We start from the raw sequence: 55,619 nt of genomic DNA, 5'->3' as shown, positions 1-55,619 counted from the left end.
GATCCGGTAGCGCTCGCGCGCGAACAGCGGCGCGAGCAGGCCGTCCAGCTCGGACAGCAGGCGGCTGTCCTCGCCGTACGCGGGCAGGCCGGCGAATGCGTACGCGACGTCGTCGCGTGCGACGTTCGCCGCGGCCAGCACCGCATGCACGCCGTCGGCGAGCAGCGTGCGCAGCGCGTCCACGCCGATCTCGAGGTAGTAGCTGGTGGTCGTTTCGTGACGCGCCCGCACGCGGCCTTGACGGTCGATCACCATGAACGCGGTTTTCGTGCCGCCGCCGTCGATGCCGAGAAAGAGTGGAGTCATGTGGGCTGCCCCGCGTACGGATGAATGGTGACGCCGGCCACGACGCGGTTGACGGTGCCGGACGCGCTCGGGTTGTCGGGCGTGAGCCCGAGGCGCAGCGACGCGAGCAGCGCGAAACACTGCGCGAGCACCAGCGCGACGGGCGCGAGCGCGAGATCGGGCAGGCCGGGCGGCAGCGGCACCGTCAGGTCGTCGCCGGACGGTGACGGCGTGCTGGTGTCGCCCGCGTCGTCGCCCGCGTCGTCGGCCGGCGCGACGCCGACCGACAGTATGCCGGCCGCGCGGTTTTCGCGCCGCAGTTCGCGCAGCAGGTCGAGGTCGTAGCGGCGCGTATGCGGATCGCCGGACAGCAGCACGACGACGAGCGTGCGTTCGTCGAGGAACGTTTTCGGGCCGTGCCGGAAGCCGAGCGGCGATTCGGCCATCGCGACGATCAGCCCGTCGGTCAGTTCCAGCAGTTTCAGCGCGGCTTCGCGCGCGAGCCCGAGCAGCGTGCCGCTGCCCAGATACACGACGCGCTCGGGCAACTGCCGCACGTGCGCGGCGAGCCGCGACGCGTGGTCGCGCAGCAGCGTGCGCGCGGCGTCGGCCAGCGGCCCGACCGGCATGCCGGCCACGCCGAACGCCCAGGCCGCGCCGAGCAGCATGCCGCTGAAACTGGACGTCATCGCGAACGCCTGGTCGTGCGTGGCCTCGGGCAACAGCACGACGTGCGCGCGCGGATGCGTGCCGAGGCGGCGGTTCAGCATGCCGTCGGCCGCGCATGTGAACGCGAGGTGGCGGCAGCCGTCGACGAGGCGATCCGCCAGCTCGACGGCCGCGACGCTTTCGGGGCTGTTGCCGGAGCGCGCGAACGACACCAGCAGCGTCGGCACGCCCGGCTGCAGCGTGTCGCCGGGGTTCGCGACGATGTCGGTGGTGGCCACCGCTTCGACGCGGCCGCCGAAGCGGTGCCGCAGCGCGGGCGCGAGGCACTGGCCGATGAAGGCCGAGCTGCCCGCGCCGGTCAGGACGATGCGCAGGCGAGGATCGGCGAGCAGCGGCGCGAGAAACGCGTCGAGCGCCGCGCGCTGCGCGTCGACGACGGCATGCACGTCGGGCCAGACGTCGGGTTGCTGGGCGATTTCGCGTGCCGTGTGGGCGGCGTGGCGGCGGTTGAGGTCGGCGGGATCGAGGTCGAAAAATTCCATGAGCAGATCTGAGGAGAGTCGGTCACGCGGCACACGCGTGGAGATACGGACGGACGGCCGCGGCCGTGCCGTCTTGCAACAGGGCGCCGGCGCGCAACGCGAGCCGTCCTTCGCGGACGGCCTCGTACTGGCGCGGCAGATGCTGGCTGACGAGCGTGAGCGGCGGCGGCGACGCATCGAGGCGCGCGAGCAGGTCGGCGCACGCGCGTTGCACGACGGGATGGGCCCAGTAGTAGCGGATGCGGTCGCTCAGGCTGTACGCGAGATCGAGTTGGAGTTGCGCGCCGGCCGGGTAGTAATCGCGCCAGTGCGCCGGTTCGTTGCGCATCACGCCGAGCACGGTCGCGATGAACCCGTCGTCGCCGCCGAGCCATTCGCGCTCGATCGCGGCGAGCGACCACAGCGTCTCGCGCATCGCGAAGGTCACGCCGGGGCCGACCTTCAGGATCGCGAAGTGGTCGCGCACGAGTTGCGCGAGGTTGTCGGGCGTCTGGTAATCGGTCGAATGCGCTTCGAACACGAGCGCGGGTTCCGTTTCGATGAATGCGCTCAGTTCACGCGCGTTGCCGGCGTCGTAGTCGATCACCTTGTGATGATCGAACTCGACGCCCGGCTGCACGACCATCGCGATCACGCGCGACCACGCATCGTCGAGGCCGGCGCGCGCGAACGCGTCGCGGTGCAGCGCGAGCGTCGAGCCGGCCGCTTCGGGCGTGGTGACCGCGACCGCGTCGAGCGTCTCGTGCGCACCGCCGGGCACCGGCACCTCGGTGCCGATCACATAGACGGGCGCGTCGCCGCGCGGCGCACCGGCCGCCCACGCGGCCTCGGCGGCGCGGCACAGGCGCACCGCCCGCGCGGCGATCTCGGCTTCGGGCAACGGCTGCGGATCGTCCGCGCACGACATCGAGCAGTCGAGATGCAGCTTGCGGAAGCCGGCCGCCACGTACTGCGCGACCATCGTCTCGGCCTTGTCCATCGCGTGCGCGGCCGGCAGCCGGCGCCATGCGTTCGGGCCGAGATGGTCGCCGCCGAGCAGGATCGCATCGGGGCTCACGCGTTCGCGCGCGGCGATGTCGAATACGTGGCGACGGAAGTCGTGCGGCGTCATGCCCGTATAGCCGCCGTCCTGGTTGACCTGGTTGCAGGTCGCCTCGATCAGCGCGGGGCGTTCGCGCGCCGCGCATTCGCGCAGCGCGGCGGCGATCGCGACCGGATGCGCGGAGCACACGGACGGGATGCCGATCGCAGGTGTGCCGGGCGGCGCGTGACGCGACGATTGCTTGTGACGGCGGACGAGATCGAGCAGCGGGTTCATGCCGATTCCCCCGCCGTGTGGGTTGCCGCGGCGCCTTCCGGCTGCAGCGCGAGCAGCAGCGCGGCCAGCAGCGCCAGCGCGATGCCCGTGAGCTTGCTGCCGGTCGGCGTCGCACCGGTGACGATCATCGAGATCACCGACGTCAGCAGCGGCGCGCCTGCGTTGACGAGCGGCGACACGACGATCGCCTTGCCGAAGCGGAACGCATAGACGAGCGTCAGCGCGCCGATCGCATTCAGCACCTGGATCACGGCGGCGAGGCCCGGGCCGCCGATCCCGTAGTTGATCGTGCGGCCGAAGTCGGTCATCCACAACGCGAACGGCACGCACAGCAGGCCCGTCAGCGCCATGTAGAAGAAGATCGATTCCGCGTCCATCGTCGCGTTCGCGATCTTGATGAAATACGCCTGCAGCCCCCATGCGACGAGCACCAGCAGCGCGAGCGCGAACCACAGCCCGAACCGCGCGGGGCCCTGGCCCGACTGGAAGTCGAACAGCGGCAGCGAGCACAGCGCGAGCACGATGCCGGCCACGCCGAGCTTGCCGGTGCGTTCGCGCAGCAGCAGGAACGACAGCGCGATCGTCAGCGCCGGCGACAGCGACACGATCGGGAACACGAGATACGGCGGCCCCGATTCGACCGCGCGGAACAGCAGCATCTGCCCGCCCGCGCCGAGCAGCCCGATTGCGAGCCCGAGCGCCAGCGAACGGCCATCGCGCCGCACACGCCAGCCGGCGCGGCCGAGCGCGACCAGCGCCGGCGGAATCATCGTGAACGCCCAGATCACGTAGATCAGCGTGTCGGGGAAGCCGTGTTCGGCGGGCAAGCCGGTGAATGCGCCCCACACGCCCCAGAGCAGGGTCGTGACGAGCGCGTGAACGAGCCAGTTGTTTTGCATCGGTCGCGTCTTTCGAAGTGGGTTCTGATTCGTCGAACGCTTTCGTTTGATGCCGTGCAAGGCGAAATCGGAGGCGTTCGGCGGGCGAGCCCGACGACGTTCCAGCAGGGATCGGCAGAAACGTCCGTCGGGAGCGGCCAATCTATGTGCTTTCGATTTCTTTCGTTATTAGTGTAAACCACAAACGAAAGAAATCGAAAGATCGACTAGATTGCCGATCTGCGCGAGACGGATGCGTCGGCGCACGGCCCTTCTTCACGAGGAATTCCGTATGAACGCTTGCTTTTCCTTTCGATTTCCACTGCCTGCCCGGCGTGCCGGCAGCGCGGCGCGCTGCGTGCCGTTGCGTCGCGAGGTGCGTCCATGACCACCCGGCGCGCGTTCGTGCAGTGGCTGGCCGCCGGCGCGGCGAGCCCGATTCTGGTCGGCGTCGGCGTGCGCGATGCCCGCGGCGGCGAGCCGTCGCGCGTCGCGCTGCGTGACGACCGGCTCGTGATCGAGTTCGATCCGGCGATGCGCAGCCGGCTGGCCGTGCGTCGCGGCGGCGGCACGCGTGCGCTGACCCGCTTCGATGCGAGCGAGACGCTCGAGCAACTGATCGGCCCCGCGCCGGTGCCGACCTCGGACGGCCCCGCGCCCGACACGCGGCCGGTGCGCACGATCGATCGCTTCGCGCTCGTCGACGCCGCGCATGCGGACGTCTCCACCGCCTTCGGCGCGGGGCGGCAACTGCGGCTGGTGGGCCGGTCGGCGCACGGCTTCGAGAAGACGGTGCGCATCACGTTGCTCGACGCGCGGCCGGGCGTCGCGCTGATCGACACGCAGTTCCGCAACGTCGGCATGCAGCCGACCGACGTCCGCGCATGGAACGTCGCCGCGCACCGGCTGCTGCCGGCCGCGGCCGGCGCGGGCGGCTACTGGACCTATTCGGGCGCGAGCCACGCGGACCGGCGCGACTGGGTGCAGCCGGTGAAGGCCGGCTTCGATCAGCGCAATTTCATGGGCATGAACGCATCGGACTATGGCGGCGGTACGCCAGTCGTCGACGTGTGGCGGCGCGACCAGGGCATCGCGCTCGGTCACCTCGACATCGTGCCGCGCCTCGTATCGCTGCCGGTGAAGGCGGTGCGCGACGAAGTCTCGCTCGGCCTGCGCGGCGAGCAGACGGTCACGCTCGCGCCGGGCGCGACGCTCGATACGCCGACCGCCTTCGTGATGCTGCACGACGGCGACTATTTCGTCGCGCTCGATACGTACCGGCAGATGATGGGCGCGCAGGGTTTCCATGCGCCGCGGCCGCCGGCGAGCGCGTACGAGCCGATCTGGTGCGCGTGGGGCTACGAGCGTCAGTTCAGCCTCGACTACGTGCGCGCGACGCTGCCGAAGGTGCAGGAACTCGGCTTCAAGTGGGCGGTGCTCGACGACGGCTGGCAGCGGCGCACCGGCGACTGGGTGCCCGACCGCGCGAAATTCCCGGCCGGCGACGCCGACATGAAGGCGCTCGTCGACGATATCCATGCACGCGGCCAGAAGGCGCGGCTGTGGATCGCGCCGCTCGCGGTCGCGCCGGGCAGCGACGAACTGCACGACCACACCGACATGCTGCTGCTCGACGCGGACGGCGCACCGCAGGCGATCACCTGGTGGAACAGCTTCTATCTGTGTCCGGCCTACGAGAAGACGCAGGCGCACATCGCCGCACTGATGCAGAAGGTGATCGGCGAGTGGGGCTTCGACGGCGTGAAGGTCGACGGCCAGCACCTGAACGGCGTCGCGCCGTGCTACAACCCCGCGCACCGGCATGCGCGGCCGGAGGATTCGGTCGAGCACCTCGCCGATTTCTACCGCGTGTTCCATGACGCCGCGCATGCGATCAAGCCGGATGCGGTCGTCGAAGTGTGCCCGTGCGGCACCGCGTACGCGTTCCACAACATGCGCTACATCGACCAGGCGCCGGCGTCCGATCCGCTGTCGAGCTGGCAGGTGCGCCACAAGGGCAAGACGCTGAAGGCGCTGATGGGCGCATCGTCCGCGTACGCGGGCGATCACGTCGAACTGAGCGACGGCGGCGGCGATTTCGCGTCGGCGGTGGGCGTCGGCGCGGTGATCTCGACGAAGTTCACGTGGCCCGTCGATCCGAAACCGAAGGACTCGTTCCTGCTGACGCCCGAGCACGAGCAGGCATGGCGGCACTGGGTCGAGGTCTACAACGCGCACCGGCTCGCCGAGGGCCGCTATCGCGGCGAGCTGTACGACATCGCGTTCGACAAGCCCGAGGCTCACGTCGTGGAAAAGGACGGCGTGCTGCATTACGCGTTCTACGCCGAGCGCTGGAGCGGCCCGGTCGCGCTGCGCGGCCTGCAGCCCGGCCGGTCGTACCGGATCGTCGATTACGCGAACGGCAATCGCGAGGTCGGCCGCATCGCGCCGGGGCACGACGCGATCGCATTGCGCTTCGAGCATGCGGCGCTGCTGCGCGCCGAGCCGCTCGACGCGTGAGCGTCACCCCGCAACACCGCGTACCACCGCCCGGGCCACGTGTCGTCGCGCATCACCGGGCAACCGGCAGTTCCGCAACGCGCAGTTCCATTCGTCATTCCGATCCCTCCACTGGAGATGCTTCGATGAAAAAAATTGCACGCAACCTTTCCGGTGTCGCGGCGCTCGCGCTGTGCGCCTCGATCCTGCAGGCCTGCGGCGACGGGTCGTCCGATCCGTTGTCGGCCAAGGCCTTTGCCGCGTCGCCGCCGGCCGGGGCGGCGCCCGCGCGCGCCGCGTCGCACTGGACGCCGGCGGTGGGCGATACGTGGCAATGGCAGCTCAAGGGCAAGCTCAATACGTCGTACAACGTGGCCATCTACGACATCGACCTGTTCGATACCGACGCGGCGACGATCGCGGCGCTCAAGCAGGCCGGGCGCAAGGTCGTCTGTTATTTCTCCGCGGGCAGTTCGGAGAACTGGCGGCCCGATTTCTCGAAGTTCAAGGCGTCCGACCAGGGCAACAAGCTCGACGACTGGGAAGGCGAGCGCTGGCTCGACATCCGTTCGAGCAACGTGCGCGAGATCATGACGGCCCGCCTCGACCGCGCGGTGGCGAAGGGATGCGACGGCGTCGAGCCGGACAACGTCGACGGCTATGCGAACGACACCGGTTTCCCGTTGCAGGACACCGATCAGTACGCGTTCAACGTGTTCATCGCGAACGAGGCGCACAAGCGCAATCTGGCGGTCGGGCTGAAGAACGACGTCGATCAGCTCGTGGCGCTCGAACCGTCGTTCGACTTCGCGGTGAACGAGGAATGCAACGAGCAGAAGGAGTGCGACGGCTACACGGTGTTCACGTCGAAGAACAAGCCGGTGCTGAACGCCGAGTATGCGGGCAAATACCGGACGCCGAGCGGGCAACGCACGCTGTGCAATGCGGCGCGCGCGCTCAACATGCGCACGCTCGTGCTGGCGAAAAAGCTCGACGACAGCTACCGGTTCAGCTGCGACGGCGCCTGATCGAACCGCGCCCGTCGTGACGGGCGAACCTGTGTGACCGGTGTCCGCGCGCGCACGCTCCGTGCCCAGGCGTGCGCGTCGCGCGCATCGGATGCCGCGATCCGGCGCGCGATGCATGGCCGATGCCGCATCGACGTCCGTTCAAATCGATTCGCACTACTTATTCAACCATACGATGAAAAATTGCATGCTGATTGCAGGCGCTGCCGTGGCGGCCGCGCTTTCCGTCGCCGCGCACGCGGAGGGTTCGGTCACGCTGTACGGCACGATCGATACGGGTGTCGCGTATCTGAACCACGCGGAAGCCGGGAAGTCGCGCGTATCGATGTCGTCGGGCGCGTTGTCGGCGAACGAATGGGGATTGACCGGCAGCGAGGCGCTCGGCGGCGACATGAACGCGATCTTCACGCTCGAGAACAATTTCGACGTCGGGACCGGCCAGCTCGACGGCGGCCGGCTGTTCGGCTCGAAAGCGTTCGTCGGCGTCGCGTCCGCGACGTGGGGCACGCTGACGCTCGGCCGGCAGAACGATCCGGTGACGGATCTCGTGCAGCCGATCACGGCCGACGCGTTCAGCGGGCTCTTCGCGCCGCCCGGCGACGTCGACAACTACGACAGCAGCGTGACGTTCAGCAACGCGGTCAAATGGACGAGCGCGGCGTGGCACGGCGTGACGGTTGCGGCGATGGTGTCGCCCGGCGGCGTGGCCGGCGCATCGGGGTCGGGGCTCGCGTATGCCGGCGCATTCGGCTATGCGGACGGTCCGCTGAGCGCGGCGGCCGGCTACCTGCACGTCGACAACGGCAACGCGCTCCGTTCGACGCGCGGCGCATCGTCGGCCGATTCGTTCTTCAACAGCGCGGTGAACCGCGCGTATGCGTCGGCGCGGTCGATCGAAGTCGCGCGCGCCGGGGTGCAGTATGCGATCGGCAACGTGACCGTCGGCGCGGCGTTCAGCTTCAGCGAATACCGGCCCGACGCGTCGTCGACGTTCGTGCACGCGCAGCGCTACCGGAACGGTTCGGCGTTCGCGCAATGGCAGGCGCTGCCGTCGCTGCTGACGATCGTCGGCTACAACTTCACGTGGTCGGGCGGCGATTCGTCCGCGCGCTATCACCAGGTCAATGCCGGCGTCGACTATCTGCTGAGCAAGCGCACCGATCTCTATACGACGGTCGGCTACCAGCACGCGAACGGCTTCAACGGAACCGGGCCGGCCCAGGCCGTGATCGGGTCGTACAACGTCGATGCCGGCACGAATTCGCAGTTGCTCGCGATCGTCGGCATCCGGCACCGGTTCTGAGCCCGGTTGCCGGCGCGCGTTATTTGCGGCTTTTCAGGAAGGAGCGTCCTTCGGCCGTGATCGATGCGCCGGAGCGGCCGTGCGCGGGATGGCTGACGAACCCGGCGCTGACGAGTTCCCGCGCGATCGACCAGCCGAGCGCCGGCGCGTCGCGGCCGTAGCGAACATCGGCGAGCCGTTCGAGCGCCCAGATCGCGGAGGCCGACAGGTTGGGGGTGTTGGACGTGAGATTGTCGTTCATCGCTTCCTCGGGAAATGGGGTGTCGGGGTGGACGGCGCATGGCCGCGGGATCGGCGGCGCAGGCGTCAGCTTGCCTGCAGCAACGGCAGCAGCGCCTGCAGCGCGGCCTCCTCGTCGGGGCCGGTGGCGAGCACCTGGGCCGACGTGCCGCCGTGAACCTGCAGCGACGCGATCGCGCCGCCGTCTTTTGCGTTGCTGCTGTGCCCGTTCGCGATCAGCTGGATGTCGCTGTCGAAACGGCGTGCCGCGGCGACGGTCGCGTCGCGCGCGGCGCGGCCGCGATTGCGGTTCCATGCGGGGCCGATTTGAACGTACACAACGATTGCCACGATGCTGGAAAGCCTCCGGACAGGTGGGCGGGGCGGTGCGCGACATGCACGGTTGCGCACGTGTTGCGGACATCGGGCGGCCGGTATTCACGATTTCTCCCGCAGGGTCGCGGGTGCCGGCCGGGCGGAGTGCGCGCGCCATCCGGCGCGAACATGCCGACATCCGCTGCGAAGGCGCATTCAAGTGCGCGGATTGTCGGGAAGTGCGTGATTATAATGCATCGGCCAGATCATGTGAATTGCATTATAATGCGGTGTGCGCCGATGCCGGCCCGCGGCGTTGCCGGCGGGCGTGTCGCCCGCATCCGGGCGCGCAACCTGCTCGCCCGGCATCATCGAACTCCTCCCCGAATGGAAGCCGCAATGAATGCCCCCGCCTGCCCGCAATGTGCAATGGAAAACACTTACCCGGACGGTGCGCTGACCGTCTGCGCGGACTGCGGCCACGAATGGTCGGCCGACGCCGGCGCCGAGGCCGGTGACGAACCGGCGGGCGACGTCGTCAAGGACGCGAACGGCAACGTGCTGTCGGACGGCGATTCGGTCGTGCTGATCAAGGATCTGCGTGTGAAGGGCTCGTCGATCACGCTGAAGATGGGCACCAAGGTCAAGAGCATCCGGCTCGTCGGCGGCGATCACGAAGTCGACTGCAAGACCGACATGGGCGGCTTCATGCTGAAGGCGTGCTACCTGAAGAAGGTCTGAGCACGCGGTTCAGGCGACCGTTGCCTTCGCGTTTTCATCCGCCGCGTTTTCATCCGACTACCCGCACATGGCCGAGGATCGAACTTCCTATGACGCGTTCGTCAGGTTCCTGGCGACGCCGCTGAACGACGGCCGGCCGTTCGTGCTGCGGACGCAGCATGCGGTGTCGCTGCACTTCGATCATTTCGGCACGCAGAGCTTCATGTCGCTGCGCGATCCGATGCGGCTGGAGCTGGGTTATACGCGCGTGATGATGGGTTTCCTGCTGCTGCAGCCCGAGCCTGCACACATCTGCATGCTCGGGCTCGGCGGCGGTTCGCTCGCGAAGTACTGCTACCGTCACCTGCCCGGCACGACGATCGATGCGGTCGAGCTCAATCCGGACGTGATCGCGCTGCGCGACGTGTTCAGGATTCCTGCCGATGATGCGCGGTTCAGCGTGGTATGCGCGGACGGCGCGGATCATCTGGAGCGGGCGGACGTCCGGACCGACGTGATCCTGCACGATGCGTTCGTCGCCGACGGTATGCGCGGCCGCTGTGCCGGCCGCACGTTCCTCGACGCGTGCCGCGCGCGCCTGAGCGCATCCGGCGTGCTCGCGATCAACTTCATGGACGACGATCCGGCGTTGCCGCAGCACCTCGAGCAACTGCGGTCGGTATTCGGTTCGTCGTATGCGCTGCTGCCGTGCGGCGACGACAACAACTTCGTCGCATTCGCATGGAAGGACGGCAGCCGGCTGCCGTCGTTGCGTATCCTGCTGGAGCGGGCGCTCGCGTGCCCGCAGGCCGGCGAACTGAAGCTGGCTGCCACCGCGAGGCGCATGAAGCACGGCGAGGGCATTGATCCGGGGCGGCTGGTCTGGCGCGCGCAGTCGCACGAACGTTGGGAGATCGGCGCGTAACAGTACCGGGCGGTACCGGGCCGGCGGGGCCGGTGCCGCGCGCGGCCGGTGCGGCCGCGCTTACTTCACGCGCTTGCCGATCGCGCTCCGGGTCTTGTACGTGACGCCGTGCCGGTCCAGATATTCGCGGATCAACTGCCGTACGACTTGCGACGGCGTAAGATCCTGCTCCGCGCAGAGCATCTCGAAGGCTTCCTTCTTCGCGGGATCGATCAGGACGGTCAGGCGGGCGGTTTTCGTTTCCATGACGGGGCGAGGGTGGTCGATATGTTAATCAAATTATAATCGATCCGCTTTCGGCGTTACCGCGCGCGAGCGCTGCCTGTCGCGCACGATCAGCGTTTGCTGCGCAGCAGCGCGAGCAGGTCGTCGATCACCGGCACGATGGCGAGCGTGACGAGCACCGCGGCGAGCGGCACGGTCGACACGTAGCCCACGCGCTTGAAGCCGATCGCGCCGGCCAGGCCGCCGACGAAGAACGACGAGAGCATCGTCGCGTGAATCCGCAGTTTCGAACGGTTGGCGATCACCGCGTGCGCGTCGACGTCGATGGCCGACCGGTTCCAGTAGAACAGCTTGCCGAGCTCGATGCCGAGGTCGGTCACGATGCCCGTCATGTGCGTCGTGCGGATCTCCGCGCCCGACAGTTTCGTGATCGTCGCGTTCTGCAGCCCCATGATGAAGCACAGCAGCGTCACGGTCACCGGCACGAAGAAGGTTTCCCACAGGGCCAGATGGCTGCCGAGCAGCCCGAACAGCAACAGCAGCGCGGCTTCGACCAGCAGCGGCAGCATGAACTGGCTGTGCAGCCCGCGGCGGCGCCCCCAGTTGACGAGGACCGCCGAGCACGCGGCGCCGATCAGGAACGACCCCAGCGAGCTGATGCCGGCGAGCGCGAGCCGCACGTCGCCGAGCGCCGTCTGGTCGGCGATCGCCGACACGATGCCGCTCATGTGCGACGTGTACTGCTTGACCGCGAGAAAGCCGCCGGCATTGGCCGCGCCGGCGACGAACGCGAGCGAAAACCCGAGCTGGCGGTTCGCGGTCGCGCTGCGGTGTTTTCCCGTCAGGTTTCGAAAGTACTGCGCTGGCATAAGGGTGTCGCTCGATCGTCGCGGATTCGCGGTCACAGGCCGAAACCGGTGCCGGACGCCGTGACGGGCACGCCGCTTGCACCGGATACCGGGGCTGTCGAATCATGTGATGAACATGATAATGTCATTATCATACTCTGTTGGCCGGATGGTGCTTTCAGTACAATGATGGAAGGCGCCGCCGGCTGGCTGTTTCGCCGCTGCGCGGCGCGCGCTTGCGATTCCCTTCTGCCCACCGCTTCATGACCCCGATCAAGTTCATCCTGCGCTACACGGCGATCCCGTTCACGGCCATCGTCGCCGTGGTGATCTGGACTGTCATACCATCGTCGAAAGAGATCGATGCGAGACAATATGCGGCGCTGTCGCGCGCGTACGCGAGTTTCCCGCTGCCGTTCCGGCGCGAGATCTCGGACACGATGGAGCACGGCACGATCAACGACCGGCGCTATCAGGCGCTCGTGCGCGATTCGCTGGGCAACGGCGTCGCGCTGGACTGGCCGGCGTCGGGCGTCGGCGGCGTCGCCGACGAGCGGCAAAAACTGGCCGAACTGATTCAGGCCGATTCGGATCTTCAAAGGCAACGGCAATGAAAACCCTGCTGGTTTCTGTGGCATTCGCGATGATCATCGCGAGTTTGATCTTCGCGCTGTACTTCATGAATCACGATCGCGGCAAGTCCAAGCGGATGGCGTGGTCGCTCGCCGCGCGCGTCGGGTTGTCGGTCACGCTGTTCCTGTCGCTGCTGATCGCGTACAAGCTCGGCTGGATCGAACCGACCGGGTTGCCGATCGGGCGCTGACGCGCGATTGCCGCGCGGTTCGATCCCGCGTGATCGCACCGAAGTGGACTTGACGGCGAGAACCGGTGGTCGATCAGCCCGTGACGGCGGTTGGACCGGGGCAGGCAGCCGTCATGCGAGCGCGGAGAGCGTTGGGGCGGTGACCGCGCTGCCGGGCAGCGTGGGCAGTGCGTCGAGAAGCGATGCGGTGTACGGGTGCGACGGCGCGTCGAATACCTGCGTAACCGGCCCGCTTTCGACCACGCGGCCCCGCCGCATCACGAGAATCCGGTCGGCCACGTGATGCACGACGCCCAGGTCGTGCGAGATGAACAGCATCGCGGTGCCGTGTTCGGCCTGCAGATCGGCGAGCAGGTCGAGCACCTGAGCCTGGATCGACACGTCGAGCGCGCTGACCGGTTCGTCCGCGACGAGCAGCGCCGGGTTGGACGCGAACGCGCGCGCGATCGCGACGCGCTGGCGCTGGCCGCCGGACAATTCGCGCGGGTAACGGTCGAAGCACGCCGCGCCGAGCTGCACTTCGTCGAGCAGTTGCAGTACGCGGCGGCGGCGCGCGTCGCCGTGGAGTCCGGCCACCTCGAGCCCTTCGCCGATGATCCGGCCGACCGAATAGCGCGGATCGAACGAACTGTACGGGTCCTGGGCGATCAGTTGCAGCCGCGCCCGGCGGGTGCGCCGCGCGGCTTCGGGGATGCCGTTCCATGGCTGGCCGTCGAGCGTGACGGTGCCGGCGTCGGGTTCGACGAGCCCGAGCACGATGCGCGCGACCGTCGATTTGCCGGAACCGGATTCACCGACGATGCCGAGCGTCTCGCCGCGCGCGAGGGAGAACGACACGCCGTCGACGGCGGCAGGCGCATCGCGCTCGCCGTAGCGTTTCGTCAGCGCGTCGACGGCCAGCACCGGTGCCTGCGTGTCGATGCGCTTCGGCGGCAGGGGGACGCGCTCGGCGCTCGCCAGCCGGAATCCGCGCGACGCGGCGGTGGGAATTGCCGCGAGCAACGCACGCGTGTACGGATGCGCCGGTGAGCTCAGCACGTCGCGTGCCGGCCCCTGTTCGACGACCTGTCCCGCGCGCATCACGAGCACGCGGTCGGCCAGATCGGCCACGACCGCGAGGTCGTGGCTGATCAGCAGGATCGCGTCGCCGGCGTCCCGGCGCGCACGCAGCAGCGACAGGATCTGGCGTTGCACGGTCATGTCCAGCGCCGTGGTCGGCTCGTCGGCAATCAGCAGCGACGCACCGCCCGCGATCGCGGTGCCGATCAGCACGCGCTGCCGCAAGCCGCCCGACAACTGATGCGGATACTGCGGCAGCCGCCGCTCGGGATCATCGATGCCGACCGCGCGCAGCAGGTCGGCGCTACGCGCGGCGACATCGTGCCGGCGCGTATCGTGCAACGCCTCCGCGACGAGGTCGCGTACGCGCCACAGCGGGTCGAGCGACACCAGCGCGTCCTGCAGCACGTAGCCGATCCGGCGGCCGCGTATCGTGCGCCAGTCGCGCTCGCGATGGCCGCGCGCGTCGGTGCCGGCGATCTCGAATCGGGCCGCGTCGATCACGGCGCGCGGGCCGTTCAGCCCGACCAGACTGCGCGCGGTGACCGACTTGCCGGAGCCCGACTCGCCGACGAGCGCGACGCATTCGCCGGCATGCACGGCCAGGTCGAGCGGGCCGACGACGGGCTGGGTGCCTCGCGGGCCGCGAAACCCGATCGTCAGACGCTCGATGCGAACCAGCGGCACGGCGGCGTCGGTCGTTGCGCTCGCAACGGTATCGCGCGTGCTCATGCTGTCTCCCGGTGCTCGAAGCGCGCCTGCCAGTAGCCGCCGAGCGCATTCACGGCGATCACGGCCGCGGTGATCGCGAGGCCGGGCCACACCGCGATCCACCACGCGTTGTACAGATAGTTGCGGCCCTCGGCGAGCATCAATCCCCATTCCGCCGCGGGCGGCTGCGGCCCCATTCCGAGAAAGCTCAACCCCGACGTGCCGATGATCGCGGTGCCCAGCCCGATCGTCGCGAGGACCGGCACCTGCGCGATCGCATGCGGCAACACGTGCCGCCACACCAGTACCGCCGGCGCGAGGCCGAGGGTGCGCGCGTGCTCGACATAGCCGGACGCCGCGACGACGAAGGTTTGCGCCCGCACCACGCGTGCGAAGCGCGGTACCGACGCGACGCCGAGCGCGAACACGAGGTTGACCGCGCCGGGGCCGGTGAACGAGATCAGCATCAGCGCGAGCAGCAGGTCGGGAAACGCGGACACGACGTCGAGCACGCGCGTGATCAGCTCATCGAGCCAGCCGCGCGCGAGGCCGGCGCACAGCCCGAGCGCGGTGCCGAACAGTGTCGCGACGCCGATCGCAGCCGCGCTGATCGACAGCGAGTAGCGGGCGCCATGCACGACCCGCGAGAAGATGTCGCGGCCGAGCTGGTCGGTGCCGAGCCAGTGCTCGGCGCTGCTGCCGAGCTGCGCGGACAGCGGATCGGCCGCGAGCGGGTCGTAGTGCGCGAGCCAGCCCGGTGCGACCACGGCGATCGCGTTCAGCAACAGATACACGGCGGCGAGCGCGAGGCCCGGATGGCGGCGCAGCCAGCCGGCGGCGGCGAATGTGGCGGGCGTGCGCAACGTGAAGTCGATGGGCGTGGACATCGAAGTCTCCGGTTCAGCGCGCTGCGCGGCGGTCGCGCAGGCGGGGATCGATCAGCAGGTACAGCAGGTCGACGGCCGTGCTGAGCGTGACGTAGATGGCCGCCGACAGGATCGCGATCGCGAGGATCACCGGCATGTCCTTCGACAGCACCGCGTCGACCGTCACCTTGCCGAGGCCCGGCCGGCCGAACACCTGTTCGGTGATCACCGCGCCGCTAAGCAGGCCGCCGACGAGCCAGCCGGCGAGCGTGACGGCCGGCAGCGCCGCGTGGCGCAGCGCATGGCGCACCCGCAGCGCGAGCCCGCCGATGCCCCACGAACGCACCGTCAGCGCGTACGGCTCGTCGAGCGCGCGCTCGATGCCTTGCCGCAGCACGCGGCCGATCACCGCGCCCTGCGCGAGCCCGAGCGACAGCGCGGGCAGCACGAGCGACGCGAAGCCGCGATCGCCGGCCACCGGGAACAACTTCAGCGTGAAGCTGAACACGAACAGCAGCATGATGCCGAGCCAGAACGACGGCGTCGACGCGAGCAGCAGTTCGACACCCGATGCGGCGCGGCCGGCCCAGCGTCGGCCGGCGGTCAGTACCGCGAGGCCGACCGCGAATACGATCGTCACCACCAGCGCCGCGCCCGTCAGTTTCAGCGTCGGCCATAGCTGGCCGAGCACGAGCGGCGCGACGTCGGTGTTGAGGATGTACGAGCGGCCGAACTCGCCGTGCAGCACGCGCCACAGGTAATGCAGGTATTGCAGCGCGAGCGGCTCGTCGAGCCCCCATTCCTGGCGGATCGCGGCCTCGATCTCCGGCGTACTCAACTGCTCGCCGATCAGGATGCCGACGATATCGCCCGGCGCGAGATGCACGGCGGCGAACGACAGCGTCACCGCGGCCCACAGCACGAGCGCGCCGGTGGCGAGCCGCGTCGCGACCGGCGAACGCAGCCAGCGGCGCCACGCAGCCGGCGGCGCAGCGGCAGGCCGCGCGTCCGGGACGGCGACGAAAGCGGACGACGGACGGTTCATGGTCGATTCTCCTGTCGGGGCGGCGCGATGGGCGAGGCGAAGCAGGCCGGCACGCGTCGGCTTACTTCTTCACCCACACGTCGTACGGGTTCTCGGGCATCTGCGCGAACGAGCGGAAGCGCAAGCCCTGGACCGCCTTCGCGGCGGCGATCTGGTCTTCCGGCTCGTACAGCGGCAGCGCGTACGCCTGTTCGTTGATCGCGAAGCGCTGCAACTCGCCGTACAGCCTCTTGCGCTCGGCGACGTTCTGCGTGCGCGCAGCCGCCTGCAGCCAGCGCGTCAGCTCGGGCGCCGCCGCACGGCTGTAGTTCAGCGCGCCGCCGCGATCGACGGGCAGGTAGTGGCCTTCGATGTCGATGCCGTCCGGCGGCGTGTTCGAGTTCGCGATCGAACCGAACTTGCCGCTCTTGCGCGCCTCGACGTACGTGCCGTCGTCGACGTACTGAATCTTCAGGTCCACGCCCAGTCGTTGCCGCGCTTGTGCCTGCAGCGCCTGCAGCAGCACGTCGCGCTGGTCGCGCACGGTCGCCTGCGCCTGGACGACCGCGATCGTCAGCCGTTCGCCGTGCTTCGTGCGATAGCCGCCGCTGTCGCGCGCGCTCCAGCCGGCTTCATCCAGCAACTGGTTCGCGAGCTTCGGGTTGTTGCCGTAGGTCTTTTCGATCGACGCGTCGTAGAACGGATCGATCGGCGACGTGATGCCCCAGGCGCGCGTGCGCTCGCCGCGGTAGATCGACTGCACGATGCCGGTCGTGTCGAGCCCTTCGAGCAGCGCGCGGCGCACCTTCACGTCCTGCGTCGCGCCGTAGCCGACGTTCAGGAACAGCGAGTACGGCGTGCCGGTATTGAGCGCGCGGCGGTAGGTGAAATCGGCGTTCTTGCGGATCAGCGCGGCGTCGTTGCCGGACACGCCCTCGATCACGTCGACCTGGCCGGACAGCAGCGCGCCGGTGCGGACCGACGATTCGGGCAGGAACCGGTAGACGACCCGGTCGAGATACGCGGGGCCCTGGTGGCCCGCGGTCGGCGGCGCCCAGCGATAGTCGGGATTCTTCGCGAACTCGATTTCCTGGCCCTTCACGTAGCGGCGCAGGATGAACGGGCCGGTGCCCGCGATGTCGGGGCCGCCGGATTTCAGGCCGGGCCGGTCGAACGCGTTCGGCGACAGCAGCGGCAGCCGGCCCGCGAACGTCAGGAACGGCGCATACGGCGCGTCGAGCGTGATGACGACGGTGTGCTCGTCCGGCGTCTTGACGTCGGCGACGTGCGAGATCAGCCGCGCAAGCTGGCTGCCGGCCGCATACGACAGTTCGCGCGCGTTCAGGAAATTGCGGGCGACGGCCTTCGCGTCGAACGGCGCGCCGTCGGTGAACTTCACGCCGTCGCGCAGCGTGAACGTGTAGGTCTTGCCGTCGGCGGAGACCTTGTAGCCGGTCGCGAGCCACGGGACGTAGCTGCCGTCGGGCTTCTGCGCGAGCAGGCTTTCATACGCGTTGCGCAGCAGCAGCTCGACCTTGTCCTGGCCGTTCAGTTGCGGGTTCAGCGTGCGGGGCTCGGTTTCGACGCCCCAGGTCAGCGTGCCGCCCGCGACGGGCGCGCCCTGGGCGAACGCCGCATGCGGCAGCGCGAGCGCGAGCAGCAGCGCAGCCGATACGGTGCGGCGCGACGCGCGCGGCGTGGAATCCGGAAATGCGAATGTCATGCGAGAAAGCCTTTTACGAGGTGGATAGCGGTGGATGCGGTTCGCGTCGTTTATGTGGGCCGGCGCGGCACGTCACGTCATGCGTTCGCGTGGATGCGCTCGTGGTCCCGGGCGGTATCGTCCGCTGTCGGGGCCGGGTAGAGATCCGGGATCAGGATTTTTCTCAGCCAGACGAGCGGCGTGCCGAGCGCATTCGTCGAGTGGTCGAACGGCTGATAGCCGCTGCGCTCGTAATACGACGGCAGCCATGGATGGTTGGTCGCGGTCGCGAGATACGTCGCCGGCGCCTTCACCTGCGACGCCAGGAACTGCGTCTCGACGTGCGCGATCAGCGCGTGTCCGAATCCCTGTCGTTTGAACGCGGGCGCGACCGCGAACCAGTGCAGGAACGGATAGGGCGTGCGATGGCGTTCGCCGGATACCCACGGAAACCGCACGGTCAACGTGGCCGCGAGGGCGGTACGGCCGTCGGGTGTCGCGTGTTCGAGCACGAACGTCGTTTCGCGCGCGATGGTCTGCGCGACGCGTTCGATCGGCGAGCGCGTGATCGTGAAGTGCACGCCCTGCGCCGCGAGCGGCGCGTAGGCGTTCTGCAGCAGCGCATAGACGGCCGGCACGTCGTCCGCGCCGGCGATGCGGATCGTATCGGTCATGGCGCGGTGCCTTCGAAGTGCGGTTGATGCGTGGTCGTGCGCGCGTTCCACCCGTCGCGCGCCGTCGCGGCGTCGTGATCGTCGGCGGGCGCGCCGGCCAGCAACCGCAGCGACGCAATCCGCGGTGCGGCATCGGCGAGTGGCGTGTCGACGACGAATTCGGCAATCCCGTGACGACGATGCAACGCGTCGAACTCGCGCAGCACGTCGTCGCGCGTGCCGTGCACGATGCGCGTTTCGCGCGGGTCGATCCGGTGCGGGCCGCCGCCGGCCTGACGGATGTACGCATGCGCCTGTTCGACGCTGCCGACGTTGACGGCCGGCGTGTCGCCCACCTGCACGCGAAAGCCCTGATGGCCGCTCGCGAGCCGCGCGGCCGCGTCGCGGGTGCCGGCGACGATCGCGGAGACGGCCAGCAGCGGCGTGCGGCCGCCCGACGCTTCCCGATAGGTATCGAACGTTCGCGCCAGATCCGTTGCCGATGCGTTCAGGTGCGACGCGTAGACGAACGCCCAGCCGAGCCGTGCGGCGAGCGTCGCGCTTTCCGCGCTCGCGCCGAGCAGGAACGGTTGCGCGGGCGTTGGCGGTCGCGGCGTCGCATGCAGCGTGGCCGCATCCTCGCCGGCCGCATCGGTTGTCGCATCGTCACCGTGGAGATGGCGATTCAGCGCGTGGGCCAGATCGGCGAAGGGCGCGCGTCGCGCCGGATCGTAGCCGTCCTGCAGCGCGCGCGTCGACAGCGGCAGGCCGCCCGGCGCCTTGCCGATGCCGAGATCGACGCGGCCGGGCGCGAGCGACGCGAGCAGGTTGAAGTTTTCCGCGATCTTGTACGGACTGTAGTGCTGCAGCATCACGCCGCCCGATCCGACCCGAATGCGCCGCGTCTGCGCGAGCACGTGCGCGATCAGGATTTCCGGCGACGGGCACGCGAGCGCGGCCGTGTTGTGATGCTCGGCGAGCCAGTAGCGGTGATAGCCGGCCGCATCGGCGAAGCGCGCGAGCGAGACGCTGCGCGCCAGCGCGTCGGCGGCGGTTTCTCCGGGCGCGACGGGGCTCTTGTCGAGCACGCTCAAGCGGAACGGCAACGCGGACAAAGCGGACGAATCGGTGTGGGAGCGGATGGCGTCGAACGTCATGATGAAGCGATCGGCGCGGGTCGAAACGGCCGGATCAGCGGGTTTGGCATGCCGAATTATTTTGCGTCGTCGTTCGCACGGTCAAACAATCAAGAAGAATATCGAAAGCCGAAAATATTCGTTCCGGCCGACCGGGGGGCTTGCGTTATGGTCGTTGGCTGCGCGCCTCGCGGCGCGTGCGTGGAGCCTGCCCGACGATCTCCGGCGCGAGTACGCTCGCCGTCGCGATGGCCGCAGGCATGCCCCGATTCTCCGACCGAACGGAATCACGAGGAATCCGAATGAATGAGCAACGCGAACGACGTACGGCCTTCACGACGACCGGAGCCGCGTCATGAGCGGCGCACGCAGACGGCTCAAGACGCTCGTCGGCGCGGCGAGCGTGCTGTACGCGCCCGGCGATGCGGATGTCGGGCAGGGCGTGCGGCGCGCGGCGTCGCTCGCGCGCAAGGCGGAAGCCGAGAAGATCACCGGCCTCTTTACCGCCGATCTGCTGCAGGCCGATGCGGCCGGCCTCGCCGGGACCACCGGCAGCCAGGAGCCGATCGTCGCGCTGGCGGCGCTGAGTCAGGCGACCTCGGCCATCGGGCTCGTCGCGACCGTGTCGACGACGTATCACCATCCGTACAACCTCGCGCGGCTGATCGGCACGCTCGATCACGTGAGCGGCGGCCGCGCCGCGTGGAACGCGGTCACGTCGTCGGTCGGCGAGGAGAATTTCGGCGATGCCGCGCTGCCCGACCCGGAGCAGCGTTATGCGCGCGCGGCCGAGTTCATCGAGGTCGTCAACGCGCTGTTCGATGCGAACCATCCGCGTGCGACGCGTCGCGGGCCGGGTGGCGGCATCTCCGTCGATCCGCTCAAGCTCGGCGCGATCGACTATCGCGGCGCGCATTTCCAGGTACAGGGGCCGTTGAACGTACCGCCTTCGGCGCAACGGCGGCCTGTGCTGTTTCAGGCGGGGCAGTCGGCAGGCGGCGTGGCGCTCGGCGCGCGGTATGCGGAAGTCGTCTACACGTCGCAGCCGACGCTCGACGATGCGCGCGCGTTCGTCGCCGAGCTGCACCGGCAGGCGGCTGCATTCGGCCGCGGCGACCGGCCGCCGCTCGTGATGAACTCGTTTCATTCGGTGATCGGCGAATCCGATGCCGACGTCGCGCGGCGCTTGCGCGACAAGCATGAGCGCATCGACTACGAACAGGGCAGGCTGAAGCTTGCCGACATGCTCGGCGGCGGTGTCGACCTGCGCGGCCTGCCGCTCGACCAGCCGTTGCCGGCATCGCTGCTGCCGGCGATCGACAGCGTGCACCGCCGGCGCGGGCGCGTGGCGATCTTCGTCGGCTATGCGCGCCAGCGGCTGACGCTGCGCGAGCTGATCGTGCGTGCGCAGGAGACCGGGCACTGGTTCGTCGCGGGTACGCCGGAGCAGCTCGCCGATGCGATCGAAACGCGCTATCGCGCGGGGCTCGTCGACGTGCTGTCGCTGCACGGGCTCGGCCAGCCGGATCAGGAGGACCTGCTGCTCAACGGCTTGCTGCCCGAATTGCGGCGGCGCGACCTGCTCGATACCGACTATGTAGGCGGCGATCTCCGCGCGAACCTGGAACTGCCGGCGTTGCGGCGCGAGGCCGTGGCAGCGTGAACGGATGACCCGCGCACCGGGCGAGGACGTTGGCCGGTGCGCGGCCCGGCGCATATCGCGCGATCAGATATCCATCGAAAAAATAACCATTTGGTACACGCTTCGGCGCGCATTACAGTCTCGCCTCCTGCCGGCCGCCACGCCGGTCGTTCCGACGTTATTTCAGAAATGCGCCACATGAATCGTTTGATGCGTTCCAGGGTCCGCCGTGCCGCGGCCGCGCTGTTCGTGCTCGGCCTCGCGCCGGTTTCCCATGCGGCCCAGCCGACGTTGCGCGTCGGCATCGACGCCGAATCGTACCCGCCGTTCTTTTCGAAGGACGCCGGCGGTAAGTGGAAGGGCTGGGAAATCGACGTGCTCGATGCCGCGTGCGGCAAGCTGAACGTGCGGTGCGAGCTCACCGACATCGCGTGGGACGGCCTGATTCCTGCGTTGCAGAACCGCAAGATCGACGTGATCTGGTCGTCGATGACGATCACCGGCGAGCGGCAGAAAGCCATCGATTTCAGCCGCGCGTATTACGAATCGCCGACGGTGTTCGTCGGCGCGAAAAGCGACCGGCGCCGCGTCGACTGCGCGGTGCCCGCGACCTTCAAGGGCAGCGTGATCGGCGTCGAGGCCGGCACCAACTTCTCCGCGTTCCTCGATGCCCGCTTCAAGCAGGACGCGCAAGTCAAGGCGTTCGACAAGTTCGACAATGCGCTCGCGGATCTGGTGTCCGGCCGCGTCGACTACGTGCAGGAAGGCAAGGGGCTGTTCACGGCGTTCCTCGCGTCGCGCGACGGCAAGGACTTCGAGGTCAAGGCCACGTGCGCGGACAATCCGGTGCTGGGCCTCGGCATCGGCGCGGGCGTGCGCCATGGCGATGCGCTGCGCGGCAAGCTGTCGACCGCGATCGCGCAATTGCAGCAGGACGGCACGTGGGATGCGATCACCGCCCGCTATCCGAACCTGAAGGGCACGATCGAGAAGGGGCGTTGAGCGCATGGCCGCGGACGATTCGCTGCTCGCGTTGCTCGCCTTCGGCGACGGCGGTTATGGCCGCGTGTTCGCGGGCGCGTTCGCGCTGACGTTCGGCGTCGCGGCCGCGTCGTTCTGCACCGGCGTGCTGCTCGGCATCGCCGGCGCGCTCGGCAAGCTGTCGCGATACGCGGCGCTCGTGTGGCTGGCGCGGCTCTACACGATGCTCGTGCGCGCGCTGCCGGAGTTGTTGTGCCTGCTGCTCGCGTTCTACGCGGTCGCACCGGCCATCGAGAACGCGTTGCGCGGCAGCCGCATCGTAGCCGGCGACTTCGCGTTCGACCCGTTCGTCGTCGCCGCGCTGTCGCTCGGTTTCATCCAGGGTGCGTATCTCACCGACATCTTGCGCGCGGCGCTCGTCAACGTGCCGGTCGGGCAGATCGAAGCCGCGCACGCGTACGGGATGACGCCCTGGCAGACGTTCACGCGTATCCGGCTCCCGGCCGCGGCGCGGCTCGCGCTGCCGGGCGTCGGCAACGTGTGGCTGAACGCGACCAAGGACGCGTCGTTCATCAGCGTACTCGGATCGTTCACGGATCTGCTGAAGGCGAGCCAGCTCGCGGCCGGTGCGACGCGGCACTACGTCTTCTTCTATCTGGTCACGGCCGCGCTGTTCCTGCTGCTGAGCATCACGTCGACGGGCATTTTCGCGGCGCTCGAGCGGCATGCGAACCGCGGCACGACGCGCGCGACGACATGATCTTCTCGCTGCCTTTCCTGCTCGACACGGTGATGCCGAAGCTGCTCGCCGCGGTGCCGACCACGCTCGCGCTGACGCTCGTATCGGGTGCGGCCAGCGTGCTGCTGGGCGTGCCGCTCGCGCTCGCCGCCGGTGCGCGCCATGCGCCGCTGCGCTGGTCCGCGCGCGGCTGGCTCATGCTGATCCGCGGCACGCCGCTCCTCGTTCAGCTCTATCTGCTGTACTACGGATTCGGGCAGATCGTCCCGCGCGAATGGATGCGCGACAGCTGGGCGTCGCCGCTGCTACGCGACGCGTTCTGGTACGCGATCGTCGCGCTGAGCGTGAACGAGAGCGCGTACGTGGCGACAATCCTGCGCGGCGCGATCGCCGGCGTGCCAGCCGGTGAGATCGAGGCCGGCCACGCATACGGGATGACGCGCATGCAGGTGCTGCGCCGCATCGTCGGCCCGCGTGCGTGGCGGCTTGCGCTGCCCGCGCTCACCGGCGAGGCGATCCTGCTGCTGAAATCGACCGTCCTCGCGTCGACCGTGACCGTGTTCGACGTGATGGGCACGGCCAATACGCTGCGCTTCGAGACGTTGCGCGTGTACGAGCCGCTGGCCGGTGCGGCGATCGTCTATGTCGTGCTGGTCGCGCTGCTGACCATTCCCGCCGCCCGCGTCGAGCAGCGCATCAATCGCTACCTGACGCGCCAGCCCGACGAACGCGTGCCCGCACGGCGCAGCCGCGCGTCGTCGGGCGCGTGGGCGGCCCCCAACTGATTCCTGCCTTGGTACCGATTTCGACGATGTCCGATCCTCGCCCCTTGCTGTTTTCCCTGTATGAACAAGCCAGCGTCGGCTGCGGCGGCGCGCCGAGCCTGTGGACCCATCCGGCCGACGAACGGCTGCGCGCGAATACGCTCGCGTTCTGGTCGAATCTCGCTCGCACGGCCGAGCAGGCCGATCTCGACATGCTGTTCTTCGCGGACGTGCTCGGCCTGTACGACGTCTATGGCGGGTCGGCCGACGCGGCGGTGCAGTGGGCGGTCGAGGCACCCGCGAACGATCCGATGATGCTGATTCCGGCGCTCGTCGCGCAGACCGAACGGCTCGCGTTCGGCGTGACGGCGAGCACGACCTACGAGCATCCGTTCGCGCTCGCGCGTCGCTTCAGCACGCTCGATCATCTGAGCAACGGCCGGATCGGCTGGAACATCGTGACGTCCTACCTGACGAGCGCGGCGCGCAACTTCGGGCTCGACCGGATGATCGGCCACGACGCACGCTACGCGCGCGCGGAGGAGTTCCTCGACGTCGTGTACAAGCTGTGGGAAGGGAGCTGGGCGGACGACGCGGTCGTCGCCGACAAGCACGCGCCGCGCTATGCGCGTGGCGAGCGCGTGCGGCCGATCGCGCACGAAGGCACGCACTACCGCGTGCAGGGGCCGCACGTCTGCGCGCCGTCGCCGCAGCGCTCGCCCGTGCTGATCCAGGCCGGCTGGTCGGGGCGCGGGCGCGCGTTCGCGGCGAAGCACGCGGAGGTGGTGTTCGTCGCGAAATCGGATCCGCACGAGATTCGCGCGGGCCTCGACGAGATTCGGCGGCTCGCGGCCGAACGCGGCCGCGCGGCGGACGACGTGAAGTCGCTGACGGTGCTGCGGATCGTCACGGCGCGCTCGTCGAGCGATGCGAAGGAGAAGTATCACGCGCTGCAGCAGCACTATCACCAGCACGCGCAACTCGTCAGCTATGCGGGCGACACCGGCATCGACATCGACCGCTATGCGGACGACGAACCGCTGACGACGCAGACGGAAGGCCTGACGTCCTACGTGGTGCGGCCGGACGGCAGCGGCAAGCCGCTCACCGCGGGCGACGTGCGGCGCAAGTTCGCGAGCGTCACGCGCGGCACCGACCTGATCCTCGTCGGCGCGCCGGACGAAGTCGCGGACCAGCTCGCCGAGCATGCGCGGCAGTCGACGACGAGCGGCTACATGATCAACCCGCTGATCAGCCCGGGCACGCTCGACGATTTCGCCGAACTGATCGTGCCTGAGCTGAAGAAGCGCGGCCTGTACCGGACGACGCCGGCGAGCGGCACCTTCCGTTCACGGCTGGGCGGCCGCGACCGCCTGCCGGACACGGCCTATGGCGCGTGGTTCCGGTTTCCCGTGCCGGAAGCGGGCTGACCGGCCGACCAATGCCGAACGACTTTCATCGGAGTGGCGTGACATGATCGATGACGTACTGTTCCTGCCGCATCTGCATCGTGCCGACCGGAATCTTCCGGCATGAATAGCGCGACGAACGAAACCATGGAGGCGACGCGGCGCGAAGCTCGACCCCGTCGATCGGCATCGCCGCCCGTCCTGAGCGCCACGGGCATCGCGAAACGCTTCGACGCGACCGTCGCGCTGGCTGCGCTCGACCTGTCGATCGGCGCCGGCGAAGTCGTCGCGCTGATGGGCGCGAACGGCGCGGGCAAGTCGACTTTCGTCAAGATCCTGAGCGGCGCGCTGCAACCGGACGGCGGCACGCTGACGCTGCGCGGCGAACCGTATCGGCCGGCGTCGCCGCACATGGCCAAGCGGCTCGGCGTCGCGACCGTGCACCAGTCGGTGGTCGACGCCGTCGTGCCGACGCTGTCGATCGCCGACAACCTGCTGCTGGACCGGCTGTGTGACCCGGCGTCGCCGTGGCGCGCGCCGCCGGCCGCGCGGCGTGCCGCGGCGCGTTCGCTTGCCGAGCGGGTCGGGCTCGACGTCGATCTGGCGGCGCCGCTCGCATCGCTGTCGCTGGCCGACCAGCAGCGCGTGACCTTGGCGCGTGCGCTGGCCGGGCAGCCGTCGTTGCTGATTCTCGACGAGCCGACCGCCAGCCTGTCGGCGACGGAGGCCGAGCGGCTGTTCGAGCTGGTGGACGCATTGCGTCGCGATGGCGTCGCCATCCTGCTGGTGTCGCATCGGCTCGGCGATCTGCGTCGCATCGCCGATCGCGCGGCGATCGTCCGCGACGGCCGCATCGTCGCGGATTGGGCCGCGCCGATCGATTTCGACGCCGCGGTGGAAACGATGATCGGCCGGCCGTTGCCGCGTACGCGTGCACCGGCGCCGGCACTCGCGCCGGCGCGTGCGGGGCTGGCCGGCTCGGGATCGAGCTCAGGCTCCGGCTCGGGATTCAGCGTGCGGCAGATCCGGCTGACACCGACCAGCACGCCGTTCGACCTCGAGGTCCGGCGCGGCGAGATCGTCGCGATCGCGGGCCCGGTCGGCGGCGGCAAGTCGCGTTTCGCGCGGACGATCTTCGGCGCGGTGCGGGCGGCGGCCGGCGAGATGACGCTCGACGGACGGCCATGGCGGCCACGTTCGCCGGCCGATGCGATTCGCGCCGGCGTATTCCTGGCCGGCGAGGATCGCTGGCGCACGTCGCTGTTTCCCGACAGCGTCCCGTTCGCGTCGATCGCGGGCACGATCGGCTTTCCGTTCCTGTCGCGCTGGTTCGCGGGCGGCGCGGTGCGCCGAGCCCGCGAACGCACGGCCGCCGCGGCCGCGATCGCGCGGTTCGGCATTCGCTGCGAGGGGCCGGACGATCGCGTCGCGCACCTGTCCGGCGGCAACCAGCAGAAGGTCGTGCTCGCGCGCTGGCACGCCGAGCCCGCGCGGCTGTTGCTGCTCGACGAACCGTTCCAGGGCATCGATGCGGGCGCGCGCGCCGATATCGTCGATACGCTGCGGCGTCATGCGCATGAACGTGCGACGCTCGTGTTCGTCAGCGATCTCGAGGAAGCGGCCGAGATCGCCGATCGGATCGTGCGGTTCGATCGCGCGACGCTCGATGGCCTGTCTCCGACTTCTTCCATCGTGGGTGCCCACTCATGAAACCCGTGACTTCTTCTTCCGCCGTGCATCATGCCGCCCCCGTCGAACGATCGTCGCGCACGGGGCCGGCGCGCATCCGCGATGCGCTCGAACGGACGGGCATCCTGCTCGTGCTGGCCGTCCTCGTGGTGGTGTTTGCGCTCAGGGAGCCTGCGTTCCTGAACCTCGACAATCTGTTCAGCATCCTGCAGGCGGTGTCGATCGTCGCGTTGCTCGGCGTCGGGGTGACGGTCACGCTCGCGGCCGGCGGTTTCGACCTGTCGGTCGGCAGCGTGGCCGCGACCGCGCAGATGGCCGCGAGCTACGTGCTGGTCGTCTGGCACGGCAGCGCGTGGGCGGCCGTGATCGCGTGCGTCGTGCTCGGCGTGACCGCCGGGTTGTTCAACGGCTTGCTGATCACGCGGCTGCGCGTGCCCGACCAGCTCGCGACGCTCGGCACGCTGTTCCTGCTGGCCGGCCTGCAGTTGATCCCGACCGGCGGCCGTTCGCTCGCGACCGGCTCCGTGCTGCCCGACGGCACGGATGCGACGGGCGTGTTCCCCGACGCGTTCCTCGCGCTCGGCCGACTGCGCGTATTCGACGTCGTACCGTTGCCGGTGCTGGTGCTTGCGGCCGTGACGGTGCTGGCCTGCGTCACGATGGAAGCGACGCGCTGGGGCCGCGTGATCTATGCGATCGGCGGCAACGAAACGGCCGCGCGGCTGGCCGGTGCACCGGCCGCGCGCTACCGTGTCGCCGCGTATGTCGTGTCGGGCGCGATCGCGTCGCTGGGCGGCGTGCTGATCGCCGCGCGGGTGGGCCGCGGCGACGTGAGCGCGGGACACTCGCTGCTGCTCGACGCGGTGGCCGCCGCACTGATCGGCTACGCGGTGTGGGGCGCGAAGCGGCCCAACGTGTTCGGCACGGTCGTCGGCGCGGTGTTCGTCGGCGTGCTGCTCAACGGACTCACGATGCTGAACGCGCCCTACTATATGCAGGATTTCATCAAGGGCGTGCTGCTCGTGCTGGCCTTGGCGTTTACGTTCGGCATCGGTCGCCGGGCGGATGCCCGGGCGTGACGGGTGAGGTCGCCAAGCGTCGGCTCGGGAATGGACGGGTTCGAGGCACGCCCGGGCTGAACCGTTTGTTATCCAAAGTAATATCGATTGCCGAATCGGTCGGTTTGAGTTCGCGTGCCGTGCTGATAGATTGAGCCGATATCGTCCTGTACGGAGACAGACACGCCATGCGCTCGTTGCTTCGCCGAAAGTCGCGCTTCGAACCGAAACTCGGTGCACTCGTATTGGGCGCCGCACTCGCGCTCGGTGTGCCCACCGCGCACGCCGGCCCGCTCAAGGGCGCGCCCGCGCCGTTCGACAAGGGCGGCGTGAAGATCGCGCTCGTCAACTACCTGTCGACCGGCGATTTTTTCCAGGCCTACGAAGCCGGCGCGCAGAAGCAGGCGCGCGCGCTCGGCGTCGATCTGCGCATCTACGAAGGCCGGCAGGACGCGGCCGAGCAGCGCGAGCAGATCCAGCAGGCGATCAGCATCGGCGTGTCCGCGATCATCGTCAATCACGGCTTGCCGGAATCGCTGAAGGACGTCGTTCAGCGTGCGCTGGACAAGGGGATCAAGGTCGTCGCGTTCGACGTCGATCTCGCCAATCCGAAGGTGCCGCAGATCGAGCAGAACGATCGCGACCTCGCGAACCTGCTGCTCGATCAGGCCGTGAAGGACAACGGCGACGCGTTCTCCGCCGGGTACGTGTACGTGGCCGGATTCGCGCCGCTCGACCGGCGCGACGCCGCGTGGCGCGATTTCAAGCGCGCGCATCCGAAGGTGCAGGAAAAGGCGCGCTGGGGCACCGTCGACAACCCGATCGCGCAATCGGTCGCGAACCAGGCGGCGGCCGTGTATCGCGCGAATCCGGACATCCGCGTGGTGTTCGCGCCGTACGACGAATTCGCGCGCGGCGCGAAGCTCGCGGCCGACGAGGCCCGGCTGTCGTCGAAAATCCGCATCTACAGCGCGGACGTGTCGACGGCCGACATCGAGGCGATTCGCGCACCGAACAGCGCGTGGGTCGCGACGGCCGCGACCAATCCGGCGGTCGTCGGCGCGGTGTCGGTGCGGGCCGCGGCGCTGCTGGTCGCCGGGCAAAACCCGGGCGCGCGCATCGCGGTCAAGCCGACGCTGATCACGCGCGACGATCTCGTGAAGAACGACATTCATACCGTGGCCAAACTCGGCGCGAAGTTTCCGGCGTTCCGCGCGAGCGACGCGGCAACCGCCCCCTGGATTCCGGCGATCGACTGATCGCCCCGGCACGCAGCGAACCGATCGGTCCCGTGCGTGCCGCTTACCCGTGACTTGACCGTGACGACCCTGAACGACTATCTCGCCCACAAGCGCGATGCGTGGCACGCGAAGCAGCAGGCTGCCCGCAACGATCCCGATTTCAAGGCGACGCCACTGAAGGCGACCGTGCGCGCGCTTGGCCGCAGCGGTGTGCGCGAGATCCGGATCCGCGACTTCCAGGTGATCAGCGACAGCCCGCCCGATTTCGCGGGCTACAACCTCGGGCCCGCGTCGCCGGAGCTGCAGCTCGGCGTGCTCGGCAGTTGCCTCACGCACATCACGTTGATCCAGGCCGCGGAGCGGGGCCTGAAGATCGATGCGATCGAAGTCGAAGTCACCGGCGACCAGCATCCGCTCGCGCAGCAGCCGGGGTTCGAGCATGTTCCGGTATTCCCGCACAACATCCGCTATACGCTCGACATCGTGTCGCCGGAGCCGCCGGAGACCATCCGCGCGTTGCATCAGGCAGTCGAAGCGGTGTGCCCGATCTTCAACCTGCTGAGGCTGCCGCAGCACATCGACGGGGAATTGCGGCATACCGGCGGCAGCGCACCGGCGCAGTGATACGCGGCCGAGTTTTGAAAAGAAATCGGTGCATTGTGATAAGAATACTTATCCCGACGGTCGCGATACGAACGCATGGCGTTGACGGAGTCGCGCCATCACGAGCCCGACGAAGGCAGTCACGACGCTAGTTGCCCGATTCCTTCGTCACGTCATGACGATAGGCGCGCGGCGAGCAGCCCACGATCCGCTTGAACGCATGGCCGAACGCGCTATCCGAGTCGTAGCCGAGCCGTTGCGCGATCGTCGAGATCGACGCGTTCGAGCGGCGCAGTTCGCGCATCGCCAGCTGGATCCGCCAGCGCAGCACGTATTCGAGCGGCCCGAACCCGAGCCGCCGCTTGAAATGCAGCGCGAACGTCGACCGCGATACGTGGCAGCAGGCCGCCAGCGCGTCGACGGTCCAGCGCCGCTCGGGCGCCGCGTGAATCGCGGCCAGCGCCGCGCGGACCCGCGCATCCGCGAGCCCGGCCAGCCACCCGACATCGCCGTTCGCGCCGGTGTCCACGTAGCGCCGCAGGATCTGCACCAGCATCATGTGTCCGAGATGCCGGATCATCAGCGACCCGCCCGGCGACGACGCGCCGAATTCCCGTGCGAGTTGCTGCAGCGACCAGCGCAGCACCGCCGCCGATTCGGAATCCCCGCTCACGATCACCACGGGCGGCAGGCTGCCGAGCAGCAGCGGCATGCGTTCCTCGTACGCGAAGCGGCCGCCGATCAGAAAGCAGTCGGCCGGCTCGCCATAGTGCGCGATACCGCGTTCGACATGCCGGTACACGTCGGCGGCCGGCACCGGCGCGACCGACGGATCGCTCGCCAGCGAAAATGCCCGCGGCGCGGCGAGCAGGAAGCAGTCTCCCGTACGCAGCCGAACAGGTGGCCCCGCACCGTCGACGGTCAGCCAGCAACTGCCTTCGACCACCGCGTTGAACTTGATTCCGTCGGGCGGGGGCAGGTCGACCGCCCACGGGCCGCCGGCCCGCAGGCCGGTGAAAAACGAGTCGCGCGTTTCCAGCAGCGACAGCACTTCCGATAGCGGGTCCACGCGCAATTCCCGGACGATCTCGACGAAAAACCGGATTCTATTGCATTCACGGTCCGGATGCGCGGCCGGAGAATGGGTTCGTGCAGTGACGCGGCCGATGGGCGGCCTCGAGCTTCGCACCCCGTTCCTGGAGCCTTCGATGACGAGCAGGCAGCATCCCCTTCATTCCGGATTCGACGCCGCCTCGACGGCGAGCGACGTCCTGGCCGGCCTCGACCTGCACGGCAAGACCGCCATCGTCACGGGCGGCCATTCGGGTCTCGGCCTCGAAACCACGCGGGCGCTGGCGCAGGCCGGTGCGCACGTCGTCGTCGGCGCACGGAGCGTCGCGGCCGCGCGCGAGGCGACGCGCGACATCGACGGCGTGGAAATCGCGACGCTCGATCTCGCGGACGCCGCGAGCGTGGCCGCATTCGCCGCGCGGTTCGTCGACGCGCGGCGCGACGTGCACATCGTCATCAACAGCGCGGGCATCATGGCGTGCCCGGAGACTCGCTTGGGCGACGGAAGGGAAGCGCAGCTGGCCGTCAATCACCTCGGTCACTACGCGCTCGTCAACCGGCTGTGGCCGGCGATCGCGCACGGCGACGGCGCGCGCGTGGTCGCGGTGTCGTCGCTCGGGCACCGGCTGTCGCCGATCCGCTGGGACGATATCGATTTCGCGCGCGGGTACGACAAATGGCTGGCGTACGGGCAGTCGAAAACGGCCAACGCGTTGTTCGCGGTGCAGCTCGACGTGCTCGGCGCGCCGTTCGGTGTCCGCGCGTATTCGCTGCATCCCGGCAAGATCGCGACGCCGCTGCAGCGTCATCTGACGCGCGAGGAAATGATGGCGCAGGGCTGGATCGACGAGCACGGCGTGCCGATCGATCCGACTTTCAAGACGCCCGCGCAGGGCGCGGCAACCCAGGTATGGGCGGCGACGTCGCCGCGCCTGGCCGATCTCGGCGGTGTCTATTGCGAGGATTGCGACGTCGCGACGGTGACGCGCGGCAACGAGGAATCGGGCGTGCGGCCGCATGCGATCGATCCGGAGGACGCGGCGCGGCTGTGGGCGTGGTCCGCGGCGGCGACGGGCGTCGATGCCTTTGCGGGGCGGCGCTGACGCCCAGGTATTCGCCGGGCCGGGCGGCGCGCGGGTATCGGCGGCGGTACGACACCCGCGCGCGGCAACCTATCCGCGCGCCTGCCGCAGCGCGCGCCCCATCGCCGCGATCGGCATCGCGGCGATCGAATTCAGCAACCGCATTTCCCCGGCGTCCGGATGCGCGATGTTTCGCACTTCATCGAGCGTCTCTCCGACGTGACGATCGAGCGGCTCGAGAAAGCGCTGCAGTTCGCTGGTGGCCGCTTTCTCCCTGAGCCCTAGCGCATGACCGAATGCGACCAGCGCATTCGTGTCGATATCGGCGAACCGCGTCGCATTCCCGAGCGGCATCGTCAGCTCGCAGTGCGGCCAATGATCGCCGCGGTGGTCGGGCCGGTGCGTCGGCGTGTGATACACGACCGTGCTGACGATGTCGTAGAACGGTGCGAGCCGGTAGCCGCGCGCGTCGACGAAGAACGACAGATTCTTCAGGTGCGCGTCGGCATTGCCGACCACCACGTTGAACACGGTCCAGCGGAACACCGACAGACGCGTGAGCGCGCGCGTGCTGGTGCGGTCGATCGCGCGGGCCAGCTCCTGCGCATTCGCTCGCTGGTACTTGAAACCGCGGTCGTAGTTGAGCAACTGCATCGCGTCGATCGTATGCACGCGTGCGGCCCGTTCGGACGCGACGTCGCGGTCGAACCGGTCGATCACGTAGCAGGCGGACGGCGCGCGCAGGAAATGCACGTCGGGCACGTCGAGCCCCATCTTCTTCGCGAGCCGCATGCAGAAGAACTCGTTGATCGCCGAATGCGGATAGCGGGCCGCGCGCATGTCGGGTTTGAGCAGGTGCATCGACGGTTCGCTGCCGACCGGCTCGAACAGCGCGTAGTCGGGCGCGTCGCCGCGCAGCACCAGTAGCAGTTTCTGCTGCGCGCCGGCCGCCGACATGCGCTTGGGCGCGGTGGCTGTCAGCGCGCGCTCGGGCATCGCCTGGATCCGGTGCTCGAGCTCGTCGAGCGGCAGCGGTTGCAGGTCGCCGGGCGTTTCCTGCTCGCCGTCGGTCAGCAGCGTCAGCGCGCCGGCCGATTCGCGGCCGAAGTACGCGAGCAGGCCCCACGCGTCGGCCGCATCGACCTTCGCCTCGCGCGCGAGCGACGTGCGCATGCCTTCCTCGGGCAGCAGATTGTCGAAGAACCACTGGACCGGGCGATCGGTGGACGTGTCGGTGAACACGTCTGCGCGGAGCGGAAACGCCGGCGACAGCGGATACGCGGTGGGTGACGCAAGCCATTGCGGGTCGTACGCAAACGACCAGATCCCCTTGTCGTCGGCCAGCGTGCCCATGCGCACGCCGTTAGCGGACGCGATCAGCGTTCTAGCCGCCATGGCTGCTCCTGCGGCGTTGGGTGGCCTTCAGCGCGGTCGCTTCGGAAATCTCGATCGCCGACTCGGCGTACAGCCGCACGCCGAGCTCACTCAGCAGCAGCATGACCTTGCCGATTTGTGCGGTCGGCTTGCCGGCTTCCACCTGGCTGATGAATTTCGGCGACAGCCCGGTCGCGTTCGCGAGTTCGTCCCGGGTGAACCCCTGCTGGATTCGCGCCGCGCGAATGAAATGGGCGAGCGCGCCGATCGTGTCGACGGATTGGGACTCCGACATGACATTCTCCGTGCTTCGTATCCGAACGGGAACAGTATTGCATAACTCGCCGGCTTGGACCGTGATTCGTATTCGTGCGGGAACGAATGGAGTGTTCCGATAAGCGGCGGCGTGATTTCGTTCCCGATTGGGAACGGACGGTGAGAAAAGGAGGGTGGAGGCGAGGTCCGTATCTGACCGGATACGGAGAAAGACGGCGTCGGCGCCTGCGTGCGCGCGTCCGACGGGCACGCCGGACAGGGCTCCGATGGATGCCCGCAGCGGCAATCCGTCCGCCGCCGTTCCGCGCCTCGAGCAGCGGCAGGCGATCCCGCGCACAGCTCCGGCACCTTCGCCGCTGACGCACAGTGTGCGCAGAACGCCCCTTTCTACAATCCCATTCGACTTGCTACACCCGCCGCCTACCCGGAAAGCAGGCCCGAGCCTTGCGACCGGCAAGCGTCGTCGGCGGCGTTCGCGCCCCGACACATGACGATTTGCACGGGAGGCGCGCATGGAACCGATGCCGGTCGTACTGCAGTGGCACGACGTTCTCGTCAGGATCGGGCTGGCGCTCGTCGCGGGTGGCCTGATCGGCTTCGATCGCAGCGAATCCGGCAAGACGGCCGGACTGCGCACGACGATCCTCGTCTGTCTCGCCGCGTGCCTGTCGATGCTGCAGGTCAATGCGCTGCTGCTGCAGGCGGGCAAGCCGGAGGGCGCGTTCTCGGTGCTCGACCTGATGCGGCTGCCGCTCGGCATCCTGACCGGGATGGGCTTCATCGGCGGCGGCGCGATCCTTCATCGCGACGGCCTGGTGTCCGGCGTCACCACGGCCGCGACGCTGTGGTTCGTGACGGTCATCGGGCTGTGCATCGGCGGCGGCCAGTTGTCGCTCGGCGCGCTCGGGCTGGTGCTCGCGCTGCTGGTCGTCTGGCCGCTGCGGTTCGTCGAGCGGCGCTTGCGGGGCGTCCGGACCGCGCTGGTGACGGTCGAATATCCGCTCGGCTCGGCTGCACGCGAACAACTGGCCACGAAGCTGCGCGATACGGGTTTCACGTGCCGGACGAAAAGCTTCTGCGAAACGACCGCGCGCGCGGTGCGCCAGGAAGAACTGTTCGTGCAGTGGCGCGAAGCGGCCGGCGCCGACGTGATGCTGAAGCAACTGATGCGGATCGTCGAGTCGGCCGGCCTGACGTCGGTGCGCTGCTCGACGGAGAACTGACGCGCGCGGCGGCCGGAACGCGCGATGCTGCATTGCGCAGGCCGCCGTGGGCGGCTTATCAAGGAGCGAAACATGACATGTGTATCGGAAGTGATGACGCGCGACGCCGCGACCATCGGCCCGACGCAGAGCCTGCGCGATGCGGCCAAGCTGATGAGCGACCTGAACGTCGGCGCGCTGCCCGTGTGCGACGGCACGCGGCTGATCGGCATGCTGACGGACCGCGACATCGTCGTGCGCGCGGTGTCGATGGGCGTGCCGCCGAACGAATCGATCGAGGGCGTCGTCAGCGGGCCCGCGAACTGGTGCTACGAGGACGACGACATCTCGGCGGTGCAAAAGAAGATGGAAGACGCGCAGATTCGTCGCGTGCCGGTGGTCGACCGGCAGAAGCGGCTGGTCGGCATCGTCGCGCTGGGTGATCTGGCGACGGCCGCCGACGGCGCGATGTCTTCGACGCTCGGCGCGGTATCGGCGCCGTCGCGCCCGGATCGGTGATCGCCATGGCAGACACGGAGAACGACATGGACGAAGACAGGGAAACGCAGATTCGCGAGCGGGCGTACCAGCTGTGGCAGGCGGACGGCGCGCCCGACGGCAGGGCCGACGAATACTGGCAGCGGGCCGAGCAGCAACTCGATGCGCAGGGCAGCAGCGCGGACGGGCGCGCCGAGCAGACGGCGGATTTGCCGGCCGACCAGGCCGCGAAGCGCCGCGTTCCGGGCGAGCCGCTGCAGGACGTCGATGCGTTGCCGACCAGCGAGGTCGCGCACGAAAGGCGGCGCACGCGGTGAAGCGCGGGCCGCCGGCCGGCGGTGTCGAAAATCCGGCAGGCGGCACGGTTCGCGCGATCGGTTAGCCGTCCTCGCCCACTTCGGTCGGGTCCGGCAAGTCGGGCAGGTCGTCGTGGCGCTCGTCGTCGGGCTCCGGCGGCGGAATGTCCGGCGTGTCGGTCATGTCTTCGTCGTTCGGTGTCGCGTTCGTCGCGTGCGTCGCGCTCATGATCGTCCTCCTCGGCATCGAAAGGGCGCCGGCGTGCAGCCGGCATGCCGCTTTCGAGCATCGTGCGTGCCGCGTTTCGTTTCCGCATCGGCACGGCCGCGTGCGCTGTCCTGACTGCGCCAGATGACGCGTCGCTTGTAATTTCTGTAGCGGATCGACCGGCTGGCGGTGCGCAGACGCAGCCCGATGACGGCATGTCGCTTGCTGAAAACGGTGCAGGCCGCCGCATCGCCCGTCGCGGCGTGGTGCGGCGCAACGCAGTCCTCATCCGGACAGGGAGACATTCATGACCGAGCACAGTCAACGGCAGGATCCCGCGCCGCCCGACGCGGCGCGTGAGGCGGCCGACGCGCCGCAGCGGCGCAACCCGACCCCCGGCGGCGGCGAATCGACCGCGCGCCCCGGCCACGCGCCGGGCGGCGGCGAACTCGACACGATTCCGGACGATCAGGCACGCAAGGTCGTGCCGGACGACCCGCGCCAGACCGAGGTGCGCGATCCGGCCGGCCAGCCGTGGCCGGACGAGCACGACGCGCCGGACGATTCTGGAAATCGGCCGCGGCCGCTGTAGCGCGCGCGTCGGCCGAATGGTCGCGTCCGGTTCCACACCGCCAACCACGCACCGGAGTCCATCATGTCATCAGACGAAGTTTCCGAATCCCGTCGCAAATGGGTGCAGGGCACGACGGCCGGACTGGTCGCCAGCGTCGCCCTGCCGACGATCGCGCAGACGGGCGGCCCGGCCGACGCCGGCGACCCTGCGCCGCGCGATCCGCGCACGCTTTATCCGCATGCGCCGTTTCCGCAGCAGCACCAGCCGTGGCCGGGCCTCGCGGGCCGGATGACGCCGCGCCCCGATCACGGCGAGCGCAGCTATCGCGGCAGCGGCCGGCTCGACGGCCGCAAGGCGCTGATCACCGGTGGCGACTCGGGCATCGGCCGCGCGGTCGCGATCGCCTGTGCACGAGAAGGCGCGGACGTCGCGATCGTCTATCTGCCCGACGAGGAGCCCGATGCGCGCGAAGTCGTGGACCTGATCCGCAGCGCGGGGCGCAAGGCCGTGCCGCTGCCGGTCGACATCCGCAGCGAAGGCGCGTGCAACGGGCTCGTCGAGCGGGCCGTCGCCGCGCTCGGCGGGCTCGACATCCTCGTGAACAACGCGGCCCGCCAGCAGAGCCACGAATCGATCCTCGACATCAGCACCGAGCAGTTCGACTGGACGCTGCGCACCAATCTTTATGCGATGTTCTGGATCACGCGGGCCGCCATTCCGCACATGCCGGCCGGTTCGGCGATCGTCAACACGACGTCGGTCAATGCGTACGATCCGTCCGCGAACCTGCTGGACTACGCGTTGACGAAAGCGGCGATCGCGAATTTCACGAAGGGGCTCGCGAAGCAGATGATCGAGCGCGGCATCCGCGTCAACGGCGTTGCGCCGGGGCCATTCTGGACGCCGCTGCAGGTCAGCGGCGGACAGACGACGCACAACGTCGAGAAATTCGGCGAGCAGGTACCGATGGGGCGGCCGGGACAACCGGCCGAGATCGCATCGATCTATGTCGAACTGCTTTCGTCGCGCGCGAGCTACGTGACCGGGCAGATCTATGGTGCGTCGGGCGGTGCAGGGCAGCCATAGTCGGCTCGCCGTGCGTGGGCCGACGCGGCTGAACGCGATCGGAACCTTTGTTCATCGGGCCGCCTGGACGATTCCGCCCCGATCGGCGCCGTATGCGCGAGCAGCGATCTTTATCACCGCAGCAGATAAACGTATCCGAATCGCTTCGTTGACGCACGCCGGCACGCACTCGTAGATTCGCGTTTTGACCGAATCAGGGGCCGTGCCGTGACGACTACCGCCATCCGCGACGCCGCAACGCTTTCCGCCGGGCATCCCGCCTTGCGGCCGGACGGCGCGGCGCAGCATTTCGACATCGTGCCGTTCGACGCGCCGCTCGGCGCCGAGGTGATCGGCCTCGACCTGTCGCAACCGCTCGATGCCGACGATTTCGCGCGCATCCATCGTGCGCATCTCGATCACCACGTGCTGGTGTTTCGCGACCAGCGCATCACGCCGGACGAGCACATCGCATTCAGCCGCCGCTTCGGCCCGCTGCAGATTCACGTGCTGCACCAGTTCGCGCTGGCCGGTCACCCGGAAGTGCTGATCGTGTCGAACATCGTCGAGAACGGCAAACCGGTCGGGCTCGGCGATGCCGGCCATTTCTGGCACTCCGACCTGTCGTACAAGGAAAAACCGAGCCTCGGCTCGCTGTTGCACGCGCAGGAGCTGCCGGCCGAAGGCGGCGACACGTTGTTCGCGAACATGCATCTCGCGTGGGACACGCTGCCGGCCCACCTGCGCCGCGCGGTCGAAGGGCGGCGCGCCGAGCATACGTATCTCGCGCGCTATGCGGAACTGCAGGCGCGCAGCCCGTGGCGGCCCAACCTGTCGCCCGAGCAGATCGCGCAGGTCGCCGCGGTCGTGCATCCGGTCGTGCGCACGCATCCGGAAACCGGCCGCAAGGCGCTGTTCGTCAGCGAGCATTTCACGACGCGCATCGTCGGGCTGCCGGAAGACGAAAGCCGCGCGCTGCTCGACGAACTGTTCGCGCACAGCGTGCGCGCCGAGCACCTGTATCGGCACGCATGGCGCGACCACGATCTGGTGTTCTGGGACAACCGTTCGCTGATGCATCTCGCCGCCGGCACGCCCGACCACCTGCGCCGCAAGCTGTACCGCACGACGATCGAAGGCGACGCGCCTTTCTGAACCGCACGCCCCCGTCATTCATTTCCGCCCCTTCCTGACCGGAGTTCCGATGTCGTTCTCGTTCTTGCCGGCGCGTCGCGCGCTGGCGGCCACGCTCACCGCCGCGCTCGCCTTCGCGGGCGCGGTCATCCCGCAAGCCGCGCACGCGGAGGGCCGCATCCGCATCGCCGAGCAGTTCGGCGTCGTCTACCTGATGCTGAACGTCGCGCGCGACCAGCAACTGATCGAGAAGGAAGGGCGCAAGGCCGGCCTCGACATCAAGGTCGACTGGGTGCGGCTGTCGGGCGGCGCGGCCGTGAACGACGCGCTGCTGTCCGGCGCGGTCGACGTCGCGGGCGCGGGCGTCGGGCCGCTGTTGACCGTGTGGGACCGCACGCGCGGCCGGCAGAACGTGAAGGGCGTCGCGTCGCTCGGCAATTTTCCGTACTACCTCGTCAGCAGCAACCCGAACGTGAAGACGATCGCCGACCTGAGCGCGAAGGACCGCATCGCGGTGCCGGCGGTCGGCGTGTCGGTGCAGTCGCGCGTGCTGCAGTACGCCGCGGCGAAGCAGTGGGGCGACAAGCAGTTCGACAAGCTCGACGCGTTCACGCAGGCGATCCCGCACCCCGACGCGACGGCCGCGATTCTCGCGAACAGCAACGTGATCACCGGCCATTTCGGCAATCCGCCGTTCCAGGAGCAGGAGCTCGCCGGTAACCCGAACGCGCACATCGTGCTGAATTCCTATGACGTGCTGGGCGGCCCGAGCTCCGCGACGGTGCTGTACGCGACCGAGAAATTCCGCGACGACAACCCGAAGACCTACCGCGCGTTCGTCGCCGCGCTGGCCGACGCCGCACGGCAGATCGCGGCCGACCCGGAGCGCGCGGCCGATACCTATATTCGCGTGAACGGGTCGAAGATCGATCGCGCGCTGCTGCTGAAGATCCTGCGCAATCCGCAGGTGCAGTTCAAGACCGCGCCGCAGAACACGCTGCCGCTCGCGCAGTTCATGCATCGCACCGGCGCGATCCGCAACGAACCGAAGTCGTGGCGCGACTACTTCTTCGACGATCCGGCAACGGCCGGCGGCAGTTGAGCGACGCCGATGCTGCGACGCCGTGTTCGACGCTTATGCATCGGCGCGGTTTCGATATGCGCAATCGATGGTTGGTCCGCACGACGCCCGGCCGTATGTTGATGCTTTTCCCGCAAGAGATTCGATCGTGAACGCCACTTCTCCCCGAACCTGGTTGCCGCCGTATGCGGCACGCGGCGGCGCGTCGCCGGCCGCGTCCGCCGCATCCGATGCAGGTGCCGCCGGGCGGCCGGCGGCGCATGCCGCGCAGGCCGGCGCGCACAGCGAACGCCTGCTCGCCATCGACGAGGTCAGCCTCGAATACCGCAGCGGCGCGCGGATCGTGCGCGCGACGCATCAGGTGAGCTTCGACGTGTACGGCAGCGACCGCTTCGTGCTGCTCGGCCCGTCGGGGTGCGGGAAGTCGACGTTGCTGAAGGCGATCGCCGGCTTCATCGAGCCCGTCTCGGGTTCGATCGCGCTCGACGGCCGGCCCGTGCGCGGGCCGGGGCCCGACCGCGTCGTCGTGTTCCAGGAGTTCGACCAGTTGCCGCCGTGGAAGACGGTCGTCGAGAACGTCGCGTTTCCGTTGCGCGCCGCCGCGAAGCTGTCGCGCGCCGAAGCCCGCGAGCGCGCGCTGCACTATCTCGACAAGGTCGGCCTGAGCGCGTTTGCCGATGCCTATCCGCATACGCTGTCGGGCGGCATGAAGCAGCGCGTCGCGATTGCACGGGCACTGGCGATGCAGCCGCGCGTGCTGCTGATGGACGAGCCGTTCGCCGCGCTCGACGCGCTCACGCGCCGCAAGATGCAGGAGGAACTGCTGCGGCTGTGGGACGAATTCCGCTTCACGCTGCTGTTCGTCACGCACTCGATCGAGGAGGCGCTCGTGGTCGGCAACCGGATTCTGCTGCTGTCGCCGCATCCGGGCCGCGTGCGGGCGGAACTCAACAGTCACGAGCATTCGCTCGACAACGTCGACACCGGCGATTTCCGCGACCACGTCGCGCGGATCCACCGCCTGCTGTTCGACACCGACGCACCGCACGTACCGACGACGGAGGACGCCGCATCATGAGTACGATCGATCCGGTCCTGCCGCCGCTGCCGCCCGTGCGCGCCGAATACACGCGTCCGCTCGACCCGCTGCCCGACGCCGAACGCGCGGCGCCGGCGCCGCTGTCGCGCCGCATCGCCGGTGCCACGTGGTCTCGCCGCGGCGTCATCGCGCTCGTGCTGATCGCCGTGTGGGAGATCGTCGCGCGCATCGTCGCGAACGATCTGCTCGTCCCGACCTTCGGCGCGACGCTGGCCGCGTTCGTGCAGGGCATCGAGTCGGGCGAACTGCTGGTCAAGACCGGCATCTCGATGTCGGTGCTGCTGCGCGGCTATGCGCTGGGCGTGCTGCTGGCGTTCGCGCTGACGTCGCTGGCGGTATCCACGCGCATCGGCCGCGATCTGCTGACGATGCTCACGTCGATGTTCAATCCGCTGCCGTCGATCGCGTTGCTGCCGATCGCGCTGCTGTGGTTCGGGCTCGGCACCGGCAGCCTGCTGTTCGTGCTCGTGCATGCGGTGCTGTGGCCGCTCGCGCTCAGCATCTATACCGGTTTCGTCGGCGTGCCCGCCACGCTGAAAATGGCCGGCCGCAACTACGGGCTCACGGGCCTGCGCCAGATCGCGCTGATCCTCGTGCCGGCCGCGCTGCCGTCGATCCTGTCGGGCCTGCGCGTCGGCTGGGCCTTCGCGTGGCGCACGCTGATCGCGGCCGAGCTCGTGTTCGGCGCGAGCGCGGGGCAGGGCGGCCTTGGCTGGTACATCTTCCAGAACCGCAACGAGCTGTACACGGACCGCGTGTTCGCGGGCCTCGCGGCCGTCATCGTGATCGGGCTGCTGGTCGAGAACCTCGTGTTCGATACGCTCGAACGCGCGACCGTGCGGCGCTGGGGGATTCAGCACTGACGCGTCCGTCCGCGATCAATCCCGGCGCGGGCATAACGTAAGCTGAAATCGGCTTTTCACGCGCGCCGGGTGCGTCCCTATACTCAGCGGACGGCGTGTAACGTACGCCCCGTCGCGCGCTGCCGCGACATTCCCCGATCTGCCCGAACAAGGACCTGCCGAATGACTGCCCGTGATGCCGTCGATCCGCGCGACGCATTGCGCGACGCGCTTGCCGCGCTGCCCGATCTCGCGACTGCGATCGGGCAGGATGCCGCCCAGCGCGAGGCGCGTCGCGAACTGCCGTTCGACGGCTTCGCGCTCTTCCGGCGCTCGGCGCTGGGTGCGCTGCGGATTCCGGTCGCACGCGGCGGCCTGGGCGGCACGCTGGTCGACCTGTTCGATGCGATCGCGACGCTGGCGGCCGCCGATTCGAATCTCGCGCATGCGCTGCGCATCCACTACGACCAGACCGAGACGCTGCGGCTGTCGCCGCGTACGGCGTTCAACGACGTGCAGCTCGAGCGTGTGCTGGCCGGCGCGATCTTCGGCGGCGCGTCGACCGAACGCGGCACGTCGCGCCCGGGCGAGAACACGACCGTGCTGCGCCGCGACGGCGATCACCATCGCGTGACGGGTCGCAAATACTATTCGACGGGCACCGCGTTTGCCGATTTCGCGCGCATCAACGTGGAGAACGAGCAGGGCGACGCGCTCGCCGTGATCGTTCCGGTGGCGCGCGACGGCCTGCAGGTGCTCGACGACTGGGATGGCATGGGCCAGCGCATGACCGCGAGCGGCAGCCTGGTGCTGAACGACGTGCAGGTGTTCGCGGACGAAGTCGCCCCACGCGACGGGTCGACGCTCGTCGGCCGGCATTGCGGCGCGCTGCGGCAGTTGCATCTGGTCGCGACCGGCGCGGGCATCGTGCGCAACGTGGTGGCCGATGCACGCCGCTACGTGCTCGCGCATGGTCGTCCCGCGCTGCACAGCCCGGCGGCGACCGCGCGCGACGATCACTTCATCCAGCAGATCGTCGGCGAGCTGTCCGCGCACAGCCATGCGATCGACGCGCTCGTGCGAGAAAACGCGCGTGCGCTCGACCGTTCCGCCGATGCGATCGAGGCGGGCGCCGCCGATGCGGATACGCTCGTGCTCGACAGCGCCCTCGCGACCGCACGCACGCAACTGATCGTCAGCAAGCTCGCGCTGCATGCGGCCGAGCGGCTGTTCGAAGTGGGCGGCGCGTCGGCAACGGCGCGCGAGCACAACTTCGATCGCCACTGGCGCAACCTGCGCACGATCTTCAGCCACAACCCGTTGCTGCACAAGGCGCGCGTGGTGGGCGATTACGTGTTGAACGGCGTGACGACGCACCTGACCGAAGGGCGCGTGTTCTGACGACGGCCGCGGGCGGTTGCTGCTACGCCGTCGCGCCGCGTTGCAGCGCCGACTTCAACGCCGCAAGCCGGCTTCGCGCAGCAGCGGCAGCACGCGCTCGCCGAAGAAGTCGAGATCGGGCTTGAAGTCGTAGAAACTCAACTGGATGCCGTCGATGCCCGCGCGGTGCAGCCGCACGATGGTGTCGGCGACTTCCTCAGGCGAGCCGGTGATCGAGATGTTGCCGCCGATCGCGCGCGCGGCGGCTTGCGCACGCTGCTCGAACCCGCCGCGCCACGCGTGCGCGTCGCTGTCGAAGCGGTGGAAGCTGCCTTCGTCCGCATGCGCGACGATCGCGTCGCGGTACGCGCGTGCTTCGGCCGCCGTCTCGCGGCAGATCACGAGCGGATTGAGCAGCGTGCGGATCGTGCGACCGCGCGCGGCGGCGGCCGCCTTCACGCGGGCGGTATGCGCGGGCAGCGCGTCGATCGCGCGTTCGGCGTCGGGGCCGGCCGGGCTGGTGACGAACACGATGTCCGAATAGCGTGCGGCGAACGCGATACCGGCGTCGGAACCCGTCGCGTTGATCAGCAGCGGGCGGCCGTAGCGCGGCTTCGGCGTCACGAATGCGCCGCCGAGCCGCCAGCTCGACAGTTCGGGCGTGTAGCTGAAATTGTCCGGTTGCGCCCACAACTGCTGGACCGCGTCGAGGAATTCCGCGGCCATCTCGTAGCGCCGGTCGTGTTCGATCCGGTTCCAGCCGAACATCTCGTGTTCGATCGCGCGGTGGCCGGTCACCACGTTGATGCCCCAGCGTCCGCGCGAAATGTGGTCGAGCGTCGCGGTGAATTTCGCGAAATGCAGCGGATGCCACGGCCCGTAGAGCACGTGGCTCGTCGCGACGAGGATGATCCGCTCGGTGCGCGCCGTCAGCGCGGCCAGCGTCATGAACGAGTCGAGCGCGTGGCCGTCGAACACGCCGCCGTAGCCGCCTTTGGGCAGCCATTGCGACAGCGCGAACACGAGATCGAAACCGAGCGCCTCGGCGCGCGCGACCAGCTCGGCGTTGTAGTCGAACGTCCAGTCGGTCGAGCGCGGCAGCGTCGATGCGCTCCATCCGCCAGCCTGGATCGGCAGGAACAGCCCGAGCATCAGCGGCTGCGAGAGGGTGCGCGACACGGGGCTGTCGGGGAAGTCCGCCGGCGAACGAACGTCGACGAACGGCGACGATGCGAGCGGGGCGGCGACGGAGGGATCGCTCATCACGGGGTCCTTGCTGAAAAGCGCGACGCGACTCGCGCGGGTGGGCCGCTCGATGGGGCAAGCGAAGCGGGACACGTCATAGCTTGCCCGGCCTCGGATCGGGCACGAAGCCGTCACGGTTCGGCATCCGCACGCGCGGCAGCGTGCGCGCGTCGAGCCGGGCGTCGCTGGACACGATGCCGTTCAGGTGCAGGACGTATGCGGTGACCGCATAGACGTCGTCCGCGCTCAGCGATTGCGGCGCGTTGTACGGCATCGCCCGGCGAATGTAGTCGAACAGCGTCGTCGCGTAGGGCCAGTAGCTGCCGACCGTCTTCTTGGGCTTCGCGCTCGTGAGCGAGCCGGCGCCACCGACGAGCGGATCGCCGACGCCGCCTTCGCCGTCGGCGCCGTGACACATCGCGCATTTGTCCGCGAACACGCGGCCGCCGCGTGCGACCGTGCCCGCGCCGGGCGGCAGGCCGCCGCCGTCCGGCGCGACGTCGATGTCCCACGCGGCGAGCGCTGCGCGGTCGATCGGCTGTCCGAGGCCGAAGCCGGTGCCGAACGCGCCCGACGTCATCGCGCCGGTCGCAAGCAGGCAAGCAAGCAGCTTACGCATTGCGCACCTCGCCGTCCGCCCCGATGCGCCAGTTCTGGATGCCGTTGTAGTGGTACTGCGAGTTCAGCCCGCGCGCGGCGACGAGCGCGTCGCGGGTCGGCTGCACGTAGCCGGTGTCGTCGGTCGCGCGGCTTTGCAGGTCGGCCGGCTCGCCGCGCCATACCCAGTCGGCCTCGAAGCGCGTCAACGCACGGTCGCGGACGTCGCCGGCGAGCCGTGCGGGGCGCCAGGTGCGACCGCCGTCGGTCGACACGTCGACGGCGCGAATCCGGCCGCGGCCCGACCACGCGTAGCCGCTGATCGGGTAATAGCCGTGCGCGGCGAGCCGATAGCCGGCCGACGGCCGCGTGATGACCGATTTCGCATCCATCTCGAACACGAACTGGCGCGCACAGCCATCCGGCAGCAGATTCGTGTATTTCGACGTTTCCTCGCGCGTCATCTCCGGCGCACGCACCAGTTTCAGCCGTCGCAGCCACTTGATGTTCGTGTTGCCTTCGAATCCCGGCACGATCAGCCGCACCGGGTAGCCGTTCTCCGGACGCAGCCGTTCGCCGTTCTGCGCATAGACGACCAGCGCGCGCTCGAGGATCCGGTCGAGCGGCAGGCTGCGCGTCATCGCCGCGCCGTCCGCGCCTTCGGCGAGCAGCCAGCGTGCGGCGGGATCGATGCCCGTCTCGTCGAGCAGCGTCGACAGCCGGACGCCGGTCCATTCGCAGCACGACAGCAACCCGTGCGTGAACTGAACCGGCAGCCCGCTCGGGCCGTTCCATTCGCTGCCCGTGTTGCCCGAGCATTCGAGGAAGTGGATTCGCGATTCGGACGGGAAGCGCAGCAGGTCGTCGACCGTGAAGACGCGTGGCTCGCGCACGAGGCCGTGCACGACGACGCGATGGCGTTGCGCATCGATGTCCGGCACGCCCGCGTGATGACGCTCGTAGACGAGCCCGTTCGGCGTGATGTCGCCGAACAGGTCGGCGAGCGGCGTCATCGACGAGCCGGAACCGGGCAGCGCCGGCGTGCGGGCGCTGCGGCGAATCACGTCGCGTTCGTGCGGCCCCGGCACGCCGTACGGTGGCGACAGCAGCGGCGCACCGGGCGCGCGCGTCCACGGCGGCACATCGAGCGGCGGGCTCGCGAGCGCGCCGCCGGCCGGCAGCAGCGTCGCCGCCCAGCCGCCGGCCAACTGGCGCAGCGCCGCGCGCCGGCCGGGGTGCGGCGCACGGGGAGGAAAACGGGAATCGGTCATGGTCGAACGCGTGTGGCGCGCGGGGAAACGATCATTCTCGGCAACCGGGCGGGGCGCGGCAAACAACGATTCCCGCTTTGCTTATCGTGACGATTGCGCCGCGCCCGCCGCGCGTGCCGTCAGAACTTCACGCGCAGCCCGCTGACGAACGCAAGCTGGCGGTTCGTCGACGACGCGCTGCCGATGTTCGAGATCGCCGCGATCTTGCGATAACCGCCCGACGTCGCGGTGCTCGCATCACCGGCCGCGAGCTGGTAGATGCCCGACACATAGATGTCGGTGCGCTTCGACAGCGCGTAGTCGAACCCGAGCGTGAACTGGTGCCAGCGCGGTTTCAGCGTCTGGCCGCTCGTGCCCGGCAGGCCGCTGGCGCGCCCGTCGGTAAACGTATAGACACCGATCAGCGTGGCCGCCGGCGTGATCTGGTAGCGCGCGTTCACGTCGTAGTTGTTGAACTTGCGCGACGAGCCGTCGAGATAGTCGAGCTGCGTGTGGCTCCATGCGAAGCCGAGCGTCGTGCGGCCCAGCGAGTAGTTCGCGCCGACCGCGCCGATCTGCTGCTTCAGTACGCCGCCGTTCAGCCCGTAGAAGAACGCGCCGCTGTAGTCGTTGCCGGTGGTCGAGGTCGCGCCGCCCACCGCGCCGCTCGTGTTCGACGTCGCATTCGGGTGATTGAACCGCACATAGCCGCCGCCGACCGACAGCGGACCGTTCACGTAGTTCGCCGATGCGCCCCACGCGTTGTTGTTCGAGAAGCCGGTGCCCGCGCCGCCATTGGCCTGGTTGCTGAATGCATAGAGCAGGTCGGCCGTGAAGCCGGCGATCGTGTCGCTGCGGAATTTCACCGCGTTGTTCAGCCGGAAGCTCTGGTTCAGGTTGTCGTTGTCGCCCACGTGCGTGGCCGGCGACCAGATCCCCGATCCCGAGTACTGTGCGACGAGATCGGTGATCGGCTCGTACTGACGGCCGAACGTCAGCGTGCCGAGGCCTTTCTTGCCGAGACCCACGTACGCGGAGCGGCCGAACAGGCGGCCGCCCTGGCCGAGCCCGCCGTCGCTCGGCCGGAATCCGCCTTCCAGCGTGAAGACCGCCTGCAGGCCGCCGCCGAGATCCTCGGCGCCTTTCAGGCCCCAGCGGCTGCCGCTCAGCTTGCCGCTCGTCTGCTGGATGTTGCTCGCGCCGCCCTGGTTGTTCGTATACGCGATGCCGGCGTCGACCACGCCGTACAACGTGACCGAACTCTGCGCATGCGCACTGACCGAACCGATCGACACCAAACCCAGTACCACCGTTTTTTTGATCATGACCATCCTCTGTTGTTATCAGTACGTTTGTGAGGATCACGATGCTATTGACGACGGGCGCGTCGATGAACGGCCGATCCGTGGTTTGTAATTCGCTGTGCGGCCGATTTGTAATGTGCGTTGCCGCCGGCCCGGCAGGTGCGCCGCGATCGCGTCCGGCGCGCCTGCTGCGGCGAACGCATCGCGCGGACTGCGAACGTCGCGCGCTGGAAATGCCTGCGCGCGGTCATATCGATCGATGAAATGGTTCGATGTGCGGAATGCCCGTCGTTCGCATGACGATGCGTTTACGCAACGTCCGGCTAGGCGACGACCGGCCGATGCGCTATCCGCGTTTGCATATCGATTCCGCAAAACGTTGGTAGGGCCGTGCGAGGTGCGACGGTAGAGTCTGGCATCCGGCCGGTGGCCGGCATGACGCGGGAACAGCAGCGCGTACAGGCGTACGAATGCTTCCCGATCGGGACGATCGACGAAAAAGGAGCCGTTTGACATGAGTCGCGATGTGCTGTTTCTGCTGGAACCGGGCTTTGCCGATCCGAAGCATCCGGGCCAGCGCTTCGTGTGTCCGCATGGATTGCCGATCGAGGGGCTGCTGGCGAGCGCGCCCGATCTTGCCGCGCGTCTCGACGTGAAGCGCGTTGGTTTCGAGCGGCCGCGGCCCGCGGTGATCGACGCACTCGACGACGCACACCAGGGCCTGCCGGTGCTCGTGCTGGGCCGCGACCGGCCCGCGCCGGACGACGCGCAGACGCTCGGCGACGTGCGCTTCGTCACCGACGCGCGCCGCATCCTCGAACTGCTGGCCGAGCGCCACGGGTTTCCGGCGCTGCATTGACGCAGCGGTTCCACTTCCGACCCCATTCCATCCGATCGACAGGAGCATCCGATGTCGTCAATGTCGGCGGCACGTCGCCGTCTGCTGCTTGCCGGCGCCGCGGTCGTGGCGCACCCATTGGCCGCGTTCGCCGCGCCGGCCGCCGACGCCGATCTGGCCGGCACGACGTTGCGCGTCGCAACCTACAAGGGCGGCTGGCGCGCGCTGCTGCAGGCGGCCGGGCTCGCCGATACGCCGTACCGGATCGACTGGCGCGAACTGAACAACGGCGTGCTGCATATCGAGGCGCTCAACGCCGATGCGCTCGATATCGGTTCGGGTAGCGAAATTCCGGCCGTGTTCGCCGCACGCCAGAAAGCCAATGTGAAATTCATCTCGCGTGTGCGCGAAGACCTGAACAACCAGGTCACGCTCGCGCGCAAGGACACGCCGATCCGCGGCATCGCCGACCTGAAGGGCAAGCGCGTCGGCTACGTGCGCGCGACGACGTCGCACTATTTTCTGTATCGACAGCTGGCGGAAGCCGGCCTGACCTTCGACGACATCCAGCCGATCAACCTGTCGCCGACCGACGGGTTGTCCGCGTACGACCGCGGCGATATCGACGCGTGGGCGATCTACGGCTACAACGGCCAGCTCGCGCGCAATCGCTACGGCGCCCGCGTGCTGAAGACGGGGAAGGGCTACCTGTCGGGCAATTTCCCGGTGTACGCGAATCCGCGCACGCTCGACGATGCACGTCGCCGCGCGGCGACGGCCGATCTGCTGCTGCGGTTTCGACGTGCGTATGCGTGGGCGAACGGGCATTTCCGCGACTATGCGCTCGCGCAGAATCGCGAGACCCGCGTGCCGGTTGCCGATCTCGTCACGATGTTCGACCAGCGCAGCGAGGACTACGCATTGCTGCCGGTGACGCCCGACGTGGTCGCGCAGCACCAGCAGGTCGCGGACGTGTTTGCCCGCATCGGCGTGCTGGACGGGCCGGCCCATGTCGCGCCGTTGTGGGACACGTCGCTCAATTCGGTGGTTGCGGCGGGGTGATGCGATGAAGCGGAAGGCGCGGGCGGGTCAGCGGTGATGCAAATTTCGTCGGACGATCAGGCTCGACCGGATCAGGAGAACGTCGTCGCGACCATGATGCCGAATACCACGCCGAGCGCGATCCCGCAGAGCCGGCCGTAGATCGATGCGCGAACGTTGTCGTCGAGCACGAACGGCGAGCGCTTGTGCTTCCAGACCGTGCTCAGTGCGACCGGACGCGTCAGCAGCGCAATGCACGCGATCAGCACGGGCGTGGCGATGAGCATCGCGACGCGCGGGCCGTTCCAGTCGACGCCGTGCATCGCCAGCGAAACCAGCGCGGCAAGCGGCACCTCGACGCACAGGCCGAGCAACGAGCCGTTGACGAAGGAATCTCCCGGAGTCTGGAACATGATCGGTCCTGGGGGTGAAATTGGTGCCCGGATGGGGCTCCGGAAAGAAAAATACGCTTGTCATCCACGAGCGATTCAACGGTGTTCGGCGCGATGCTGGTCAAGATGACGGCGGGATGGTAAGGCAAATTACCGGCGCGTGGTCGATCACTCACGCTATTTAACAAACGATCCGAGCCGCGGCACGGACAATCCGTTGTATATCCGGCTCAACCCCGATTGGCCCCCCAGAAACGCGCGGATCTTCATTACAATCGAGCGGCCGTTTCTCGACGGGCGGGCGATCGATCGTGTTGATTTCATTCGTTATCGTATGACGATAACGAATGATCGGCTGACTCCCGGTAATCGGCATTGCGTATCAAAGGCTCCGCAGCCGCACCGTTCCGCATGCGGACTCCCCAGCCGTTACTACACGCATGAACATGTCAAACAACAACGAGACCAACCGCCGTCATCTCGTCGCGTTCGCAATCGACGACAACAGGCAAGCCTGGTACGAGATGGTGATTCCGTTCATCGTATCGCTGCGCGCGACGGACTACCGCGGGCGTATTGGCGTCATCGGTTATGGCTTGTCCGCTGACAAGCAGCAGCGGTTGCGCGACAACGGTATCGAGGTCTATGCCGGGGCGGGCGTCGGCGACCTTGCGTGGGATCGCTACATCTCGGCGGCCGCCGTCTTCGACGCCGATCCGGAATTGCAGACGCTTGCGCTCTACGATGCGGATATCTGGTTTCCAGGGCCGCGGTTCGATATTTTCGACGTCGTGCCGGACGACGATCTGCTCCACGTCGCACCCGACGCTCATTTCTGTGCGTTCGTGATGGCCCCGCTCATCGGCGAGCGACGCGACGCGCTGGTTCGTCAATGCGTCCAGGACGTGCTCGATCGGGTGGGGCATCCGTTGCAGGCGGGGCTCGTCGTCGGCACGCGTGCGCCGTGGATGCGGTTTGCGCAGTACGTGCGCGAACAGGCCGGAAGAATCGGCCAGGACTTCGCCGCGATCCACGGGCTCGACACGACGTTCCTGCATCTATGGGGCGGCTTGGGACAGGTGCGACTCGTCGGCTGCGAGCAGAATTTCGTGACGAAATGGGGACTTCACGAGCGGCACGATTTCAGCGCCGTGCAAATCGTGCTCGAGCATCAGGGCAAGCCGATCCGCGGCCTGCACATGACGGGCGACGTGCGCTTCCTGAATCACTGGCGCTATTTGTCTCGCGATGCCGAACGGGCGATCGCGCTCGGACAGGCGTTCGCGCTGCCGCCCGAACCGGGCATGCGGGAACAGCCGGCCGATCTCGACGCGCATCAACTCGAATGCCTTGCCGCCAGCGGCTTGTCACTCGTCGCCGCGCACGAGGACGTGCTGCCGAACGTTCCGCGGCTCGTCGCCGGCACATCGTTCCGGCATCCGCAGGGGAGTGCGTTCAATGCATGGGCGTCGCACAAGGTCGAGTTCGCGGTGACGCGCGAGCGGATGGTGCTCGACATCGGGTTGTCTCACCTGAGCGGCCAGCCGTCGGCGCCCCGCGCGCGAGTGGAGCGCAACGGTGAAAGCGTGTCGCTGCAGGCGCCGCACAAACTCAGCGTCGCGACGCAACCGGGCGACCGTATCGCGCTGAGCGCACTGACGCTGCCCGGGCAGGCGTGTCATACCGCATGGGATATCGTCGTGCGGCAGGTGTGACGCCGCGGTCGGTCGGCGTGTGCGTGGCTGTTCGATACGCGCCGGTTCCCGTTCGTCAGACTGTGAAGATCCGCCGCTGGTAGTCGAGGATCAGGCGATCGATGTCCTGATCGGCGCGTCGCGGCTGGGTTTTCGGCTCGAGCCAGAGCCATCGCATCATCCGGTAGCGCGCCTCGACGCACATCAGCCATGCGTCCCAGTCCGACCAGTGTCGCAGCAACGGGATGTTGCGAATGTCGCGCAGCCCGTCGCGGATCTCGTACACGTTGAAGTACTTGCCCGCGCGCTGACTCAATTCGTCGAATGCGCGCGCGGCTTGTTCCGGGTCGGAAAGCAGAAAATCGTGGATTTCGATGATTACGTGGCTGCCGGAAAGCTGCTCCAGCAGCGCATCGTCGAACAGGTCGAACTCCGCACCCTCGATATCGCACAGGATGACCCGTTTGGCCGGCTCCCCGCCGTGCTCCGACAGAATCGCGGGCAAGTCGCGATCGGCCTTGCCATAGACCGCGACGCGGTCCGCCAGCCCCATCTCCGCGGCGCGGTGCTGGATCGCGTGGCGGCGCTGCTCGTCCATCTCGAAACACAGGCTGCGGGCAAAGACGTTGTTCCTGACCAGGCCGATGCCGAAAATCCCGTCGGCGGCGCCGAGGTCGACCAGCACCTTGTCGGGCGATCCGAGCGCTTCCAGGATCGCGCATACGGCGATCTCGTAGGTGCCGAGCAGATAGCCGCCGACCGCAACTTCCGCCCAATGACTGAAGCCGATCGGAAACCCGCGCAGGATGCCGTACTGGACGATCGAGCCTGTCTGCTCGCGCAGCAACTGCGACAGATAGTGCAGGCGAAGATTCGCGCCCTGGATCGAACTTTGGCTGAAATACTGCGAGTGGTCCATTTTTGTCGTTCTCTCGGGGTGAGGAAGCGCGTCGGGAAGGGTTGCGATGGCGGGCGGCTTCCGTCGTCGTCCTGCCTGGGACCAGAATATAGCGCGTTGTCGGCTCGCTCAGGAAGCCGGCTACCGGGGCGGCGCCGTCGATACGATGGGACGGGGTTCACCCGGAGCGTCCGGCCGAGCGATTCGCGAATACGCCGGCCACGTTGGCGGCGGCACGCCAGGCAGCCTATGTAATGCGTATTCGTCGAGCGCCGATTCATTTGTCGGACCGCAAGGACGCACGATCCACCGGCCGCCCCCCTGCATACGCAGGCGGTCGGCCGGCCCCTTCCCGTCATTCACCCGAACGCCGCGTGACCACGACCGAATCGCTTTCCTCCGAAGCGAAATCCCGCCACGCGACTGCCGGCGTCCGACGCGTTCATACACGCACGGTCAATTCACCCCGACCGCACTCCACGCGCGGGCGACCGTCGCGCTTTCGGCCGAGTTCGCGCCATACAGGTCGTTCGCGGCCTGGATCGACGCACGCCGCGCGTTCGGGTAGCTCGAGTTGGCGTTCAGGTACACGGTCAGCGTCCGGTACCAGATCTTGCCGGCCTTGTCGCGGCCCAGCCCGCTGAAGGTCGTGTCGCCGTTGCAGACCAGTTGCGTCCTCGACAGGCCGGTGTCGGTCGGCGGCACCGACGGGCCTTCCGACAGCAGGTAGAAGAAGCGGTTGCCGACCCCCGACGTGAAATGCGGATCGTGGCGCGGATTCGACCACGAGAAGCCGCCGGACGGGTAGCAGCTGAACGACCGGCCGTCGAGATCCTGCTTGTACATCTTGCGCAGGCCGCCGCTCACCACGCGCGCGCCGATCACATAGTTGCCGGGATCGTTCGGGTTGTTCGCGTAGAACTTCACGAGCGTGCCGAAAATGTCGGACGTCGATTCGTTCAGGCCGCCCGCATCACCCGAATAGTTCAGGTTGGCGGTGGCCTCGGTCACGCCGTGGCTCATCTCGTGCCCGGCGACGTCGACCGACACCACGGGTTTCGGCAGGCGCGTGCCCGGCTCGCCGTCGCCGTACGCCATCACGCGCGACGACAGCCATGCCGCGTTCGCGCCCGTCGTGCCGCTGCCGGTATTGAACACCACGTGCGCGTAGCTCTTTACGCCGCGGCCGTCGTTGAAGATGCCGTTGCGGTTATGCGTGGTCTTGTAGTAGTCCCAAGTCAATGCGAGCCCGTAGTCGATGTCTGCCGCGACGGTCTGCCGGTCGGTGGTCGCGTTGTTGCCCCACACGTTCGTGCTGCTCGTGAAGATCGGCAGGTCGGTCGCTTGCTCGACCTCGTCCGAGCTGAGACCGCGACCATCGTAGACCGAGCCGCCGCCGCGGCTCGGATCGAGCATCCGGTACGCGTTCGTGCCGGTCTGGTCCGTCGTGAGCGTCAGGTTGCCGTAGTACAGCGAGCGGCCGGTGCCGGTCGCGGCGGCGGTCTTGATCAGGTCCTGTGCATCGAGCAGGGTGCCGGTGCGAGCGTCGACGTAGTAGAGCACGGCATCGCCGTGGGTCTCGGTCGCCTTGCCGTAGACGCGCACCGCATAGGCCAGCGTCGGCGTGACGTCGCGTGCGAACACGACGAGTTCCGCGTCGTCGACGCGGCGCACGTCGGAGTTGAAGCGCGCGGCCGCGATGTGCCTGGCGCGCGTCGCGCCTACGTCGGGTGCGTTGCGGATCACGGCGCGGTTTCCGACCTTGCCGATCGAGCCGGCGAGATTGATTGGCGCGAGCTGGGTCACGCTTGCATGCTTCAATTGCCCCTTGCTCGAATGGACGACCACGTCGCCGCCAATCACGGGCAGGCCTGCATGGAAGCGGTCGAAGCGCACGTGCTCGGTGCCGTCGGGATCGACGATCACGTCGCGTACCTGGAACTGGTCGCCGTCGGTCGGTGCGCCTGCTTGTGGCCCGGCGAACTTCAACGTGCGTGCCGTGCCGCCAGCAGCCAGACTGAAGGCGGACGGGTTCTGCTGGATCAGTTGCAGTGCCTTGTCGACCGCGGCCGGCGGGTCGCCGGCCTGGGCAAAAGCGCTGAGACTCGCGAGGGTAATCGCGGTGATGGGCAGCAGTCGAGACAGTTTCTTCATGTAATTCCCCAGGTTATGAATGGGTTTGTTCGAGGAATGCATCAAGTGATGACTTTTAAACAAGACGTGTCGCGAACAGCAGAGGGATGCTAGAAGGTGATTTTTATAATTACAAGATATTTTCTGTTGGATTAATTTTTCATGTCGCCGCTGTTAATCAAGTCGGGGTTTGGTGAGGGATTTGAAATGATCGTGTCGGGTGGGGCAGCCGCGTCGGGAGCCGCACATCGAGGTGTGGGGGATTGGGCCGTGATGTACGTGCCGCGATGGGCGGGGCGCGGTGCGGGTCGAGTGGACGGGAGCGAGTGACGTGTGATCGAGTTGACGGAATGACTGGAATTGGTTTCATTAAATATTGTTTTTTATTATTGTCATTTAATATATGAGGGTGTCGTCAAGTTGCGTGCAGTTTTCCGTCGACTGATCTTGATTGGGGTAAGGTCGCTGAATTGTGACCCCGAACATTTTGATTCAAATCAGTACCGGCCAGCCTCACGGACCCTGCAGTGACTCCAGCAGCCCCGTTCGTTTCTGCCGAAGCAGCAGGTAACGCATGCATGCGGTGAATGCGCGCGCTCCAGCGCCCGGCGGCGAGTGCACTGCTCGACAACGTGTCCCCGACGACTTCGATTTTACGCAACATACGTGTGCTCTTCGAAATACGGCGTCGGCGCGGCGCGCGTCGGCCTCTCTCAGATTTGTTCGGATGATTGGCGGGGATTCCATCAAGTTGAGCGGTTCGCGCCCGGCAACAACGGCGCGTAGAGGCGTCCGGCCCGGTCGGCCTCGTCCTTCGCCGCGCTCCACGTTGATCGACGTTTATGGGGGATGTAGGTAGGTGGCCCGATACCGGCCCAGAGGGGGCCAGATCGCCACGAGCGCGGGAGATTCAGCGCGAGCGTGCGCCACCTGGCGAGCACGGCCGTGAACGTGCCTTCGCGCTTGGCTCGGCGGATTTTGTCCGCGACGTTCCAGCCGCGAATGACTAGATTTTACATAATGCTGATTATCGACAAATTGGGGTGTAGTAGCTTTTTAGAAATGTCGTGTTCTAGCCATTTAGAAATGTCGCATTTGGACCTCGGTAAGCTTGCCGGTTCCCCGTCAGATCATGGAGCCGACGATGCACCGAACAGCTCTGGTGACATTG

At 68.2% G+C, this 55,619-nt stretch carries 55 protein-coding genes (1 of these 55 running past the window's edge); 30 read left to right on the top strand and 25 right to left on the bottom strand.

What is annotated here, in order from left to right; translation table 11 throughout:
• The 4 genes in view from H0X91_RS20875 to H0X91_RS20860 are tightly spaced (at most 22 nt apart) and all read right to left on the bottom strand, a layout consistent with a single transcriptional unit that may run on beyond the window.
• Positions 1-306: the beginning of an N-acetylglucosamine kinase gene (locus H0X91_RS20875; protein ID WP_125333515.1), read on the bottom strand. The gene continues 669 nt to the left of window position 1, outside the view; the window shows 306 of its 975 coding nt (coding positions 1-306); the start codon lies at positions 304-306; its stop codon lies off the left edge, out of view.
• The gene (locus H0X91_RS20870) at positions 303-1,496 is read right to left on the bottom strand and encodes an SIS domain-containing protein (protein ID WP_196433304.1); all 1,194 of its coding nucleotides are present in this window, start codon (positions 1,494-1,496) and stop codon (positions 303-305) included. Before H0X91_RS20870 ends, H0X91_RS20875 begins: the two co-directional genes overlap by 4 nt.
• Positions 1,497-1,518: 22 nt before the next feature.
• Entirely contained in the window at positions 1,519-2,814 is a 1,296-nt protein-coding gene (locus H0X91_RS20865; protein WP_196433303.1) for a D-tagatose-bisphosphate aldolase, class II, non-catalytic subunit, read from the bottom strand.
• Positions 2,811-3,713 (bottom strand): DMT family transporter, encoded by a 903-nt coding sequence (locus tag H0X91_RS20860; RefSeq protein ID WP_077057021.1) that lies wholly within the window; start codon positions 3,711-3,713, stop codon positions 2,811-2,813. The genes H0X91_RS20865 and H0X91_RS20860 overlap by 4 nt, the downstream gene beginning before the upstream one ends.
• A gap of 363 nt (positions 3,714-4,076) precedes the next feature.
• On the opposite strand from H0X91_RS20860, the gene H0X91_RS20855 reads away from it, so the two are divergent.
• The 3 genes from H0X91_RS20855 (at position 4,077) to H0X91_RS20845 (ending at position 8,522) form a co-directional block, all read left to right on the top strand.
• Positions 4,077-6,212 carry a glycoside hydrolase family 36 protein gene (locus tag H0X91_RS20855; protein ID WP_196433302.1) on the top strand — a complete coding sequence of 712 codons (2,136 nt, stop codon included), beginning with the start codon at positions 4,077-4,079 and terminating at the stop codon, positions 6,210-6,212.
• A gap of 125 nt (positions 6,213-6,337) precedes the next feature.
• A complete protein-coding gene (locus H0X91_RS20850; RefSeq protein ID WP_058903643.1) occupies positions 6,338-7,219 on the top strand; it encodes an endo alpha-1,4 polygalactosaminidase in 882 nt (293 codons plus the stop codon).
• Positions 7,220-7,394: 175 nt separating this feature from the next.
• Positions 7,395-8,522 (top strand): porin, encoded by a 1,128-nt coding sequence (locus H0X91_RS20845; protein WP_080331495.1) that lies wholly within the window; start codon positions 7,395-7,397, stop codon positions 8,520-8,522.
• A gap of 19 nt (positions 8,523-8,541) precedes the next feature.
• Here H0X91_RS20845 and H0X91_RS20840 read toward each other — a convergent pair whose 3' ends face one another.
• Together H0X91_RS20840 and H0X91_RS34995 are read right to left on the bottom strand one after the other, a co-directional pair.
• Positions 8,542-8,763 carry a hypothetical protein gene (locus H0X91_RS20840; protein ID WP_006489160.1) on the bottom strand — a complete coding sequence of 74 codons (222 nt, stop codon included), beginning with the start codon at positions 8,761-8,763 and terminating at the stop codon, positions 8,542-8,544.
• A 65-nt stretch (positions 8,764-8,828) separates the two neighbouring features.
• Positions 8,829-9,092, bottom strand: a complete 264-nt coding sequence (locus H0X91_RS34995) for an HPr family phosphocarrier protein (protein WP_227739741.1) — start codon at positions 9,090-9,092, stop codon at positions 8,829-8,831.
• A 351-nt stretch (positions 9,093-9,443) separates the two neighbouring features.
• Here H0X91_RS34995 and H0X91_RS20830 point away from each other — a divergent pair, with 351 nt between their 5' ends.
• Together H0X91_RS20830 and H0X91_RS20825 are read left to right on the top strand one after the other, a co-directional pair.
• Positions 9,444-9,797: a zinc ribbon domain-containing protein YjdM gene (locus H0X91_RS20830; protein ID WP_006498247.1), complete on the top strand. Its 354-nt coding sequence runs from the start codon at positions 9,444-9,446 to the stop codon at positions 9,795-9,797.
• A 67-nt stretch (positions 9,798-9,864) separates the two neighbouring features.
• Positions 9,865-10,701, top strand: coding sequence for a spermidine synthase (locus tag H0X91_RS20825; RefSeq protein WP_196433301.1), 837 nt, complete (start codon positions 9,865-9,867; stop codon positions 10,699-10,701).
• 60 nt (positions 10,702-10,761) lie between these two features.
• On the opposite strand, the gene H0X91_RS20820 is transcribed toward H0X91_RS20825, so the two are convergent.
• Together H0X91_RS20820 and H0X91_RS20815 are read right to left on the bottom strand one after the other, a co-directional pair.
• A complete protein-coding gene (locus tag H0X91_RS20820; protein ID WP_006489181.1) occupies positions 10,762-10,947 on the bottom strand; it encodes a ribbon-helix-helix protein, CopG family in 186 nt (61 codons plus the stop codon).
• An 89-nt stretch (positions 10,948-11,036) separates the two neighbouring features.
• Positions 11,037-11,795 (bottom strand): YoaK family protein, encoded by a 759-nt coding sequence (locus H0X91_RS20815; RefSeq protein ID WP_006489179.1) that lies wholly within the window; start codon positions 11,793-11,795, stop codon positions 11,037-11,039.
• 242 nt (positions 11,796-12,037) lie between these two features.
• Here H0X91_RS20815 and H0X91_RS20810 point away from each other — a divergent pair, with 242 nt between their 5' ends.
• Together H0X91_RS20810 and H0X91_RS20805 are read left to right on the top strand one after the other, a co-directional pair.
• Positions 12,038-12,388: a hypothetical protein gene (locus H0X91_RS20810; protein WP_006489163.1), complete on the top strand. Its 351-nt coding sequence runs from the start codon at positions 12,038-12,040 to the stop codon at positions 12,386-12,388.
• On the top strand, positions 12,385-12,597 hold the full coding sequence (locus tag H0X91_RS20805) for a twin transmembrane helix small protein (RefSeq protein WP_006489184.1): 213 nt from the start codon (positions 12,385-12,387) through the stop codon (positions 12,595-12,597). Before H0X91_RS20810 ends, H0X91_RS20805 begins: the two co-directional genes overlap by 4 nt.
• Before the next feature lie 111 nt (positions 12,598-12,708).
• On the opposite strand, the gene H0X91_RS20800 is transcribed toward H0X91_RS20805, so the two are convergent.
• From H0X91_RS20800 to H0X91_RS20775, 6 genes are all read right to left on the bottom strand, one after another.
• Positions 12,709-14,388 carry a dipeptide ABC transporter ATP-binding protein gene (locus H0X91_RS20800; protein ID WP_080324498.1) on the bottom strand — a complete coding sequence of 560 codons (1,680 nt, stop codon included), beginning with the start codon at positions 14,386-14,388 and terminating at the stop codon, positions 12,709-12,711.
• Positions 14,385-15,254 (bottom strand): ABC transporter permease, encoded by an 870-nt coding sequence (locus H0X91_RS20795; RefSeq protein WP_077175850.1) that lies wholly within the window; start codon positions 15,252-15,254, stop codon positions 14,385-14,387. Before H0X91_RS20795 ends, H0X91_RS20800 begins: the two co-directional genes overlap by 4 nt.
• A 13-nt stretch (positions 15,255-15,267) precedes the next feature.
• On the bottom strand, positions 15,268-16,278 hold the full coding sequence (locus tag H0X91_RS20790; protein WP_006489154.1) for an ABC transporter permease: 1,011 nt from the start codon (positions 16,276-16,278) through the stop codon (positions 15,268-15,270).
• 61 nt (positions 16,279-16,339) lie between these two features.
• Positions 16,340-17,980 (bottom strand): ABC transporter substrate-binding protein, encoded by a 1,641-nt coding sequence (locus H0X91_RS20785; protein WP_059722960.1) that lies wholly within the window; start codon positions 17,978-17,980, stop codon positions 16,340-16,342.
• A 77-nt stretch (positions 17,981-18,057) separates the two neighbouring features.
• Positions 18,058-18,633 carry a GNAT family N-acetyltransferase gene (locus tag H0X91_RS20780; protein WP_058903638.1) on the bottom strand — a complete coding sequence of 192 codons (576 nt, stop codon included), beginning with the start codon at positions 18,631-18,633 and terminating at the stop codon, positions 18,058-18,060.
• Positions 18,630-19,769, bottom strand: coding sequence for an MsnO8 family LLM class oxidoreductase (locus H0X91_RS20775; protein ID WP_194132167.1), 1,140 nt, complete (start codon positions 19,767-19,769; stop codon positions 18,630-18,632). Before H0X91_RS20775 ends, H0X91_RS20780 begins: the two co-directional genes overlap by 4 nt.
• Before the next feature lie 334 nt (positions 19,770-20,103).
• On the opposite strand from H0X91_RS20775, the gene H0X91_RS20770 reads away from it, so the two are divergent.
• The 9 genes from H0X91_RS20770 (at position 20,104) to H0X91_RS20730 (ending at position 29,895) form a co-directional block, all read left to right on the top strand.
• A complete protein-coding gene (locus H0X91_RS20770) occupies positions 20,104-21,411 on the top strand; it encodes an NtaA/DmoA family FMN-dependent monooxygenase (protein WP_196433300.1) in 1,308 nt (435 codons plus the stop codon).
• Between the two features lie 177 nt (positions 21,412-21,588).
• Positions 21,589-22,392 carry a transporter substrate-binding domain-containing protein gene (locus H0X91_RS20765; RefSeq protein WP_112751622.1) on the top strand — a complete coding sequence of 268 codons (804 nt, stop codon included), beginning with the start codon at positions 21,589-21,591 and terminating at the stop codon, positions 22,390-22,392.
• A gap of 4 nt (positions 22,393-22,396) precedes the next feature.
• On the top strand, positions 22,397-23,131 hold the full coding sequence (locus H0X91_RS20760; protein ID WP_006498235.1) for an ABC transporter permease: 735 nt from the start codon (positions 22,397-22,399) through the stop codon (positions 23,129-23,131).
• Positions 23,128-23,895, top strand: coding sequence for an ABC transporter permease (locus H0X91_RS20755; protein ID WP_006489186.1), 768 nt, complete (start codon positions 23,128-23,130; stop codon positions 23,893-23,895). Before H0X91_RS20760 ends, H0X91_RS20755 begins: the two co-directional genes overlap by 4 nt.
• Before the next feature lie 26 nt (positions 23,896-23,921).
• Positions 23,922-25,304: an NtaA/DmoA family FMN-dependent monooxygenase gene (locus tag H0X91_RS20750; RefSeq protein ID WP_196433299.1), complete on the top strand. Its 1,383-nt coding sequence runs from the start codon at positions 23,922-23,924 to the stop codon at positions 25,302-25,304.
• A 102-nt stretch (positions 25,305-25,406) separates the two neighbouring features.
• Complete coding sequence (locus tag H0X91_RS20745; protein WP_196433298.1) at positions 25,407-26,993, top strand: sugar ABC transporter ATP-binding protein; 1,587 nt, start codon at positions 25,407-25,409, stop codon at positions 26,991-26,993.
• Positions 26,990-28,051 carry an ABC transporter permease gene (locus H0X91_RS20740; protein ID WP_084752604.1) on the top strand — a complete coding sequence of 354 codons (1,062 nt, stop codon included), beginning with the start codon at positions 26,990-26,992 and terminating at the stop codon, positions 28,049-28,051. Before H0X91_RS20745 ends, H0X91_RS20740 begins: the two co-directional genes overlap by 4 nt.
• Before the next feature lie 167 nt (positions 28,052-28,218).
• Positions 28,219-29,289 carry a substrate-binding domain-containing protein gene (locus H0X91_RS20735; RefSeq protein ID WP_196433297.1) on the top strand — a complete coding sequence of 357 codons (1,071 nt, stop codon included), beginning with the start codon at positions 28,219-28,221 and terminating at the stop codon, positions 29,287-29,289.
• 60 nt (positions 29,290-29,349) lie between these two features.
• Positions 29,350-29,895 (top strand): OsmC family protein, encoded by a 546-nt coding sequence (locus tag H0X91_RS20730; protein WP_006498228.1) that lies wholly within the window; start codon positions 29,350-29,352, stop codon positions 29,893-29,895.
• A gap of 127 nt (positions 29,896-30,022) precedes the next feature.
• On the opposite strand, the gene H0X91_RS20725 is transcribed toward H0X91_RS20730, so the two are convergent.
• Positions 30,023-30,943 carry an AraC family transcriptional regulator gene (locus H0X91_RS20725; protein WP_006489183.1) on the bottom strand — a complete coding sequence of 307 codons (921 nt, stop codon included), beginning with the start codon at positions 30,941-30,943 and terminating at the stop codon, positions 30,023-30,025.
• A gap of 139 nt (positions 30,944-31,082) precedes the next feature.
• On the opposite strand from H0X91_RS20725, the gene H0X91_RS20720 reads away from it, so the two are divergent.
• Entirely contained in the window at positions 31,083-32,048 is a 966-nt protein-coding gene (locus tag H0X91_RS20720) for an SDR family NAD(P)-dependent oxidoreductase (protein ID WP_034204023.1), read from the top strand.
• Positions 32,049-32,117: 69 nt separating this feature from the next.
• Here H0X91_RS20720 and H0X91_RS20715 read toward each other — a convergent pair whose 3' ends face one another.
• A complete protein-coding gene (locus tag H0X91_RS20715; protein WP_062911628.1) occupies positions 32,118-33,422 on the bottom strand; it encodes a HipA domain-containing protein in 1,305 nt (434 codons plus the stop codon).
• Positions 33,412-33,696 (bottom strand): helix-turn-helix domain-containing protein, encoded by a 285-nt coding sequence (locus H0X91_RS20710; RefSeq protein ID WP_058903630.1) that lies wholly within the window; start codon positions 33,694-33,696, stop codon positions 33,412-33,414. The genes H0X91_RS20715 and H0X91_RS20710 overlap by 11 nt, the downstream gene beginning before the upstream one ends.
• Positions 33,697-34,189: 493 nt before the next feature.
• On the opposite strand from H0X91_RS20710, the gene H0X91_RS20705 reads away from it, so the two are divergent.
• The 3 genes from H0X91_RS20705 (at position 34,190) to H0X91_RS20695 (ending at position 35,694) form a co-directional block, all read left to right on the top strand.
• The gene (locus tag H0X91_RS20705; RefSeq protein WP_058903629.1) at positions 34,190-34,900 is read left to right on the top strand and encodes an MgtC/SapB family protein; all 711 of its coding nucleotides are present in this window, start codon (positions 34,190-34,192) and stop codon (positions 34,898-34,900) included.
• Between the two features lie 72 nt (positions 34,901-34,972).
• Complete coding sequence (locus tag H0X91_RS20700; RefSeq protein ID WP_006489155.1) at positions 34,973-35,398, top strand: CBS domain-containing protein; 426 nt, start codon at positions 34,973-34,975, stop codon at positions 35,396-35,398.
• A 26-nt stretch (positions 35,399-35,424) separates the two neighbouring features.
• Positions 35,425-35,694 carry a DUF2934 domain-containing protein gene (locus H0X91_RS20695; RefSeq protein ID WP_171984009.1) on the top strand — a complete coding sequence of 90 codons (270 nt, stop codon included), beginning with the start codon at positions 35,425-35,427 and terminating at the stop codon, positions 35,692-35,694.
• A gap of 61 nt (positions 35,695-35,755) precedes the next feature.
• Here H0X91_RS20695 and H0X91_RS20690 read toward each other — a convergent pair whose 3' ends face one another.
• Positions 35,756-35,902 carry a hypothetical protein gene (locus H0X91_RS20690; RefSeq protein WP_006489171.1) on the bottom strand — a complete coding sequence of 49 codons (147 nt, stop codon included), beginning with the start codon at positions 35,900-35,902 and terminating at the stop codon, positions 35,756-35,758.
• Between the two features lie 286 nt (positions 35,903-36,188).
• Between H0X91_RS20690 and H0X91_RS20685 the strand changes: the two genes are divergently transcribed.
• The 7 genes from H0X91_RS20685 (at position 36,189) to H0X91_RS20655 (ending at position 43,077) form a co-directional block, all read left to right on the top strand.
• The gene (locus H0X91_RS20685) at positions 36,189-36,473 is read left to right on the top strand and encodes a hypothetical protein (protein WP_196433296.1); all 285 of its coding nucleotides are present in this window, start codon (positions 36,189-36,191) and stop codon (positions 36,471-36,473) included.
• Between the two features lie 63 nt (positions 36,474-36,536).
• A complete protein-coding gene (locus tag H0X91_RS20680; protein ID WP_196433295.1) occupies positions 36,537-37,541 on the top strand; it encodes an SDR family oxidoreductase in 1,005 nt (334 codons plus the stop codon).
• Positions 37,542-37,748: 207 nt separating this feature from the next.
• A complete protein-coding gene (locus H0X91_RS20675) occupies positions 37,749-38,675 on the top strand; it encodes a TauD/TfdA dioxygenase family protein (protein ID WP_080331469.1) in 927 nt (308 codons plus the stop codon).
• A gap of 49 nt (positions 38,676-38,724) precedes the next feature.
• Positions 38,725-39,756, top strand: coding sequence for an ABC transporter substrate-binding protein (locus tag H0X91_RS20670; RefSeq protein ID WP_006487511.1), 1,032 nt, complete (start codon positions 38,725-38,727; stop codon positions 39,754-39,756).
• Positions 39,757-39,823: 67 nt separating this feature from the next.
• A complete protein-coding gene (locus H0X91_RS20665; protein ID WP_048987288.1) occupies positions 39,824-40,813 on the top strand; it encodes an ABC transporter ATP-binding protein in 990 nt (329 codons plus the stop codon).
• Positions 40,810-41,697 (top strand): ABC transporter permease, encoded by an 888-nt coding sequence (locus H0X91_RS20660; RefSeq protein WP_196433294.1) that lies wholly within the window; start codon positions 40,810-40,812, stop codon positions 41,695-41,697. Before H0X91_RS20665 ends, H0X91_RS20660 begins: the two co-directional genes overlap by 4 nt.
• Before the next feature lie 162 nt (positions 41,698-41,859).
• A complete protein-coding gene (locus tag H0X91_RS20655) occupies positions 41,860-43,077 on the top strand; it encodes an acyl-CoA dehydrogenase family protein (RefSeq protein WP_006498211.1) in 1,218 nt (405 codons plus the stop codon).
• 54 nt (positions 43,078-43,131) lie between these two features.
• On the opposite strand, the gene H0X91_RS20650 is transcribed toward H0X91_RS20655, so the two are convergent.
• The 4 genes from H0X91_RS20650 to H0X91_RS20635 form a co-directional block, all read right to left on the bottom strand.
• Positions 43,132-44,319, bottom strand: a complete 1,188-nt coding sequence (locus tag H0X91_RS20650; protein ID WP_048987293.1) for an LLM class flavin-dependent oxidoreductase — start codon at positions 44,317-44,319, stop codon at positions 43,132-43,134.
• A gap of 76 nt (positions 44,320-44,395) precedes the next feature.
• Complete coding sequence (locus H0X91_RS20645; RefSeq protein WP_196433293.1) at positions 44,396-44,920, bottom strand: c-type cytochrome; 525 nt, start codon at positions 44,918-44,920, stop codon at positions 44,396-44,398.
• The gene (soxC, locus tag H0X91_RS20640) at positions 44,913-46,169 is read right to left on the bottom strand and encodes a sulfite dehydrogenase (RefSeq protein ID WP_196433292.1); all 1,257 of its coding nucleotides are present in this window, start codon (positions 46,167-46,169) and stop codon (positions 44,913-44,915) included. The genes H0X91_RS20645 and soxC overlap by 8 nt, the downstream gene beginning before the upstream one ends.
• Before the next feature lie 119 nt (positions 46,170-46,288).
• Positions 46,289-47,473 (bottom strand): porin, encoded by a 1,185-nt coding sequence (locus H0X91_RS20635; protein WP_048987371.1) that lies wholly within the window; start codon positions 47,471-47,473, stop codon positions 46,289-46,291.
• A 493-nt stretch (positions 47,474-47,966) separates the two neighbouring features.
• Between H0X91_RS20635 and H0X91_RS20630 the strand changes: the two genes are divergently transcribed.
• Together H0X91_RS20630 and H0X91_RS20625 are read left to right on the top strand one after the other, a co-directional pair.
• A complete protein-coding gene (locus H0X91_RS20630; protein WP_006481897.1) occupies positions 47,967-48,311 on the top strand; it encodes a DUF3088 domain-containing protein in 345 nt (114 codons plus the stop codon).
• Positions 48,312-48,362: 51 nt separating this feature from the next.
• The gene (locus tag H0X91_RS20625) at positions 48,363-49,352 is read left to right on the top strand and encodes an ABC transporter substrate-binding protein (protein ID WP_196433291.1); all 990 of its coding nucleotides are present in this window, start codon (positions 48,363-48,365) and stop codon (positions 49,350-49,352) included.
• A gap of 71 nt (positions 49,353-49,423) precedes the next feature.
• On the opposite strand, the gene H0X91_RS20620 is transcribed toward H0X91_RS20625, so the two are convergent.
• On the bottom strand, positions 49,424-49,744 hold the full coding sequence (locus H0X91_RS20620) for a hypothetical protein (RefSeq protein ID WP_006498203.1): 321 nt from the start codon (positions 49,742-49,744) through the stop codon (positions 49,424-49,426).
• A 425-nt stretch (positions 49,745-50,169) separates the two neighbouring features.
• Here H0X91_RS20620 and H0X91_RS20615 point away from each other — a divergent pair, with 425 nt between their 5' ends.
• On the top strand, positions 50,170-51,438 hold the full coding sequence (locus H0X91_RS20615) for a hypothetical protein (protein ID WP_227746398.1): 1,269 nt from the start codon (positions 50,170-50,172) through the stop codon (positions 51,436-51,438).
• Between the two features lie 55 nt (positions 51,439-51,493).
• Here the strand turns inward: H0X91_RS20615 and H0X91_RS20610 are convergent, their stop codons facing one another.
• Both H0X91_RS20610 and H0X91_RS20605 read right to left on the bottom strand, forming a co-directional pair.
• Complete coding sequence (locus H0X91_RS20610; protein WP_227746399.1) at positions 51,494-52,264, bottom strand: hypothetical protein; 771 nt, start codon at positions 52,262-52,264, stop codon at positions 51,494-51,496.
• A 507-nt stretch (positions 52,265-52,771) separates the two neighbouring features.
• Complete coding sequence (locus tag H0X91_RS20605) at positions 52,772-54,469, bottom strand: M4 family metallopeptidase (RefSeq protein WP_196433290.1); 1,698 nt, start codon at positions 54,467-54,469, stop codon at positions 52,772-52,774.
• Positions 54,470-55,619: the final 1,150 nt, after the last annotated feature.

The organism is Burkholderia sp. 9777_1386 (genome assembly GCF_015712265.1).
GTDB classification, from domain to species: domain Bacteria; phylum Pseudomonadota; class Gammaproteobacteria; order Burkholderiales; family Burkholderiaceae; genus Burkholderia; species Burkholderia cenocepacia.
Note: the sequence above shows the minus strand (reverse complement) of the source record. Positions and strands in the feature narration are given on the sequence as shown.

Coding starts and splice junctions, on each gene's coding strand:
- H0X91_RS20870 (WP_196433304.1), bottom strand. CDS start 1,496: ATGGAATTTTTCGACCTCGATCCCGCCGACCTCAACCGCCGCCACGCC.
- H0X91_RS20865 (WP_196433303.1), bottom strand. CDS start 2,814: ATGAACCCGCTGCTCGATCTCGTCCGCCGTCACAAGCAATCGTCGCGT.
- H0X91_RS20860 (WP_077057021.1), bottom strand. CDS start 3,713: ATGCAAAACAACTGGCTCGTTCACGCGCTCGTCACGACCCTGCTCTGG.
- H0X91_RS20855 (WP_196433302.1), top strand. CDS start 4,077: ATGACCACCCGGCGCGCGTTCGTGCAGTGGCTGGCCGCCGGCGCGGCG.
- H0X91_RS20850 (WP_058903643.1), top strand. CDS start 6,338: ATGAAAAAAATTGCACGCAACCTTTCCGGTGTCGCGGCGCTCGCGCTG.
- H0X91_RS20845 (WP_080331495.1), top strand. CDS start 7,395: ATGAAAAATTGCATGCTGATTGCAGGCGCTGCCGTGGCGGCCGCGCTT.
- H0X91_RS20840 (WP_006489160.1), bottom strand. CDS start 8,763: ATGAACGACAATCTCACGTCCAACACCCCCAACCTGTCGGCCTCCGCG.
- H0X91_RS20830 (WP_006498247.1), top strand. CDS start 9,444: ATGGAAGCCGCAATGAATGCCCCCGCCTGCCCGCAATGTGCAATGGAA.
- H0X91_RS20825 (WP_196433301.1), top strand. CDS start 9,865: ATGGCCGAGGATCGAACTTCCTATGACGCGTTCGTCAGGTTCCTGGCG.
- H0X91_RS20820 (WP_006489181.1), bottom strand. CDS start 10,947: ATGGAAACGAAAACCGCCCGCCTGACCGTCCTGATCGATCCCGCGAAG.
- H0X91_RS20815 (WP_006489179.1), bottom strand. CDS start 11,795: ATGCCAGCGCAGTACTTTCGAAACCTGACGGGAAAACACCGCAGCGCG.
- H0X91_RS20810 (WP_006489163.1), top strand. CDS start 12,038: ATGACCCCGATCAAGTTCATCCTGCGCTACACGGCGATCCCGTTCACG.
- H0X91_RS20805 (WP_006489184.1), top strand. CDS start 12,385: ATGAAAACCCTGCTGGTTTCTGTGGCATTCGCGATGATCATCGCGAGT.
- H0X91_RS20800 (WP_080324498.1), bottom strand. CDS start 14,388: ATGAGCACGCGCGATACCGTTGCGAGCGCAACGACCGACGCCGCCGTG.
- H0X91_RS20795 (WP_077175850.1), bottom strand. CDS start 15,254: ATGTCCACGCCCATCGACTTCACGTTGCGCACGCCCGCCACATTCGCC.
- H0X91_RS20790 (WP_006489154.1), bottom strand. CDS start 16,278: ATGAACCGTCCGTCGTCCGCTTTCGTCGCCGTCCCGGACGCGCGGCCT.
- H0X91_RS20785 (WP_059722960.1), bottom strand. CDS start 17,980: ATGACATTCGCATTTCCGGATTCCACGCCGCGCGCGTCGCGCCGCACC.
- H0X91_RS20780 (WP_058903638.1), bottom strand. CDS start 18,633: ATGACCGATACGATCCGCATCGCCGGCGCGGACGACGTGCCGGCCGTC.
- H0X91_RS20775 (WP_194132167.1), bottom strand. CDS start 19,769: ATGACGTTCGACGCCATCCGCTCCCACACCGATTCGTCCGCTTTGTCC.
- H0X91_RS20770 (WP_196433300.1), top strand. CDS start 20,104: ATGAGCGGCGCACGCAGACGGCTCAAGACGCTCGTCGGCGCGGCGAGC.
- H0X91_RS20765 (WP_112751622.1), top strand. CDS start 21,589: ATGAATCGTTTGATGCGTTCCAGGGTCCGCCGTGCCGCGGCCGCGCTG.
- H0X91_RS20760 (WP_006498235.1), top strand. CDS start 22,397: ATGGCCGCGGACGATTCGCTGCTCGCGTTGCTCGCCTTCGGCGACGGC.
- H0X91_RS20755 (WP_006489186.1), top strand. CDS start 23,128: ATGATCTTCTCGCTGCCTTTCCTGCTCGACACGGTGATGCCGAAGCTG.
- H0X91_RS20750 (WP_196433299.1), top strand. CDS start 23,922: ATGTCCGATCCTCGCCCCTTGCTGTTTTCCCTGTATGAACAAGCCAGC.
- H0X91_RS20745 (WP_196433298.1), top strand. CDS start 25,407: ATGAATAGCGCGACGAACGAAACCATGGAGGCGACGCGGCGCGAAGCT.
- H0X91_RS20740 (WP_084752604.1), top strand. CDS start 26,990: ATGAAACCCGTGACTTCTTCTTCCGCCGTGCATCATGCCGCCCCCGTC.
- H0X91_RS20735 (WP_196433297.1), top strand. CDS start 28,219: ATGCGCTCGTTGCTTCGCCGAAAGTCGCGCTTCGAACCGAAACTCGGT.
- H0X91_RS20720 (WP_034204023.1), top strand. CDS start 31,083: ATGACGAGCAGGCAGCATCCCCTTCATTCCGGATTCGACGCCGCCTCG.
- H0X91_RS20715 (WP_062911628.1), bottom strand. CDS start 33,422: ATGGCGGCTAGAACGCTGATCGCGTCCGCTAACGGCGTGCGCATGGGC.
- H0X91_RS20710 (WP_058903630.1), bottom strand. CDS start 33,696: ATGTCGGAGTCCCAATCCGTCGACACGATCGGCGCGCTCGCCCATTTC.
- H0X91_RS20705 (WP_058903629.1), top strand. CDS start 34,190: ATGGAACCGATGCCGGTCGTACTGCAGTGGCACGACGTTCTCGTCAGG.
- H0X91_RS20700 (WP_006489155.1), top strand. CDS start 34,973: ATGACATGTGTATCGGAAGTGATGACGCGCGACGCCGCGACCATCGGC.
- H0X91_RS20695 (WP_171984009.1), top strand. CDS start 35,425: ATGGACGAAGACAGGGAAACGCAGATTCGCGAGCGGGCGTACCAGCTG.
- H0X91_RS20690 (WP_006489171.1), bottom strand. CDS start 35,902: ATGAGCGCGACGCACGCGACGAACGCGACACCGAACGACGAAGACATG.
- H0X91_RS20685 (WP_196433296.1), top strand. CDS start 36,189: ATGACCGAGCACAGTCAACGGCAGGATCCCGCGCCGCCCGACGCGGCG.
- H0X91_RS20680 (WP_196433295.1), top strand. CDS start 36,537: ATGTCATCAGACGAAGTTTCCGAATCCCGTCGCAAATGGGTGCAGGGC.
- H0X91_RS20670 (WP_006487511.1), top strand. CDS start 38,725: ATGTCGTTCTCGTTCTTGCCGGCGCGTCGCGCGCTGGCGGCCACGCTC.
- H0X91_RS20665 (WP_048987288.1), top strand. CDS start 39,824: ATGGTTGGTCCGCACGACGCCCGGCCGTATGTTGATGCTTTTCCCGCA.
- H0X91_RS20660 (WP_196433294.1), top strand. CDS start 40,810: ATGAGTACGATCGATCCGGTCCTGCCGCCGCTGCCGCCCGTGCGCGCC.
- H0X91_RS20655 (WP_006498211.1), top strand. CDS start 41,860: ATGACTGCCCGTGATGCCGTCGATCCGCGCGACGCATTGCGCGACGCG.
- H0X91_RS20650 (WP_048987293.1), bottom strand. CDS start 44,319: ATGAGCGATCCCTCCGTCGCCGCCCCGCTCGCATCGTCGCCGTTCGTC.
- H0X91_RS20645 (WP_196433293.1), bottom strand. CDS start 44,920: ATGCGTAAGCTGCTTGCTTGCCTGCTTGCGACCGGCGCGATGACGTCG.
- soxC (WP_196433292.1), bottom strand. CDS start 46,169: ATGACCGATTCCCGTTTTCCTCCCCGTGCGCCGCACCCCGGCCGGCGC.
- H0X91_RS20635 (WP_048987371.1), bottom strand. CDS start 47,473: ATGATCAAAAAAACGGTGGTACTGGGTTTGGTGTCGATCGGTTCGGTC.
- H0X91_RS20630 (WP_006481897.1), top strand. CDS start 47,967: ATGAGTCGCGATGTGCTGTTTCTGCTGGAACCGGGCTTTGCCGATCCG.
- H0X91_RS20625 (WP_196433291.1), top strand. CDS start 48,363: ATGTCGTCAATGTCGGCGGCACGTCGCCGTCTGCTGCTTGCCGGCGCC.
- H0X91_RS20620 (WP_006498203.1), bottom strand. CDS start 49,744: ATGTTCCAGACTCCGGGAGATTCCTTCGTCAACGGCTCGTTGCTCGGC.
- H0X91_RS20615 (WP_227746398.1), top strand. CDS start 50,170: ATGTCAAACAACAACGAGACCAACCGCCGTCATCTCGTCGCGTTCGCA.
- H0X91_RS20605 (WP_196433290.1), bottom strand. CDS start 54,469: ATGAAGAAACTGTCTCGACTGCTGCCCATCACCGCGATTACCCTCGCG.